The 55,863-nt window shown below is 64.3% G+C and carries 54 protein-coding genes (1 of these 54 cut by a window edge); 22 read left to right on the top strand and 32 right to left on the bottom strand.

The window, feature by feature from the left end; all coding sequences use genetic code 11:
• A protein-coding gene (locus tag IVB05_RS03200; protein ID WP_247782988.1) for a histidine kinase crosses the window boundary here: on the top strand, positions 1–934 show its 3' portion. The gene continues 419 nt to the left of window position 1, outside the view; 934 of the gene's 1,353 nt are visible here — the last part of the coding sequence; its start codon lies off the left edge, out of view; the stop codon is at positions 932–934.
• A 65-nt stretch (positions 935–999) separates the two neighbouring features.
• Here IVB05_RS03200 and IVB05_RS03195 read toward each other — a convergent pair whose 3' ends face one another.
• From IVB05_RS03195 to coxB, 9 genes are all read right to left on the bottom strand, one after another.
• Positions 1,000–1,353: a nuclear transport factor 2 family protein gene (locus IVB05_RS03195; protein ID WP_247782987.1), complete on the bottom strand. Its 354-nt coding sequence runs from the start codon at positions 1,351–1,353 to the stop codon at positions 1,000–1,002.
• Positions 1,354–1,565: 212 nt separating this feature from the next.
• Positions 1,566–2,333 carry an SURF1 family cytochrome oxidase biogenesis protein gene (locus IVB05_RS03190; protein ID WP_247782986.1) on the bottom strand — a complete coding sequence of 256 codons (768 nt, stop codon included), beginning with the start codon at positions 2,331–2,333 and terminating at the stop codon, positions 1,566–1,568.
• Positions 2,330–2,719 carry a DUF983 domain-containing protein gene (locus tag IVB05_RS03185; RefSeq protein ID WP_247782985.1) on the bottom strand — a complete coding sequence of 130 codons (390 nt, stop codon included), beginning with the start codon at positions 2,717–2,719 and terminating at the stop codon, positions 2,330–2,332. The genes IVB05_RS03190 and IVB05_RS03185 overlap by 4 nt, the downstream gene beginning before the upstream one ends.
• 263 nt (positions 2,720–2,982) lie before the next feature.
• Complete coding sequence (locus tag IVB05_RS03180) at positions 2,983–3,873, bottom strand: cytochrome c oxidase subunit 3 (RefSeq protein WP_247782984.1); 891 nt, start codon at positions 3,871–3,873, stop codon at positions 2,983–2,985.
• Positions 3,874–3,978: 105 nt separating this feature from the next.
• Positions 3,979–4,623 (bottom strand): cytochrome c oxidase assembly protein, encoded by a 645-nt coding sequence (locus IVB05_RS03175; RefSeq protein ID WP_247782983.1) that lies wholly within the window; start codon positions 4,621–4,623, stop codon positions 3,979–3,981.
• A 5-nt stretch (positions 4,624–4,628) separates the two neighbouring features.
• Complete coding sequence (locus IVB05_RS03170) at positions 4,629–4,793, bottom strand: CoxF protein (RefSeq protein ID WP_247782982.1); 165 nt, start codon at positions 4,791–4,793, stop codon at positions 4,629–4,631.
• 18 nt (positions 4,794–4,811) lie between these two features.
• A complete protein-coding gene (locus tag IVB05_RS03165) occupies positions 4,812–5,750 on the bottom strand; it encodes a heme o synthase (RefSeq protein WP_247782981.1) in 939 nt (312 codons plus the stop codon).
• Positions 5,751–5,813: 63 nt separating this feature from the next.
• Positions 5,814–7,433 carry a cytochrome c oxidase subunit I gene (gene ctaD, locus IVB05_RS03160; RefSeq protein ID WP_247782980.1) on the bottom strand — a complete coding sequence of 540 codons (1,620 nt, stop codon included), beginning with the start codon at positions 7,431–7,433 and terminating at the stop codon, positions 5,814–5,816.
• Between the two features lie 83 nt (positions 7,434–7,516).
• Entirely contained in the window at positions 7,517–8,353 is an 837-nt protein-coding gene (gene coxB, locus IVB05_RS03155) for a cytochrome c oxidase subunit II (protein WP_247782979.1), read from the bottom strand.
• 533 nt (positions 8,354–8,886) lie between these two features.
• Here coxB and IVB05_RS03150 point away from each other — a divergent pair.
• On the top strand, positions 8,887–9,423 hold the full coding sequence (locus IVB05_RS03150) for an invasion associated locus B family protein (protein WP_247782978.1): 537 nt from the start codon (positions 8,887–8,889) through the stop codon (positions 9,421–9,423).
• Positions 9,424–9,460: 37 nt separating this feature from the next.
• On the opposite strand, the gene IVB05_RS03145 is transcribed toward IVB05_RS03150, so the two are convergent.
• Genes IVB05_RS03145 through IVB05_RS03135 form a run of 3 tightly spaced genes read right to left on the bottom strand, consistent with a single transcriptional unit; the run spans position 9,461 to position 11,014 of the window.
• Positions 9,461–10,072, bottom strand: a complete 612-nt coding sequence (locus IVB05_RS03145) for a TlpA disulfide reductase family protein (RefSeq protein ID WP_247782977.1) — start codon at positions 10,070–10,072, stop codon at positions 9,461–9,463.
• A 35-nt stretch (positions 10,073–10,107) separates the two neighbouring features.
• Positions 10,108–10,611, bottom strand: coding sequence for a DsrE family protein (locus tag IVB05_RS03140; RefSeq protein WP_247782976.1), 504 nt, complete (start codon positions 10,609–10,611; stop codon positions 10,108–10,110).
• A 10-nt stretch (positions 10,612–10,621) separates the two neighbouring features.
• On the bottom strand, positions 10,622–11,014 hold the full coding sequence (locus IVB05_RS03135; protein ID WP_247782975.1) for a DoxX family protein: 393 nt from the start codon (positions 11,012–11,014) through the stop codon (positions 10,622–10,624).
• Positions 11,015–11,148: 134 nt separating this feature from the next.
• Between IVB05_RS03135 and IVB05_RS03130 the strand changes: the two genes are divergently transcribed.
• Positions 11,149–11,544, top strand: coding sequence for a helix-turn-helix domain-containing protein (locus tag IVB05_RS03130; RefSeq protein WP_247782974.1), 396 nt, complete (start codon positions 11,149–11,151; stop codon positions 11,542–11,544).
• A gap of 7 nt (positions 11,545–11,551) precedes the next feature.
• Here the strand turns inward: IVB05_RS03130 and IVB05_RS03125 are convergent, their stop codons facing one another.
• Positions 11,552–12,046 (bottom strand): GNAT family N-acetyltransferase, encoded by a 495-nt coding sequence (locus IVB05_RS03125; protein WP_247782973.1) that lies wholly within the window; start codon positions 12,044–12,046, stop codon positions 11,552–11,554.
• An 88-nt stretch (positions 12,047–12,134) separates the two neighbouring features.
• On the opposite strand from IVB05_RS03125, the gene tldD reads away from it, so the two are divergent.
• From tldD to IVB05_RS03105, 4 genes are all read left to right on the top strand, one after another.
• Positions 12,135–13,559 (top strand): metalloprotease TldD, encoded by a 1,425-nt coding sequence (tldD, locus tag IVB05_RS03120; protein ID WP_247782972.1) that lies wholly within the window; start codon positions 12,135–12,137, stop codon positions 13,557–13,559.
• Between the two features lie 53 nt (positions 13,560–13,612).
• Positions 13,613–14,347 carry a signal peptidase I gene (gene lepB / locus IVB05_RS03115; protein WP_247786571.1) on the top strand — a complete coding sequence of 245 codons (735 nt, stop codon included), beginning with the start codon at positions 13,613–13,615 and terminating at the stop codon, positions 14,345–14,347.
• A gap of 108 nt (positions 14,348–14,455) precedes the next feature.
• Positions 14,456–14,797: an MmcQ/YjbR family DNA-binding protein gene (locus IVB05_RS03110; protein WP_247782971.1), complete on the top strand. Its 342-nt coding sequence runs from the start codon at positions 14,456–14,458 to the stop codon at positions 14,795–14,797.
• Between the two features lie 98 nt (positions 14,798–14,895).
• Positions 14,896–15,468, top strand: coding sequence for a nucleotidyltransferase family protein (locus IVB05_RS03105; RefSeq protein ID WP_247782970.1), 573 nt, complete (start codon positions 14,896–14,898; stop codon positions 15,466–15,468).
• A gap of 142 nt (positions 15,469–15,610) precedes the next feature.
• On the opposite strand, the gene IVB05_RS03100 is transcribed toward IVB05_RS03105, so the two are convergent.
• The 3 genes from IVB05_RS03100 to IVB05_RS03090 form a co-directional block, all read right to left on the bottom strand.
• Positions 15,611–16,165, bottom strand: a complete 555-nt coding sequence (locus tag IVB05_RS03100) for a PAN domain-containing protein (protein ID WP_247782969.1) — start codon at positions 16,163–16,165, stop codon at positions 15,611–15,613.
• 212 nt (positions 16,166–16,377) lie between these two features.
• Positions 16,378–17,748, bottom strand: coding sequence for a glutamate--cysteine ligase (locus IVB05_RS03095; RefSeq protein WP_247782968.1), 1,371 nt, complete (start codon positions 17,746–17,748; stop codon positions 16,378–16,380).
• A 96-nt stretch (positions 17,749–17,844) separates the two neighbouring features.
• Positions 17,845–18,333 (bottom strand): MarR family winged helix-turn-helix transcriptional regulator, encoded by a 489-nt coding sequence (locus IVB05_RS03090; protein WP_212422353.1) that lies wholly within the window; start codon positions 18,331–18,333, stop codon positions 17,845–17,847.
• A gap of 121 nt (positions 18,334–18,454) precedes the next feature.
• Between IVB05_RS03090 and gstA the strand changes: the two genes are divergently transcribed.
• Positions 18,455–19,069 carry a glutathione transferase GstA gene (gene gstA / locus IVB05_RS03085; protein ID WP_247782967.1) on the top strand — a complete coding sequence of 205 codons (615 nt, stop codon included), beginning with the start codon at positions 18,455–18,457 and terminating at the stop codon, positions 19,067–19,069.
• 218 nt (positions 19,070–19,287) lie between these two features.
• On the opposite strand, the gene IVB05_RS03080 is transcribed toward gstA, so the two are convergent.
• The 4 genes from IVB05_RS03080 to IVB05_RS03065 all read right to left on the bottom strand — a co-directional run bounded on the left by IVB05_RS03080 (position 19,288) and on the right by IVB05_RS03065 (position 25,272).
• On the bottom strand, positions 19,288–21,501 hold the full coding sequence (locus IVB05_RS03080; protein ID WP_247782966.1) for an FAD-dependent oxidoreductase: 2,214 nt from the start codon (positions 21,499–21,501) through the stop codon (positions 19,288–19,290).
• Positions 21,502–21,651: 150 nt separating this feature from the next.
• Positions 21,652–22,860: an acetyl-CoA C-acetyltransferase gene (locus IVB05_RS03075; protein WP_247782965.1), complete on the bottom strand. Its 1,209-nt coding sequence runs from the start codon at positions 22,858–22,860 to the stop codon at positions 21,652–21,654.
• 64 nt (positions 22,861–22,924) lie between these two features.
• Complete coding sequence (locus tag IVB05_RS03070) at positions 22,925–24,715, bottom strand: acyl-CoA dehydrogenase C-terminal domain-containing protein (RefSeq protein ID WP_247782964.1); 1,791 nt, start codon at positions 24,713–24,715, stop codon at positions 22,925–22,927.
• 170 nt (positions 24,716–24,885) lie between these two features.
• The gene (locus tag IVB05_RS03065) at positions 24,886–25,272 is read right to left on the bottom strand and encodes a nuclear transport factor 2 family protein (protein ID WP_247782963.1); all 387 of its coding nucleotides are present in this window, start codon (positions 25,270–25,272) and stop codon (positions 24,886–24,888) included.
• 129 nt (positions 25,273–25,401) lie between these two features.
• Between IVB05_RS03065 and IVB05_RS03060 the strand changes: the two genes are divergently transcribed.
• From IVB05_RS03060 to IVB05_RS03040, 5 genes are all read left to right on the top strand, one after another.
• Positions 25,402–25,998 carry a PadR family transcriptional regulator gene (locus IVB05_RS03060; protein WP_247782962.1) on the top strand — a complete coding sequence of 199 codons (597 nt, stop codon included), beginning with the start codon at positions 25,402–25,404 and terminating at the stop codon, positions 25,996–25,998.
• A gap of 200 nt (positions 25,999–26,198) precedes the next feature.
• Complete coding sequence (locus IVB05_RS03055) at positions 26,199–29,576, top strand: tetratricopeptide repeat protein (protein ID WP_247782961.1); 3,378 nt, start codon at positions 26,199–26,201, stop codon at positions 29,574–29,576.
• A gap of 114 nt (positions 29,577–29,690) precedes the next feature.
• A complete protein-coding gene (locus IVB05_RS03050; protein ID WP_247782960.1) occupies positions 29,691–30,509 on the top strand; it encodes a hypothetical protein in 819 nt (272 codons plus the stop codon).
• A gap of 284 nt (positions 30,510–30,793) precedes the next feature.
• A complete protein-coding gene (locus IVB05_RS03045; RefSeq protein WP_247782959.1) occupies positions 30,794–31,720 on the top strand; it encodes a sulfite exporter TauE/SafE family protein in 927 nt (308 codons plus the stop codon).
• The gene (locus IVB05_RS03040) at positions 31,717–32,499 is read left to right on the top strand and encodes a TIGR02186 family protein (protein ID WP_247782958.1); all 783 of its coding nucleotides are present in this window, start codon (positions 31,717–31,719) and stop codon (positions 32,497–32,499) included. The genes IVB05_RS03045 and IVB05_RS03040 overlap by 4 nt, the downstream gene beginning before the upstream one ends.
• Before the next feature lie 121 nt (positions 32,500–32,620).
• Here the strand turns inward: IVB05_RS03040 and IVB05_RS03035 are convergent, their stop codons facing one another.
• The 3 genes from IVB05_RS03035 to IVB05_RS03025 all read right to left on the bottom strand — a co-directional run bounded on the left by IVB05_RS03035 (position 32,621) and on the right by IVB05_RS03025 (position 35,793).
• On the bottom strand, positions 32,621–33,979 hold the full coding sequence (locus IVB05_RS03035) for a divalent metal cation transporter (RefSeq protein ID WP_247782957.1): 1,359 nt from the start codon (positions 33,977–33,979) through the stop codon (positions 32,621–32,623).
• A gap of 99 nt (positions 33,980–34,078) precedes the next feature.
• Positions 34,079–34,858 carry an MBL fold metallo-hydrolase gene (locus tag IVB05_RS03030; protein WP_247782956.1) on the bottom strand — a complete coding sequence of 260 codons (780 nt, stop codon included), beginning with the start codon at positions 34,856–34,858 and terminating at the stop codon, positions 34,079–34,081.
• An 11-nt stretch (positions 34,859–34,869) separates the two neighbouring features.
• Positions 34,870–35,793, bottom strand: coding sequence for a DMT family transporter (locus tag IVB05_RS03025; protein ID WP_247782955.1), 924 nt, complete (start codon positions 35,791–35,793; stop codon positions 34,870–34,872).
• A 96-nt stretch (positions 35,794–35,889) separates the two neighbouring features.
• Between IVB05_RS03025 and IVB05_RS03020 the strand changes: the two genes are divergently transcribed.
• Entirely contained in the window at positions 35,890–36,753 is an 864-nt protein-coding gene (locus IVB05_RS03020) for a LysR family transcriptional regulator (RefSeq protein ID WP_247782954.1), read from the top strand.
• Between the two features lie 12 nt (positions 36,754–36,765).
• Here the strand turns inward: IVB05_RS03020 and IVB05_RS03015 are convergent, their stop codons facing one another.
• The 5 genes from IVB05_RS03015 to IVB05_RS02995 all read right to left on the bottom strand — a co-directional run bounded on the left by IVB05_RS03015 (position 36,766) and on the right by IVB05_RS02995 (position 42,967).
• A complete protein-coding gene (locus IVB05_RS03015) occupies positions 36,766–37,179 on the bottom strand; it encodes a hypothetical protein (RefSeq protein ID WP_247782953.1) in 414 nt (137 codons plus the stop codon).
• 1 nt (position 37,180) lies between these two features.
• Positions 37,181–37,852, bottom strand: a complete 672-nt coding sequence (pdeM, locus tag IVB05_RS03010; protein WP_247782952.1) for a ligase-associated DNA damage response endonuclease PdeM — start codon at positions 37,850–37,852, stop codon at positions 37,181–37,183.
• 51 nt (positions 37,853–37,903) lie between these two features.
• Positions 37,904–40,483, bottom strand: coding sequence for a ligase-associated DNA damage response DEXH box helicase (locus tag IVB05_RS03005; protein ID WP_247786570.1), 2,580 nt, complete (start codon positions 40,481–40,483; stop codon positions 37,904–37,906).
• Positions 40,484–40,703: 220 nt separating this feature from the next.
• A complete protein-coding gene (locus tag IVB05_RS03000) occupies positions 40,704–41,933 on the bottom strand; it encodes an ABC transporter substrate-binding protein (protein ID WP_247782951.1) in 1,230 nt (409 codons plus the stop codon).
• A 107-nt stretch (positions 41,934–42,040) separates the two neighbouring features.
• Positions 42,041–42,967 carry a methyltransferase domain-containing protein gene (locus tag IVB05_RS02995; RefSeq protein WP_247782950.1) on the bottom strand — a complete coding sequence of 309 codons (927 nt, stop codon included), beginning with the start codon at positions 42,965–42,967 and terminating at the stop codon, positions 42,041–42,043.
• A 175-nt stretch (positions 42,968–43,142) separates the two neighbouring features.
• Between IVB05_RS02995 and IVB05_RS02990 the strand changes: the two genes are divergently transcribed.
• The 5 genes from IVB05_RS02990 to IVB05_RS02970 all read left to right on the top strand — a co-directional run bounded on the left by IVB05_RS02990 (position 43,143) and on the right by IVB05_RS02970 (position 48,314).
• Positions 43,143–44,180, top strand: coding sequence for a ligase-associated DNA damage response exonuclease (locus IVB05_RS02990; protein WP_247786569.1), 1,038 nt, complete (start codon positions 43,143–43,145; stop codon positions 44,178–44,180).
• Complete coding sequence (locus tag IVB05_RS02985; RefSeq protein ID WP_247782949.1) at positions 44,177–45,817, top strand: cisplatin damage response ATP-dependent DNA ligase; 1,641 nt, start codon at positions 44,177–44,179, stop codon at positions 45,815–45,817. The genes IVB05_RS02990 and IVB05_RS02985 overlap by 4 nt, the downstream gene beginning before the upstream one ends.
• A 107-nt stretch (positions 45,818–45,924) precedes the next feature.
• Positions 45,925–46,227, top strand: a complete 303-nt coding sequence (locus IVB05_RS02980) for a DUF6460 domain-containing protein (RefSeq protein ID WP_247782948.1) — start codon at positions 45,925–45,927, stop codon at positions 46,225–46,227.
• A 24-nt stretch (positions 46,228–46,251) separates the two neighbouring features.
• Entirely contained in the window at positions 46,252–46,986 is a 735-nt protein-coding gene (locus tag IVB05_RS02975) for an MBL fold metallo-hydrolase (RefSeq protein ID WP_247782947.1), read from the top strand.
• A 2-nt stretch (positions 46,987–46,988) separates the two neighbouring features.
• Positions 46,989–48,314, top strand: a complete 1,326-nt coding sequence (locus IVB05_RS02970) for an MATE family efflux transporter (protein WP_247782946.1) — start codon at positions 46,989–46,991, stop codon at positions 48,312–48,314.
• A gap of 96 nt (positions 48,315–48,410) precedes the next feature.
• Here IVB05_RS02970 and IVB05_RS02965 read toward each other — a convergent pair whose 3' ends face one another.
• Complete coding sequence (locus IVB05_RS02965) at positions 48,411–49,508, bottom strand: quinone-dependent dihydroorotate dehydrogenase (RefSeq protein ID WP_247782945.1); 1,098 nt, start codon at positions 49,506–49,508, stop codon at positions 48,411–48,413.
• Positions 49,505–49,852, bottom strand: a complete 348-nt coding sequence (locus IVB05_RS02960; protein WP_247782944.1) for a DUF952 domain-containing protein — start codon at positions 49,850–49,852, stop codon at positions 49,505–49,507. Before IVB05_RS02960 ends, IVB05_RS02965 begins: the two co-directional genes overlap by 4 nt.
• A gap of 296 nt (positions 49,853–50,148) precedes the next feature.
• On the opposite strand from IVB05_RS02960, the gene IVB05_RS02955 reads away from it, so the two are divergent.
• The 3 genes from IVB05_RS02955 (at position 50,149) to IVB05_RS02945 (ending at position 52,931) form a co-directional block, all read left to right on the top strand.
• Positions 50,149–50,802, top strand: a complete 654-nt coding sequence (locus IVB05_RS02955; RefSeq protein WP_247782943.1) for a helix-turn-helix transcriptional regulator — start codon at positions 50,149–50,151, stop codon at positions 50,800–50,802.
• A gap of 13 nt (positions 50,803–50,815) precedes the next feature.
• Positions 50,816–51,319 carry a mismatch-specific DNA-glycosylase gene (locus IVB05_RS02950; RefSeq protein ID WP_247782942.1) on the top strand — a complete coding sequence of 168 codons (504 nt, stop codon included), beginning with the start codon at positions 50,816–50,818 and terminating at the stop codon, positions 51,317–51,319.
• Between the two features lie 319 nt (positions 51,320–51,638).
• On the top strand, positions 51,639–52,931 hold the full coding sequence (locus IVB05_RS02945; RefSeq protein ID WP_247782941.1) for an IS4 family transposase: 1,293 nt from the start codon (positions 51,639–51,641) through the stop codon (positions 52,929–52,931).
• 24 nt (positions 52,932–52,955) lie between these two features.
• On the opposite strand, the gene IVB05_RS02940 is transcribed toward IVB05_RS02945, so the two are convergent.
• Both IVB05_RS02940 and IVB05_RS02935 read right to left on the bottom strand, forming a co-directional pair.
• A complete protein-coding gene (locus tag IVB05_RS02940) occupies positions 52,956–53,738 on the bottom strand; it encodes a class II aldolase/adducin family protein (RefSeq protein ID WP_247782940.1) in 783 nt (260 codons plus the stop codon).
• A 289-nt stretch (positions 53,739–54,027) separates the two neighbouring features.
• Positions 54,028–55,668, bottom strand: a complete 1,641-nt coding sequence (locus IVB05_RS02935; protein WP_247782939.1) for a lysine--tRNA ligase — start codon at positions 55,666–55,668, stop codon at positions 54,028–54,030.
• Positions 55,669–55,863 lie beyond the last annotated feature (195 nt).

Genomic DNA, 55,863 nt, shown 5'->3' with positions numbered 1-55,863 from the left:
CATTTCCGCCGACATCTACGAGAAGTGGATCGGATTTCTGGCGATCGCCTGCTCCGGAATCACGCTGATGCTGCTGACGTGGGCTATTGCCCATTTCGCCGCGCGTTCCGCATTGCGACCGCTGCAAAGTCTGGGCGACGGCTTGACCCGGATGCGATCGGGCGATTACGAGCAGCCGATTGCTCCCGCCGGCCCGCCCGAGATCCGCAAGAGCGCGCAGGAAGCCAACGAACTCGCCCGCACCCTCAATCGCCTCAGCCAGGATAACCGCAGCCTGCTGCGCCGGATCGTGTCGCTGCAGGACGACGAGCGGCAGGATATGGCGCGCGAGCTTCATGACGAGCTCGGGCCGCTGTTGTTCGGGATTCGCGCCAACACGGTGGCGCTGCTGGAATCGATCCCGTCCGGCGAGGCGGAGTTGAGTAGCGCCGCCGAGGGCATTCTGCAGTCGGTCGAAACATTGCAGCAGGCGAATCGCCGCATCCTCGACCGGCTGCGGCCGCTCTACATTCAGGAGCTCGGCCTCGAGAGGAGCATCCGGACGCTGCTGCAGAACGTAAAGGCACAGGCGTCTGATCTCAAAGTGACGTCGCAGATCGACACGACGCTGAACGATGTCGACGGCTTGCTGTCGCAGACGGTCTATCGCGTGATCCAGGAGGCGGTGACAAACGTGCTTCGCCATGCCAAGGCGAACACGATGCACGTCGCGGCAAGGATCAACGACCGCGAGGTGATCGTGGAAGTATCCGATGACGGCGTAGGCTTTCCGGCGGATCGGATGTTCGGCCGGGGATTGACGGGAATGCTGGAGCGCGTTCGCGCGCTGAGCGGGACGCTTGAACTGCTGCGCGAGGAAGGCCGCACCTGCGTGCGTTGCCGGCTTCCCGCAGGAGATTCCGCCGCACATGCGCGAAGCTCAGAGCAAGCCTGACGGGAAAGCGATCCTGCAGAACGCGCAAGTCGGCAACGATTGCAGCGCGTTCGAACGTCGGGTGGTCAGCCGGCTTCATCCTGAACAGCGGCCGCATCCGGTAACGAAGCCGGCGCGGGCTGGCAATCGCTTCGCAGGATTTTCCCGTCGGCGGTGAAGCGAAAAGCGATCCGCACCGGTTTGCCTTCATGGCTGAGATAATCGAGCACGACGCCTTCAGCGGTCGGTGTGATTTCCTCCAACCCGAATGCATCCGAGGCGAGCGCATCGAGGCGCGGCCGCCAGTAGGATTCGAGCTCGGCGCGACCTTCGCTGACCTTGACCTCGCCGCACTGGCATTTGAGCATCGCGTCGTCGGAATAGAGCTCGATCAATGCCGCCAGGTCGCGATTCCGGCACGCGTCCAGCCAGTCGACCACCACTGCGATCTGATCGAAATCGTCCGCCAAGTCAGCGACTCCACCCACGTCGCGATACCTCGTCCTGGGCGCTGACGCGGGTGATGGAGTATGATGATCGTCATGAATGGACACTGAACGGCCTGCCTTTCGGAACGCACCGTGGAACTCAAACCATTGTGCGGAGCAAAGGTTCCGACAAGCTAGTCCGGTTGAATACGGGGATAGGGCCGCTAGCCGTGACGCTGCCCGCGCCACCACACCCCGAACGCGATGACGACCGCAAACGCCAGCGTAAACCATGTGATGGCGTATTGCAGGTGATCGTCCTTGAGACGCACGGATAGCGGGCCGGGTTTTGGAATGCCGCTCTCCGGCGCGGGCGTTTCCAGATCGACATAGAACGGCGCGACGGCCTTGCCGCCCTCGACCCAGCCGAGCACGCGGGACATGGCGAGATGATCGCGGGTGAACCAGAGCCGTTTTGCCACGCTCTCCGGCGGCGTCAGCGTACCGGCGCTTTCGGGAAAACGGATGTAGCCGGTGAGCTGCACCGGGTCACCGGTGATGAGCCGTCTCACGGCGCGATCCTGCTGGGCGCGGTCCTGCATCGTGTTCTGCACGAAGCCGGTGTTGACCACGATGGTGTTGCCGTCGGCGAGTTGCGCCGGCAGGAAGGCCCAGGTGCCGGGGCCGGAGACATCGTCGCGAACCGCGGAGCCCGCGCTATAGACCATCGCGTCCGGCAACGGCGCGTAGGTCGCGGTGAAGCTGACGCGGCGGAATTCGTCCCTGCCCGGCGTCAGCGATTTCCATTGCAATGACGCCGGCAGCGCCTCGGGCGCAGCCGCAAGCCGCTCATTCAGCAGGGCGATCAGCGCATGCTTTTCGACCCGGCGCTGCAATTGCCAGATTCCGAGGCCCGTAAAGGCCATCACCATCAGCAGCGTGAAGATGGCGAAACCGGCCGCCGCCGGCCGCCGTGACAAGAGCGCGGTCATTTCGGCTCGCGGTCGATCAGCCGGCCGGGCGCCGCCTTGTGGTGAAACTGCAGCGCGATCAGAAGCGACTTCATCGAGCGCAACGGCAGCAGCGTGGTCGCGATAATCAGCGGCAGCCACAGCGCCGCATGCAGCCAGAACGGCGGCTGATACTTGATTTCAACGATCAGGGCCGCGGTGACGACGATGGCGCCCGCCAGCATGATGATGAAGATCGCAGGCCCGTCGCCGGCATCGATGAAGGCGTAGTCGAGCCCGCACGCTTCGCAGTTCGGACGCAGGTCGAGGAAGCCCGCATAGAGCTTGCCTTTGCCGCAACGCGGGCAGCGGCAGGCGATGCCGCGGAGTGCGCTCTGGGTGACGGTGGACGGTTGATCAGGTGTCATACTCTGTCCTTCCCCTCTCCCCTTGTGGGAGAGGGTGGATCGAATGAGCGTCAGCTCATTCGAGACGGTGAGGGGTCTGTCTCCGCGGAAAGAACCCCTCATCCGCCTTGCCTTCGGCAAGGCACCTTCTCCCTTCGAAGTCGGATATATCCGACTTCGACTTATAAAGGGCCTAACTCGGGTAAACCCGAGTTAGGTGGGAGAAGGAAGAAAGAAAAAGGGGCGGTCCTTCCGACCGCCCCTTGTAGCACGTCAAACCCGTATCAGTGCCCGGCCACCGGCCCCGCGCCGCGGAACCAGACATAGATGCAGACGAACAGGAACAGCCACACCACGTCGACGAAGTGCCAGTACCAGGCGGCGAATTCGAAGCCGAGGTGCTGCTTCGACGTGAAGTGGCCTGCATAGGTGCGGAGCAGGCACACCAGCAGGAACACGGTGCCGACCAGCACATGGAAGCCGTGGAAGCCGGTCGCCATGAAGAAGGTCGCGCCGTAGATGTTGCCGGAGAAGTGGAAGGTGGCGTGGGCGTATTCGTAGGCCTGCACGCAGGTGAAGGCAGCGCCGAGCAGCACGGTGAGGATCAGACCATATTTCAGGCCCTGACGGTCGTCCTCGAGCAGCGCGTGATGCGCCCAGGTGACGGTTGTGCCCGAGGTCAAGAGCAGCAGCGTGTTGAGCAGCGGCAGATGCCAGGGGTCGAAGGTCTCGATGCCCTTCGGCGGCCAGGTGCCCGGCACGCTGCAGGCGCCCATTGCCGTTCCCGGACCGCAGCCGAACACGGCGTCGCGGGTGGCGTGGATCGCGTCGGCGGGGAACAGCGCGGAATTGAAGAAGGCCCAGAACCAGGCGACGAAGAACATCACCTCGGAGGCAATGAACAGGATCATGCCGTAGCGGTGGCTGATCTGCACCACGCGGGTGTGGTCGCCCTTGTACTGGGCTTCGCGGATCACGTCGCCCCACCAGCTCGCCATGGTGTAGAGCACGCCGATGGTGCCGATGCCGAAGATGATCGGCGCCCCGGCGAACATGTGATGCATCCAGGTGATCGCGCCCACCGCCATGATGAAGGCCGAGATCGAGCCGACCACCGGCCACGGGCTCGGATCGACGAGGTGGTAGTCGTGGTGCTTCGCGTGCGCCGTAGCCATTGCGGTCTCTCCGTTAGATGTGCCGTTCCCTTCGGCACATATTCGTCTCAAATTTCAAAGCCGAAATCCCGCTAGATACGGGATTCCTGGTTCACAAGTTTCCTGTCACAAGCTTCCCTTGCGCTTGTCGCCTTCGCCGGCCGCGAGCGGCTTCGGCGCCGGATCGCGCACGGGATAGAAGGTGTAGGACAGCGTGATCGTTTTCAGGGTGTCGTTCTCGCTGTCTTTCGCCAGCGCCGGATCGACGTAAAACACCACGGGCATCTCGCGCTTCTCGCCCGGACCCATGGTCTGTTCGGTGAAGCAGAAGCAGTTGATCTTCTGGAAATAGGCGCCGACCGTCAGCGGCGCGACATTGTAGGCCGCAACCCCTGTCGTAGCGCGCGCGGCCTGGTTGGTCACGGTATAGAACACGGTGACGACCTCGCCGATCCGGACCTCGATCTCGTTCTGCTCGGGCTCGAATTTCCAGGGCAGGCCGGGACCGACATTGGCGTCGAACCGCACCGCGATCTTGCGTGCCAGCGGGGCGTCTGACGGCGCCGAGGTCGCGACCTGGGTGGTGCCGTTAAAACCGGTGGCGCGGCAGAACCAGTCATAGAAGGGCACGGCGGCATAGGACGCGCCGACCATGAACACCACGACGAAGCCGCAGATCGAGGCGACCACCGCATCGCGCGTCAGGGTACGGCGCGAAGCAGTCTTGCCGCTCGCCGTCACTGCTTCGCGTATCTGCGGTTTGCTTTCCATCTCACTCACAATGGACGGACGAGGACGCCCGGCCCCTTGACCATGGTGACCGCGAAAAACAGCACGACCAGCACGCCGAGCGCGAGCGCAATGGCGACCGAGCGATGACGGCGGCTTCTTTTCTGCGCCTCGGTGAGGACGATTCCATCTGGCTTCTGCTTGTCGTCCATGCCTTCGCCATGCGCTCCCTACCCGATCAAGGGCATGACAGCGCGGACGACGACCTCGAGCAGGAGGGTCGCGAACAGCGCGAACAGATAAAGGATCGAGAACGCAAACAGCCGGCGCGTTGCGCGCACCGCTTGCTTACCCTCGCGGTGCCGGTAGACCTCGATGGCAAGCCACATCATGCCGGCGCCGAGCAGAAGCGAGGTCACGCCGTAGATCGCGTCGAAATAACCGAGCGGCCAGGGCGAGAGAGCGACCGCGACCAGCACGATCGTGTAAAGCAGGATCTGCAGCCGCGTCGCATCGGGCCCGGCGACGACGGGCAGCATCGGAATGCCGGCGCGGGCATAGTCGTCGCTGCGGAACAGCGCCAGCGCCCAGAAATGCGGCGGGGTCCAGAAGAAGATGATGAGGAAGAGCAGCACCGGCTCCATCGACAGCGAGCCGGTGGCTGCGGCCCACGCCACCACGGGCGGCAGCGCGCCTGCGGCGCCGCCAATCACGATGTTCTGCGCGGTCCAGCGCTTCAGCCACATGGTGTAGATCACCACGTAGAAGAAAATCGTGAACGCCAGCAGTCCGCCGGCCAGCCAGTTGACGAGGACGCCGAGCGTCATCACCGAGAAGAACGAAAGCGTCAGGCCGAACGCCATGGCCTCCGGCGGGGTGATGCGTCCGCGCGGGATCGGCCGGTTGGCGGTGCGCGACATCAGGGCGTCGATGTCGGCTTCCAGGGCCATGTTCAGCGCGCCCGAGGCGCCGGCGCCGACCGCAATGCAGAGGATCGACGTGAATGCCAGGATCGGATGGACATGGCCCGGCGCAATGACGAGGCCGACGAGCGCGGTGAAGATCACCAGCGACATCACCCGCGGTTTCAGCAGCGCGATGTAGTCGCCGACCTCGGCCTCGGAAATCCGGGGGCCAAGCTCGATGGTGTGGTGATCGACAACCGACACGATGGACTCGTTTCCCTAACAGAGTGCGACGCGCTTTTCATCAAGGGCGCGCCGCGGTTTGCCTTACTGCACGCGCGGCAGCACTTCGAACTGGTGGAAGGGCGGCGGCGACGGCAGCGTCCATTCCAGCGTGGTGGCGCCGGCGCCCCACGGATTGGCCTCGGCCGCCCGCTTCTTCGCAAAAGCATCGACCACGCCGTAGATGAAGATCAGCACGCCGAAGCCCGAAACGTAGGAACCGAGCGACGACACCAGGTTCCAGCCCGCAAACGCATCCGGATAGTCGACATAGCGGCGCGGCATGCCCGATAGCCCGAGGAAGTGCTGCGGGAAGAACACCAGATTCACGCCGATGAAGGTGAACCAGAAGTGCAGCTTGCCGATGGTTTCCGAGTACATGTAGCCCGACATTTTCGGGAACCAGTAGTACCAGCCGGCGAAGATCGCGAACACGGCGCCGAGCGACAGCACGTAGTGGAAGTGCGCGACCACGTAGTAGGTTTCCTGCAGCACCCGGTCGACGCCGGCATTGGCCAGCACGACGCCGGTGACACCGCCGAGCGTGAACAGGAAGATGAAGCCGATCGCCCACAGCATCGGCGTCTTGAACTCGATCGAGCCACCCCACATCGTGGCGATCCAGGAGAAGATCTTCACGCCGGTCGGCACCGCGATTACCATGGTGGCGGCGACGAAATAGGCCTGCGTCGCCGAGGACATGCCGACGGTGTACATGTGGTGCGCCCACACCACGAAGCCGATGCCGCCGATCGCGACCATGGCGTAGGCCATGCCGAGATAGCCGAACACGGGCTTGCGGGAGAAGGTCGAGACGATCTGGCTGATCATGCCGAAGCCGGGCAGGATCAGGATGTACACTTCGGGATGGCCGAAGAACCAGAACAGGTGCTGGAACAGCAGCGGATCGCCGCCGCCGTCGGCAGAGAAGAAGGTGGTGCCGAAATTGCGGTCGGTGAGCAGCATGGTGATGGCGCCGGCGAGCACCGGCAGCGACAGCAGCAGCAGGAACACCGTTACCAGGATCGACCAGACGAACAGCGGCATCTTGTGCAGGGTCATGCCCGGCGCGCGCATGTTGAAGATCGTGGTGATGAAGTTGATGGCGCCGAGGATCGAGGAGGCGCCGGCCAGATGCAGCGACAGGATCGCAAAATCCACCGCCGGTCCCGGATGGCCCGAGGTCGATAGCGGCGCGTAGATGGTCCAGCCCGCGCCGACACCGTTGGCGCCCGGTTCACCCTCGACGAAGGTCGACATCAAGAGCAGCGCGAACGAGGCCGGCAGCAGCCAGAACGAGATGTTGTTCATGCGCGGGAACGCCATATCCGGCGCGCCGATCATCAGCGGCACGAACCAGTTGCCGAAGCCGCCGATCATCGCCGGCATCACCATGAAGAAGATCATGATCAGGCCGTGCGAGGTCACAAACACATTATAGGTGTGGGATTCGTGGAAGAACTGGACGCCGGGATACATCAGCTCGATGCGGATCGCGATCGACATCGCCGCACCGATAACACCCGCGAAGATCGCGAAGATAAGGTACATCGTGCCGATGTCCTTATGGTTCGTCGAATAAACCCAGCGCCGCCATCCGGTCGGATTGGCATGGGCGTGGTCATCATGGGCGTGATCGTGGTGTGTCGCTGCGGTCGTTGCCATTTTGAAATCCTGCCTTGCAGTCCCTTTTCGGACCTTTTCAGGTCCCGTCGCCCTTGTCCCTTAGCGTGTCCGTTAGCCGCGCCTTACTGCGCGGCCTGACCACCAGCCGAAGCGAAGGTGTTCGCCGGGTTGGTCGCATATTTCTTCTTCGCCGCCTCAACCCAGGAAGCGAATTCCTGATCGGTCACCACCCGCACCGCGATCGGCATGAAGGCATGATCCTTGCCGCACAGTTCCGAGCACTGGCCGTAATACATGCCGACCTTGGTGGCCTTGAACCAGGTCTCGTTCAGGCGGCCGGGGATCGAGTCGATCTTGATGCCGAACGACGGCACCGCGAACGCATGAATGACGTCGGCGCCGGTGGTCTGGACCCGGATCACCTTGTTGACCGGCACCACCATCTCGTTGTCGACGCCGAGCAGGCGCGGCTGCTTGTCCTGCGCCATCAGCGAATCGAATTCGAACTTGCCGTTATCGGGATAGGAATAGCTCCAGTACCACTGCTTGCCGGTGGCCTTCACCGTGAGGTCAGCCTTGGGAATGTCGAGCTGCTGGAACAGCAGGCGGAACGACGGCACCGCGATGGCGACGAGGATCAGCACCGGGATCAGCGTCCAGGCCACCTCGATCAGCGTGTGGTGGGTGGTCTTGGAGGGGACCGGATTGGCCTTGGCGTTGAACTTCACCGCCACGATGACCAACAGCGCCAGCACGAACAGGGTGATCAGCGTGATGAGCACCAGCAGCAGGTTATGGAAGCTGATGATGTTTTCCATCACGGGGGTCGCGGCTTCCTGCAGCGTCATTTCCCACGGCTTGGGCTGCGCCCCAAAAGCCGCTCCGCCGGCTGCGAGCGTCATGCCCGCCACCGTCAACCCCAGCAACCGCCGGCCCATCTGGCCACTCGACATCTTCATGCCGCTCGCGCTCCCTTGAATAAATCCCCAAAGCACCCCCGCCGAATGGCCGGGAATGCCGCACGATCCGCCCTCACAAACGGCCTACCGGAGGTACTTTTGGAAGTACACCTTCAAAAGTACCTGCAACAGCATTGCTACAGTACCCTGGGCCACATCGTTAGAACGCGTCGAAATCCAGCCTCTCAAACCATAATTCTAAGGCTCTCGCAATGCAGTAGTGGAGGGCAAAGCCATGCGTCACCTGCTATTCGGCAGATGTCGGATTTTCCCGGCAAATCAGCAAAAAGCCGCCGTTTTGCAAGGCTTCGCCGCTTGACAGCCCGGTTGCCGGATGTAGGCACAGTGACGGCGCTCCCGAGCGACCTGATTCGCGTGGGGCTCCCGACGGTCCTCGATGGCGCGGACCGGCTGTGGGACCGCCTTCAAGGCGCCGTCATTGCGTATCAGTCCGGTAGGCCCAGATACAATGTGGTGCCGGCCTGGCGGAAATGTCGCCGGCACTGGCGCAAATGGTAAGAGGATCGACCCGGATGGGGCGTTCGAAACATCAGGCGGGACGCGCGTTGGAACCGGCCCGCTGGCTCGGCGGCCTGCTCGCCGCGGCGTTCCTGCTCGGCCTGACCCAGGCGGCCAGCGCCCAAGGCGCGGTGCGGTCGGTCCATGGCGACTGGCAGATCCGCTGCGACACCCCGCCCGGCGCGCAGGGCGAGCAATGCGCCCTGATCCAGAGCGTGGTAGCCGAGGACCGCTCCAACGCCGGCCTCACCGTGATCGTGCTCAAGACCGCCGACCAGAAGAGCAAGCTGATGCGGGTGGTGGCGCCCTTGGGCGTCCTGCTGCCCTCCGGGCTCGGCTTGAAGCTCGACAACCAGGACGTCGGCCGCGCCGGCTTTGTCCGCTGCCTGCCCAATGGCTGCGTCGCCGAGGTGGTGATGGACGAAAAGCTGCTCGGGCAACTCCGGTCGGCCAAAACCGCGACTTTTATTATTTTTGAGACGCCCGAAGAGGGAATTGGATTTCCGCTCAGCCTGAACGGGCTTGGCGAGGGGTATGACAAGCTGCCGTGAGCCGCAGGCGCTAGCCTCAAAGCCCGGTTCGTCTTAGTCACCCGCGGCCGGCACTGGCATAGTAATCGAACAATCGGCCCGCCTCCTGCGAGAGCCAATCCGCTTCACCTGTCATGTAGCCTTCGACTTGCCCGGTGACGCCGAGCAGGAAGGAAATCGGCATGCCGTAAAGCGCGAACGGCGTATCGACGCCATCGCTTGCGCCGGCACGCGCCACCAGTCCGCCGGGGTCGAGGCCGATCGCGAGGTGGCGAAGCTTCAATTTCCTGACGAAGGGCGAGACCAGCGATCGATCGCGATCGGTCGCGATGGCAACGACCGCGAGGTCGGCGCGGCCGTTTCCCGCGAGCCGATCCAGTATCGGCAGTTCAATGCGGCAGGCCGGGCACCACGTCGCCCAGAAATTGACGAGCACCACTTTGCCGCGCAAGGACGCCAGATCGAGCGCAGCTGCGCCGAGGCGCGGGATTGGCACCGCCGGGACCGGGCGCGCGCCACGAACCTCCGTGAACTGATGCCTGACGGTTGCGAATGGCGGCGGCCCACCGGCCCCCGCGCGCCGCGCCCACGCCGGCATCGCAAGCGTGGCGGTCGCACCAATCATGCCGGCGACGACGGTGCGGCGGTTCGGACTGCGATGCGATGTCATCTCGGATGCTCCGCTGTGCAGGTCTGATTCTTTTGTCACGACCGGATGTAGGACCAGCCGGCTTCCTGCAATTCAATGATGCGCCCGGGTCCGCTCGGCACGAGATCGACGTCGTCGAGCAGCGTGAGTGGACGCCCCTCCTGGCGCTCCATGCCAAGCTTGGTCGCCTCGCAGACCACGAAACGGATGTTCGAATTGACCGTCCTTAACACGCGCAGCATGTCCTTCACCGGTGAAGTATCGGCGCGAAGCATGTGAACGCCGGCGTTGTAGGCGACGACTTCGATCGTGAACGCTTCGTTCCGCTCCTGATAGTATTTCGGAAGGTTGAGCGAGGTCGAGATCAGCGCCCGCATCGTGGTGGGGTCATCGGTGTTGATCGGCAGCACCAGCCGATGCATCCGAACTGAAGCGGACTTCGGCTGCGGCTTCGAGTCCGCCGCTTCCGATCGTGTCAGCAACAGGGTCGCGGTCAGCGGCACCGCGAAGGCCAGGATGAGCCCCGCGGCAATCGTCAGCTCACGGCGAGAAAGGCGCATCGCAGCATCCTCACAATGTCTCGGCAAACCATGCGATCTGATCGCGCTTCGCATAGGCGACGATGGCGTTCAGCACCAACAGAACAATGGCCGGCGCCGGCGAACCGCAGATGACGAACAAATGGGTGATCACCGCGCCGATCATGATGCAGATCAGCAGCAGCGCACCGAGCGCAGCCTTCTGCGGCCAGAGCAGCAGGATCGCGCCCATGATTTCGAGACCGCCGGTGGCATAGCGAAACCATTGCCCGAGTCCAATGTGCTGGAACTCCTCCACCAGCATGGGGACGCCATAGAGCTTCGCCCCGCCGGCCGCCACAAAGGCGAGCGCAAGCAATCCTCTGACGACCCACAGGGCGGCAGAGGTCCAGCGCCGTCTGGCAGGCTCAACAATTGTCGACATCGAGAACTCCGGAATTGTGAGAGCGGCGGCCGACAGCTGCGCCGTCCGCCGGCAGAGAAACCCCAAGGGGCTGTCAAAACCAAAAATCGGGACTAAGATGAAATTGACAAGTAGGATGATTTTTATGGGGTAGTATGAAAAAGCAGACTAATGGGAACGAAGGGCAAGAATGCCCCTCCGAGCGGGCCCGGCAGCAGTTGCACCGGGCGCTCCGCCTGCTCTCGGGCAAGTGGAAGGGCGAAATCCTTTGGCAGCTTGTCGACGGCAAGCTGCGCTTTGGCCAATTGCGACGCGCCATCCCCGACGTGACCCAGCACATGCTGACGACCCAGCTCCGCGACCTCGAAAGCGAGGGCCTGGTGAAGCGCACAGTGTTTCCGGAAGTGCCGCCACGGGTGGAATACGAGATGACCCCGGCGGCCCGGGCGTTGCGGCCGGTGTTCGACGAACTGTTCCGCTGGGCCAATGCACACGCCAGGCCCGAGCCCGATGTGGACGCTGCCGGCAAAGCGGATGACAAGCTGCCGTGAGGGGAAGCTAAAACAGCACGCCCATGAGGATCAGGTTTTCGTAGGCGCCATCGACCAGAATGCGGTTGCGCTGCAGTCCTTCGACGGCAAAGCCGAATTTCTTGTAGAGCTCGATCGCAACTGTGTTCTTTTCCCGAACCGTGAGCTCGACCCGGCGCAGTCCAAAATCCCGCGCCGCATCGAGCGTCTGCCGGATCAAACGCCCGCCTATACCCTGCCGCCGGAATTCCGGCAGAAGCGCGATGCCGAGAACGCCGACATGGGCATAAATCTGCCTTGGGTTGGGCACGACATCGCACCAGCCGACGACCTGGCCGGCCGACACCGCGACCAGTTGCGGATAACCTTGCTCGATATTGTTGAGAACGAAGGCCCGCGTTGATTCGAATGGCGGGGCTTCCAGAAACGCGAGATAGCGCCGCTCCCGTGCGACGAAATCGAGGGCTCGATGAAAGCTTTCGATATGGTCTTGCGTTATCGGAACAATTTCGACTGAAGCCATCGTCTCGGCAACGTGTTGATCCCGCCCCTCGCGGAATGGCCGCAAAACAACTATCTTGGATGCGCCCCTCCCACAACGGACTGATTTGATGACCAATCCCGCCACAACTTCCCTTCTCGACCGCGCCAATCTCGACCGTGATGCCGTCAGACGCGAAATCGCGCGGGGGCTTGAGGGGGCCGACGATGGCGAGCTGTTTCTGGAATATGGCCAGACCGAAGCGCTCGGTTTTGACAACGGCCGGCTGAAGCAGGCGACTTACGACACCAGCCAGGGATTTGGCCTGCGCGCCGTCAAAGACGACGCGGTCGGCTATGCGCACTCCTCCGACGTCTCGCTGCCGGCGCTGATCCGCGCGGCGGATGCGGTGGCCGCCGTGCGCGGCGGCTACAGCGGCAATTTTGCCGCTGCACCGGCGCATACCAATGTGCGGCTCTATGGCGACGAGAATCCACTGGATGCGCCGGGATTTGAGGCCAAGGTAAAGCTGCTGGCCGAGATCGACGCCTATGTGCGCGACAAGGACCCGCGGGTGCGGCAGGCCTCGATCAGCCTCGGCGCGACCTGGCAGGTGGTGGAAATTTTGCGGCCCGACGGCGAGAGCTATCGCGATATCCGCCCGCTCGTGCGGGTCAATATTTCCGTGGTCGCGGGCCAGGGCGACCGGCAGGAGAGCGGCAGCAAGGGTTATGGCGGCCGCGAGGGCTATGCGCGCTTCATCGAGACCAAGGCGTGGCGCGAGGCCGCCGACGGCGCGATCCGCGAGGCGCTGGTCAATCTGGAATCGGTCCCCGCCCCCGCCGGCGAGATGGACGTGGTGCTGGGCGCCGGCTGGCCCGGCGTGATGCTGCATGAGGCGGTCGGCCACGGGCTGGAAGGCGACTTCAACCGCAAGCAGACTTCGGCCTTCGCAGGGTTGATGGGCAAGCAGGTCGCGGCCAAGGGCGTCACTGTCGTGGACGACGGCACCATGGCCTCGCGGCGCGGTTCTCTCTCCATTGACGACGAGGGCACGCCGACCAACCGCACCGTGCTGATCGAGGACGGCATTCTGGTCGGCTACATGCAGGACCGCCAGAACGCGCGGCTGATGAACATGAAGCCGACCGGCAACGGCCGCCGCCAGAGCTACGCCCATGTGCCGATGCCGCGCATGACCAACACCTACATGCTGGCGGGACAGCGCGATCCGGCGGAGATTCTGGCCTCGGTCAAGAACGGTATCTATGCCGCGAATTTCGGCGGCGGCCAGGTCGACATCACCTCGGGCAAATATGTGTTCCAGTGCACCGAGGCCTACAAGATCGAGAACGGCAAGCTCGGCGCGCCCTTGAAGGGCGCGATGCTGATCGGCAACGGGCCGACCGACCTGCATCGGATCACCATGGTCGGCAACGACCTCGCGCTCGATACCGGCATCGGCACCTGCGGCAAGAACGGCCAGGGCGTGCCTGTCGGCGTCGGCCAGCCGACGCTGCGGATGGAAAAGATCACGGTCGGAGGAACGGGCTAGTGAGCGACGAGAAGTTAGCAAGCGACGAGAAGCCGGTATCCCTCGCCAAACCGATGAGCTGGCGCGCGCAGGCCGTGCAGCTAGCGGCGATCGTGGCCGTCGTGTTCGTTGCCAAGGGCGCGCTGGCCGAGCCTTTTTACGTGCCGTCCGGCTCGATGGAGCCGACGCTTCTAATCGGCGACGCGCTGCTCGCCTCGAAATTTCCCTACGGCTACGGCGCGGCGTCGCTGCCGATCCAGATCACGCTGCCGGAAACCGGCCGCCTGTTCGGCGACACGCCGAAGCGCGGCGACGTCGTCGTGTTCCGCTGGCCGGGCGACCGCTCGCAGGCCTGGGTCAAGCGCGTGGTCGGGTTGCCGGGCGACCGTATCCAGTTGCGGCAGGGCCAGCTCTTCATCAACGATCACGCCGCTGCGTTGAAGCCGGAAGGCGTCGGACAAGCCGAAGACGATCGCGGCAACACCGAGCGGGCCTATCGCTTCGTCGAGACGCTGCCGAACGGCGTCAGCCACGCGATCTTCAAGATGCGCGACAATGGGAGACTCGACAACACGCCCGAGGTGACGGTGCCGCCGGGCCAACTGTTCGTGCTCGGCGACAACCGGGACAATTCCGCCGACAGCCGCGTCGCGGTGCGCGACGGCGGCGTGGGCCTGCTGCCGGTCGACAATCTGATCGGCCGCGCTGATGCCGTGGTCGGCTCGTGGGATTTGGGCATGCGCAGCCAGCCGGTATGGACCTGGCTGTCGGGTTTTCGGCTGGCGCGGTTTTTCACCTCGGTGCAGTGAGGTCGTAGCCCGGATGGAGCGAAGCCCAATCCGGGAAAACTGCATTCGCCGGCGAGACCTGTCCCGGATTGCGCTTCGCTCCATCCGGGCGACATTCTTTGCCGGGCCATGACCTTCGACGACGTCAGAAAAATTGCGCTTCTCTGGCCCGAAGTCGAGGACGGCAGCTCCTACGGCACGCCGGCGCTGAAAGTGCGCAAGAAGATGCTCGCGCGGCTGAGGGAAGACGGCGACAGCCTGGTGATGCCGGGCGTGCCAAGGGACGAGCGCGAGATGCTGGTGGAAAGCCAGCCGAAGCTGTTTTACTTCACCGATCACTACCGCGATTATCCGATGGTGCTGATCCGCCTGTCGAAGGCCAAGCGCGCCAATGTTGAGCCGCTGTTGCGGCGGCACTGGCGCACGCTGGCGTCGAAGAAGGCGGTGAAGGAGTTCGACAAGAATTTGTAGGGTGGGCAAAGGCGCGCAGCAGCGTGCCCACCATCTTTCCACGATCGTAAGGGAATGGTGGGCACGCTTCGCTTTGCCCACCCTACGGCGGCGTGCCTATGGACAAAGACCAATTCCTCACCGCCGCCTTGCAAAATCCCGCCAACGAAATCATCGCCGAGGAACTGTTTCGGCTGGCGCTGCCGGATGCGTGGCTGGTCTCCGGGTGCCTGGTGCAGACGGTGTGGAATGTGCTGACGAAGCGCGCGGTCGATCACGGCATCAACGATTACGACGTGTTCTATTTCGATCCTGATACGTCGTGGGAGGCGGAAGACAAGGTGATCCGCACGCTCTCGGAGCGGCTTGCAAGCCGCGGCATCGCGGTCGAGGCGCGCAACCAGGCGCGCGTTCATCTCTGGTACCCCGAAAAGCATGGCCTGCCCTACCCGCAACTGCATCGCTCGACACAGGGCATCGACCGCTTCCTGACCAGGAACACGCAGATCGGAATCCGGCGCACGCGCGAGGCTTACGAGGTGTACGCGCCGAATGGCTACGACGATGTCGCCGCACTGATCGTGCGGCCCAATCCCGGCGCGAATTTCTCCGCCGTGAATTACGAGGCGAAGGCTGCGCGATGGAAGGCGCTGTGGCCGGAGATCACGGCGCTGCCGGCGGACACATTGTGACAACCATCGTCGTCCCTGCGAACGCAGGGACCCATACCGCGTGATCTACCGATGAGGCAGAATGGCAGACGCCATCTCAACACAACTGCATTCGGTGGCTATGGGTCCCTGCGTTCGCAGGGACGAGCGGTGCATGTCGCCGCTACCGCACCACGCCCGAAGTGAACCCCGCCTTCCGCCGCGGCGGCTTGATGTCTTTCTTCAGGAAGCAGTGCGCCTCCTTGCCGGCGTAGCCCGGCCGGGCATAGGTCCAGGCGCGGCATTTGTTGTCGGCGGCGCAGGCGGCCTTGCAGGCGTCGTCGCCGTCGCTGCTCTTGAGATCGAAGCTCTTGTAGTCGCCGCCGAAGCGGTCGATCGAGGTTTCGATGGCCTCGTTGCGCCGTTCGACCACACCGGCGCCGCGCACGCCGGTGACGCAGCAATCGCTCTGCACCCGCGCCGGCACGTTGCTCTTGAGCCAGCACACCGCACGGTTGGCGAGGTCAGTTGGATAGCTGAAGGTCCAGGCACGGCAGCGCCGGTCGCGCTCGCACACCAGCGCGCATTCCGCCGGATCGCCCGAGGTCACGGGCGCGCTGAGATAGTCACCGCCGGGACGGTCGAAATTGGCCTGCGCCAGCGCCGGGCGCGCGCCTACGGCCGCCGCCAAAAAGGCGAGCGTCACCACACACGCCCTGAGCAGGCGAACAGTCCCCATCCGCGGTTGCTTTCGAGTACGTTGCTTTCGAGTACGCGTTTCCAGCGCGGGATGGCTTTTCTTCGAAAAGTCGTCCCGCCCCAGCCCTTTGATTCGAGCATGATCTCCGCGCAAACGCGTTTGCGCGGAGACCATGCTCCATCCGGCCGTCATTTGAGCGCCATCAACCTGTACGGTGGATGAACGGCCCAAAGGTTAAGCAACCCGTTAAATTAAAACGCGTATTCCTGATAGACGGGCTCCACGGAACCGCCCCACTCGCCGTTGAATTTGTCCAGCATCTCTTCCGCGGGCGTGCGGCCCGATTCGAGGATGCGCTCCAGCGGTTCGAGGTAGCGGCTCTCGTCGCGGCCGAGTTGATCGATGCGGCCGCGCCGCCGCAAGCCGGCATGCGACAGCTTCAGGCACTCCCGGGCGATCTCGAACAGATAGTGATCCCTGATCCTGGCCTTGAAGCCGAAGCGCGGGACATCGTCGCGCAATGCCTGGCGCTCCTGCGCGGTCCAGTGACTGACCAGATCCCAGGCCGCATCCAGGCTTTCGTCGTCATACAGCAGCCCGACCCAGAACGCCGGCAACGCCGGCAGCCGGCCCCACGGCACGCCATCGGCGCCGCGCATTTCCAGATAACGCTTCAGGCGGACTTCCGGGAAAATCGTCGAAAGATGATTGGCCCAGTCCGACAAGGTCGGACGCTCGCCGGGAAGCGAGTTGTTGCGGCCCTCGAAGAAGGCGCGGAACGACGAGCCGGCGACATCGATATAGGTCTCGCCGCGCTTGACGAAGTACATGGGCACGTCGAGCGCATAGTCGACCCAGCGCTCGAACCCCATGCCGTCCTCGAACACCCACGGCAGCATGCCAGAGCGCGCGTTATCCGTGTCGCGCCAGATCTCGGAGCGGAACGACAGGAAGCCATTGGGCTTGCCTTCGGTAAACGGCGAATTGGCAAACAAGGCGGTCGCGACCGGCTGCAGCGCAATCGACACGCGCAGCTTCTTGACCATGTCGGCTTCCGAGGAGAAGTCGAGATTGGTCTGCACCGTGCAGGTCCGGTACATCATGTCGATGCCGTACTGGCCGACCTTCGGCATGTAGTTGGACATGATCTTGTAGCGGCCCTTGGGCATCACCGGAATCTGCTCCCGTGACCAGGACGGCGTCATGCCGAGCCCGAGAAAGCCGATCCCCAAAGGCGTTGCGATCTCGCGCACCTGCGCCAGATGCGCCATCAGCTCGGCCTGGGTCTGATGCACGTTTTCGACCGGCGCACCGGACAGCTCAAATTGCCCGCCGGGCTCGAGCGAAATCGCCCCGCCACCGGTGACGTCGTAGAGCCCGATGATGTTGCCCTGCTCCATGATCGGCTCCCAGCCGAGCAGGAGCTGCATGCCTTCGAGCAGCGCACCGATGCCGCGCGCGCCTTCGTATGGCACGGGCTGACGGCCCTCCAGCGTGAACGGGGTCTTCTCGTGCTCGGTACCGATGCGGAACTCGGACGGCGGCTTGCAGCCGGCCTCGAACCACGTGACGAGTTCGTCACGCGATTGCAGCGGCGTCATATCGATCTGGTCACGCGCCATGAAAAAATCCGGATATCTGGCGATTCGACCGAACGCGCCGTGTGGCCAAGGGAATGCGGACGGCGGCGTCCACATCAACGAAACATATAAGAGCCGTCATCGCGCCGGCACGCCGTCGCGGGCAGCGGCCGCCTTGACGTCGGAGCAGGAGCAGCCCAGCCGGTCGAGCAGACCGCAAAGCTTCATCGCATCGGCATCCGACAGTTTGGAGCCGACGTGCTTTTCGATCGCCGCCGAATAGGCGCTCCACATTTTCTTCTGCAGCTCGCGCCCGGCCTCGGTGATCTCCACGAACTGGCCGCGCTTGTCGATCTTGCATTCGCGCCGCGCCGCCAAGCCCTCGTCCACCAGACGGTCGATCAGCCGCGAGGTGGAATATTGCGGGATCAGCATCTGCTTTTCCAGTTCCACCGGGCGCATCTCGCCGGACGGCGCGCGCGACAGTTCCAGCAACGCGTCATACCAGGCCAGCGGCGGAAAGCCGGCTTTCTTCAAATCCTGCTCGACGGCATCGAGCACCCGGCTCTGCACCCGCATCAGGCGGATCCAGGCGGCGGTCGCCTCGGTCGATGGTTTGCGTTTCATCATCCAGTCCGTGTCAGTCACAGATCAGTGTACCGCACTAAATGCAGCTGCATCAATCTTGACTATTCCATGCAGATGCATTTAGTCAGTCCACCAATAATGTCGAGGGAGGAAAAACCCCATGAAACTTTATCATTCCCCGGGCGCCTGTTCGCTGTCCCCCCATATCGCGCTTCTCGAGGCCGGTCTGCCCTACGACCTGGTCAAGGTCGACCTGCGCGCCAAGAAGCTGGAAAACGGCGACGACTTTTTGAAGGTCAACCCGAAGGGCCAGGTGCCGGTGTTGGTGCTCGATTCGGGCGAACTGGTCACCGAGGGGCCGGTCATCGTCCAGATGATCGCCGACAAGGCCGCGGCCAAGAACCTGGCCCCCGCCCGTGACAGCAGCGAGCGCTACAAGCTGCTGGAATGGCTCAATTTCATCACCACGGAACTGCACAAGAGTTTCGGCCCGATGTTTTCGCCGGTGCTGGCCGATGAGGCCAAGGCGTTCTTCAAGGACCGGGTGATGGGCAAGTTCAAGTATGTCGACAGCCAGCTTGCGGGGCGCGACTATCTGATGGGCAGCCAGTTCACCGTCGCCGACGGCTATCTGTTCACGATGCTGTCCTGGGCGGACCGGATGAAGTTCGATCTGTCCGAGATGCCGAACCTCGTGGCCTACAAGGCCCGCATCGCCGCGCGCCCGAAGGTGCAGGAAGCGCTGACCAAGGAAGGCCTGATGAAGGCCGCGTGAGTTCTTGCGAATAGCGAACATGGAAAGGGCCGGATCGATGATCCGGCCCTTTTTGTTCGTGTCACTGCTCTCTCCGGTGGTCGTCCCTGCGAACGCAGGGACCCATAACCACAGGGGGTTGTTGGTTGCCGAAGGCGTCGATCAACACGCCTTATCGATAGATCACGCGGTATGGGTCCCTGCGTTCGCAGGGACGACGATAGATTTTACGGCTCGCTCTACGCCGCCGCCTTCTTCGGCGGGAAGCGGCCGTAGAAGGTCTCGTTCCTCGCCGCCATGTCTTCCAGCAGTTTCGGCGGGGTGAAGCGCGAGCCGTATTTGGCCTCCAGTCTGTGGCAGAGCTCGACGAACTTCCGCGTGCCCATGAAGTCGATATAGGACAGCGTGCCGCCGGTGAACGGCGCGAAGCCAAAACCGAGTATCGAGCCGACATCGGCCTCGCGCGGATCGGTGATGACGTGATCCTCGACCGTGCGCGCGGCTTCGACCGCCTGCACCACCAGGAAGCGCTGCTTCAGCTCCTCGATGTCGAGCGTATCCGGATCGAGCTGCTTGGGCTGCAGCGTCGACAGGCCCGGCCACAGGCTTTTCTGTCCCTTGCCCTTCTCGGGGTAATCGTAAAAGCCCTTGCTGTTCTTGCGGCCGAGACGGCCCTGCTTCTCGACCAGCTCCACCATCAGCTTCTTCTGATCCGGGTTGATGGAATTGGGACCAAGATCGGCTTCCGTCGCCTTGATGACCTTGAGGCCGAGGTCGAGGGCGACTTCATCGGACAGCGACAGCGGACCGACCGGCATGCCGGCCATCTTGGCGCAGTTCTCGATCATCGCCGGCGGCACGCCTTCGAGGAACATCTCGTTGCCTTCGGCGATGTAACGGCCGACGCAGCGGTTGGCGTAGAAGCCGCGGGAGTCATTGACGACGATCGGCGTCTTGCCGATCACCCGCACATAGTCGAGCGCGGCGGCGAGCGCGACGTCGCCGGTGTTCTTGCCGAGGATGATTTCGACCAGCATCATCTTCTCGACCGGCGAGAAGAAATGGATGCCGACGAACTTGCCCTGCTCCTTGAAGCTTTCGGCCAACGAAGTGATCGGCAGCGTCGAGGTGTTGGACGCGAAGATCGCATCCGCCCTGAGGTATTGCTGCGCCTTGGCAAAGGTCTCCGCCTTGACCTTGCGGTCCTCGAACACGGCCTCGATGACGAGATCGCAATCCCCGAGCGTGGCGTAGTCGGCGGTCGGCGTGATGCGCGCCAGCAGCGCGTCGCGATCACCTGCCTTGGCGCGGCCCTTGGCGACCTGCTCGTCGATCACCTTCTGCGCATGCGCCTTGCCTTTGTCGGCGCTTTCCTGGTCGCGGTCGATCAGGATCACATCGAGGCCGGCGCGGGCCGAGACGTAGCCGACGCTGGCGCCCATGAAGCCGGCGCCGATCACGGCGACCTTCTTGATCCTGGTCGGCGGTACGTTTTGCGGACGCCGCGCTCCCTTGTTCAGCTCCTGCATCGACAGGAACAGGCTGCGGATCATCGCCGCGGCTTCCTTGGAGCGCAGGACTTTCGTGAAGTAACGCGATTCGACGCGCAACGCGGCGTCGATCGGCAACTGCAGGCCCTCATAGACGCAGCTCATGATGGCGCGCGCCGCCGGGTAATTGTCGTAGGTCTCGCGGCGATAGATGGCGTTGCCGGCCGGGAACATCATCATGCCGTTCTTGGAGAACACCGGGCCGCCCGGCAGCTTGAAACCCTTCTCGTCCCAGGGCGCGACCGCCTTGCCGCCGCCCTTGATCCAGTCCTTTGCCGCCTTGATCAGATCGGCCGCCGGCACGATGGCGTGGATCAGATTGAGCGCCTTGGCCTTGTCGACCGTGACCGGATCGCCCTTGAGCAGGATCGTCATCGCATCCTGCGGCGGCACCAGACGCGGCACGCGCTGGGTGCCGCCAGCGCCCGGGAACAGGCCGACCTTGACCTCGGGCAGGCCGAGGCGGGTTTTGGGATTTTCAGCCGCGACGCGATAATGGCAGGACAGCGTCACCTCGAAACCTCCGCCGAGCGCCAGCCCGTTGATCGCGGCCGCCCACGGCTTGCCGCAGGTTTCGATGCCGCGCAGCACCAGCGAGAAGCGCCGGCTCTGGTCGAACAGCATCTGGTTGGCAGCTTCCTCGCCCTTCTCCTTCAGCATCCTGGCATAGGCGACGTTCATGCCCTCAAGCATGGAAAGGTCGGCGCCGGCGCAGAAGGCTTCCTTGCTGGAGGTGATGACGACGCCCTTCACGGCGGCATCGGCCGTGGTCTGCTTCAGGATCTCCTCAAGCTCGGTCGTCGAGGTCTCATCCAGCACGTTCATCGAACGTCCGGGGATGTCCCAGGTGGCGAGCGCAATGCCGTCGGCGTCGGTCTCTAGCTTGAAATTCTTGAAGGCCATGTTGGTGCTCCCTCGATGCCGGCAGCCGATGTCAGGCGCGGCGGTTAAGCGGTGATTCGTAGGGTGGGCAAAGCGCAGCGTGCCCACCATTCCCAGTGGAGTGCGTGATGGTGGGCACGGCGCAGATGCGCCTTTGCCCACCCTACGTTCTCAGACTCTTTCGATGATCGTCGCGGTCCCCATGCCGCCGCCGATGCAGAGCGTCACCAGCGCGGTGGACTTGTTGGTGCGCTCCAACTCGTCGAGCACGGTACCGAGGATCATGGCTCCCGTCGCGCCGAGCGGATGGCCGAGCGCGATCGCGCCGCCATTGACGTTGATCTTCGCATTGTCGATCTCGAACGCCTGGATGTAGCGCAGCACGACCGAGGCGAAAGCTTCGTTCAGTTCGAACAGGTCGATGTCCGACTTCTTCATGCCGGAACGCTCGAACAGCTTTTCGGTGACGTCGACCGGACCGGTCAGCATCATCGCGGGCTCCGAGCCGATATTGGCAAAGGCGCGGATCTTTGCACGCGGCTTCAATCCATGTTTCGCGCCCGCTTCCTTGCTGCCGAGCAGCACCGCGCCCGCACCATCGACGATGCCGGAGGAGTTGCCGGCATGGTGGACGTAATTGACGCGCTCGATTTCCGGATGCGACTGGATCGCCACTGCGTCGAAGCCGCCCATCTGGCCCATGACAACGAACGACGGCTGCAACTGCGCCAGCGACTGCATCGTCGTGGTCGGGCGCATGTGCTCATCCTTGGCCAGGATGGTCAGGCCGTTGATGTCCTTGACCGGCACCACCGACTTGTTGAAGCGGCCCTCGTCCCAGGCCTTTGCGGCGCGCTGCTGGCTCTGCACGGCGTAGGCGTCGACGTCGTCGCGCGAAAAACCGTATTTGGTGGCGATCAGATCGGCCGAGACACCCTGCGGCATGAAATAGGAAGGCACCGCCATCGAGGGATCCATCGGCCAGGCGCCGCCGGAAGCGCCGATGCCGACGCGGCTCATCGATTCCGCGCCGCCGCCGATCACAAGCTCATGCTGACCGGCCATGATCTGGGCGGCGGCGAAATTCACGGCATCGAGGCCGGAGGCGCAGAAGCGGCTGATCTGCACGCCGGGGACGGATTCGCCAAGCCCCGCCTTCAGCGCCGCGAAGCGCGCGATGTCTGAGCCCGCCTCGCCGACCGGATCGACCACGCCGAGGATGACGTCGTCGACGACGTCTTCGGCCAGATTGTTGCGCTCCTTCAGCGCCTGCAGCGGCACCGTCGCCAGCGCCAGCGCGGTGACCTCATGGAGCGCGCCATCGGCCTTGCCGCGGCCGCGCGGGGTGCGAACGTGATCGTAGATATATGCCTCAGGCATGACGCCCTCCTGGTATGAGGATCATAATATTATAGGCGATAAGGACAGGAAACGGCGGAAAATCTCAGAACGCTTCCGCCGCCAATTCCATGGTGGTCGCGCAGCCGGTCTGGATGCGCGCAAGATGGACATGGGTTTCCGGCAGCATGCGCTCCATGAAGAAGCGGCCGGTCACCAACTTGGTGCTCAGATAGGGCGTGGCGCCACTGCTCGCAATCTTGTCCTGAGCCACTTTGGCCATCCGCGCCCACATATAGGCGAAGGTGACGAGCCCGAACAATTGCATGTAGTCGGTGGCGGCCGCACCCGCATTGTCGGGCTTGGTCAGCGCGTTCTGCATCAGCCAGCCGGTGGCCTGCTGTAGATGGCCGAGGGCTGCCGAGAGCGGGGTGACGAACGGCTTCATCGCCTCGTCGCCGCCGTGCTCCTTGGCGAAGGCGCCGACTTCGGCAAAGAACGCCATCACGGCGCGGCCGCCGTCGCGCGGCAATTTACGCCCCACAAGGTCGAGCGCCTGGATGCCGTTGGCGCCCTCATAGAGCATGGCGATGCGCGCATCGCGCACGAACTGCTCCATGCCGTGCTCGGCGATATAGCCGTGGCCGCCATACATCTGCTGCGCCAGCACCGCGTTGGAGAAGCCGACATCGGTCATCACGCCTTTCATGACCGGCGTCATCAGGCCCATATGGTCGTCAGCCTCCTGACGGTCCTTTGGGTCGGAGGAGCGGTGGGCGACGTCGCTCTTCAGCGCGGTCCACACCACCATGGCGCGCGCCGCTTCGTTGAAGGCGCGGATGGTGAGCAGCACGCGGCGCACGTCGGGATGCACGATGATCGGGTCGGCCGGCTTGTCGGCCTCCTTTGCGCCCGTCAGCGAACGGCCCTGCAAGCGCTCGCGCGCGTAATTGACGGCGTTCTGATAGGCGACCTCGGACTGCGCCAGCCCCTGCACGGCGACGCCGAGGCGGGCCTCGTTCATCATCACGAACATGCCCTGCATGCCCTTGTTCTCTTCGCCGATCAGCCAGCCGGTGGCGCTGTCGTAGTTCATCACGCAGGTGGAATTGCCGTGGATGCCCATCTTGTGCTCGATCGAGCCGCAGGACACGCCGTTGCGCGCACCCAGCGAACCGTCGGCATTGACCAGCACCTTCGGCACCACGAACAGCGACACGCCCTTGATGCCGGCCGGCGCGCCTTCGATGCGCGCCAGCACCAGATGGATGATATTCTCGGCGATATCGTGCTCGCCCGCGGAGATGAAGATCTTGGTGCCTGTGATCTTGTAGCTGCCGTCGGCCTGCTTCACCGCCTTGGTGCGCAACAGCCCGAGATCCGTGCCGCATTGCGGCTCGGTGAGGTTCATGGTGCCGGTCCACTCGCCCGCCACCATCTTCGGCACGAACATCTTCTTCTGCTCGGGCTTGCCATGCACCAGAAGCGCCGCGGTCGCACCCATGGTCAGACCGCCATACATCGAGAACGCCATGTTGGCCGCGCTCTGGAATTCGGTGACGACCTGGCTCAGCGTCACCGGCAGCCCCTGCCCGCCATATTCCGCCGGCGCCGATAGCCCGAGCCAGCCGCCTTCGGCGACCTGCTTGAAAGCTTCCTTAAAACCCTTCGGCGTCGTCACCGAGCCGTCGTCATTCCGCTTGCAGCCTTCGAGATCGCCTGTGCGATTGAGCGGCTGCAATACCTCTTCGGAGAGTTTTGCAGCCTCGCCGATGATCGCTTCGCGCACGTCGGCGGAGGCGTCGGTGAAGCCGGGAAGATTGTCGTAGCGATCGATCTGGAACACGTCGTTGAGCAGGAAGGTGACGTCTTCCACGGGGGCTTTGTAGATCGGCATGATGTTCTCCCGGCAGGGGCGATAAGGTGGTGAAGGCGTTTGAAATGAAATTCGTGTGGCGTTCCGGACGTAGACCTTATCCGGTTCCGGAGATTCTAGGGAGTGAGCGGACCGGCAAATATCTCGTCAGCCATAGCGACATAGACGGCGATGATCGCGGAAGCCCTGGCTCACTGCCTGGCGAGTTGCTCCCCCATCAGACGGTGCAGCAGATTGATTCCCTTCAGCGGACGCACCATCACCTTGAAATGCGTGATCTTACCGTCATCGCTGAAGGTGATGATGTCGACGCCGTTGATCCTGATGCCCTCGATCTCGTTTTCGAATTCGAGGACCGCGCCGTTGGCACTGCGCCATTCGCCGGTGTATTTGAAGCCGGGGCCGCCAAGAACCTTCTCGGCGCTCGCCAGATATTTGAAGGTGATGTCGCGCCCGCGCTGCGGCGTGTGGACGACGGGGCTTTCGAACACCGCATCTGGATGTAGCAGGTCCCACAACGCCGCCGTGTCATGGGACTTCATGTAGCCGTACCACTTGTCGAGGCCGCTCATGGTCATCATGTCTCCTCTGGCGGGCGATGACGGGCTCGGGCCCGCGCACGAGGCGCGGTCCGATTATGCGCGTTGACGCATATGCAACTTTATGCATAATGTCAAATTACAAACTGAAAGCCGGAGGCCGGCGTCATGGCGCTTGGTGACGCGATCCTTGCCTGCCTGACCGAACGTCCGATGACGGGCTATGAGCTCGCCAAGACGTTCGACAACTCCATTGGATTCTTCTGGAAGGCCGACCACCAGCAAATTTATCGGGAACTCACCAAGCTTCGCGACCGCGGCCATATCCAGGGCCGCGAGGTGGTGCAATCAGGCAAGCCGAACAAGCTGGTCTATACGCTCACGCCGGAAGGCCGCGCCGCGCTCAGGCATTGGGCCGCGCGGCCGAGCGTTCCGGCCTCGATCAAGGACGACCTCTTGGTGCGGCTCTACGCGCTCGACAGCGTCGACGTCGAACCGTTGCGCACCGACCTGATGGCGCGGCTGGAACATCACCGCGACCGTTTCGCCCGCTACGAGCGCCTGCTCAACAAACGTTGTCCCCACGGCATCGCGCCGCCGGCCGATGTCGGCAAACTGCTCGGACTTCGCGTCGGCCTCAGCTATGAGCGCGCCGTGGCGGAATGGTGCGAAGAGGCGATCGAGGCGTTGTCGGCCCTGTCTGCCGGAGCGGAACGGACCAACGTCGTGGCGCTCGAGGACAGCCAGCGCGAAAAAAACGGCTAGCGCCTTTTAGAGCCAGCCGATTTGGCTGCCCGGTAACTTTTAGGGCCGTCCGTCGCATTCCTTAACCCGTTCTTTACCGTAACGCGAAAAAGTCAGTTCCGAGGCAGGCGAGCCGCGCGGAAATACGATTGTCTCTTCGGTGGGACGCGCGGGGAGGCTGATGGCGCAGGTGGGGCGCCGAAGCGGAACCGGACGAAAGCATGAATTCGCGCGTATCGTGGAGTGTTGACGGCATCGATCCCTCTGTCCGCGAAAGGGCCGAGGCGGCGGCGCGCCGCGCCGGCATGACATTGAACGACTGGCTCAATTCCACCGTCGGCGAACCAGCCCCGCCCAGCTTCGGCGCGCCTTCCGAGCCGCGGCCGGCGATGCCGCGGCAAATCCCCGACGTCGCCGACATTCACCAGCGGCTGGATTCAATCACCAAGCAGATCGAGCAGATTTCGCGGCCCGCCACGCCGCGCGGCGACACTTCGCGCGGCGAAGCCGCCCGTGGCGAGCCGACGGTGGCCCGACAGCTCAACGACGCCATTTCGCGCCTCGACGCGCGGCTGTCGCAGATTTCGAACCCCGCGCCGGTCCGTCAGGCCCAGGCGCAGGAAAAGCAGCGCCAGACCGACATGGTCGAGCGTGCTGCCGCGCAAGTTTATCGCCCCGCGCCGCCGCTCAGCCCGGCCTCGATGGATTTTGCGATCGCCGAAATCGCCGCGCGCCAGAACGAACTCGACAGTCCGCCCCCGCGCCAGATGCCGCCGCGCAATGGCGCGCCGACAGCCTCTGCTGCGCAGCCCAATTTTTCGCAGCCCAATTCTTCTCACACCATGATGCCGGCAGCGCCGGCCGGGCCGGATTTTTCTTCGCTCGAACGGCACCTGCTCAAGATCACCAGCCAGATCGAAGCGCTGCAGCGTCCCGATCATGTCGAGGAGTCGATTGCCGCCTTCCGCAGCGAACTCGCCGAAATCCGCCAGGCCATCACCGAGGCGGTGCCGCGCCGGGAGATCGAATCGCTCGAGAACGAAATCCGCTCGCTGTCCCGCCGCATCGACGAAAACAGGCAACACGGCAGCGACGGCCAGACGCTGACCGGTATCGAACGCGCGCTCGGCGAAATCCGCGAGGTGCTGCGCTCGCTGACGCCGGCCGAGCAGCTCACCGGCTACGACGAGGCGATCCGCAATCTCGGCGCCAAGCTCGATCTGATCCTGCGCTCGAACGACGATCCGTCGACGGTGCAGCAGCTCGAAAGCGCCATCGCGGCGCTGCGCGGTATCGTCTCCAACGTCGCCTCCAACGACGCGCTGGCCCGGCTCGCCGAAGACGTGCACACGCTGTCGGCCAAGGTCGACCAGCTTCCCCGCTTTGAGGGCAACAGCGATGCCTTCGGCATGCTCGAGCAGCGCCTGGCCGCGCTGACCTCGACGCTGGAAACAAGGCAGCCGCCGGCCGCGAGCGAGCATTCGGAATATCTCGAAAACGCGGTGCGCTCGCTGTCGGAACGGCTCGATCGCATCCCGGTCGGCAACGACAACGCGTCGGCGTTTGCCCATCTCGAACAGCGCGTGTCCTATCTGCTGGAGCGCCTGGAAGCCTCCGGCGATCGTTCCGCCGCGCCCGCCATCGACCTCGGACGGGTCGAGGAAGGGCTGCACGATATTCTGCGGTCGCTCGAACGCCAGCACGCCAGCCTGGTCGCGCTCGCCGAGTCCAACCGCAATTCCACCGACACGGCTCAGCCGATGGATTCCGGCATCGTCGATCTGGTCAAGCGCGAGCTGTCCGACATCCGCTTCAGCCAGTCGGAAACCGACCGCCGCACGCAGGACTCGCTGGAGACCGTTCACAGCACGCTCGGCCACGTGGTCGATCGCCTGTCGATGATCGAAGGCGATCTGCGCACGGTTCGCGCCGCGCCGGCCGCGATCGCCTCTTCTCCTGCAGCCGCCGAAATGCGCGAGGAAGCGCCCCGCGTGATGACGCCGCTGCAGACCTATCCGCAGCAATCGAAGCCGGAATTGCCGAACCCCGCCGCGCTGCAGGCCGGCCCGCAGGAACATTTTGTCGCCGCGCCGCGCGAATTCCACGCCGCACAGCCGGCGCCAGTCGCCCCGCCATTGCCGCCGCGGGCGATCAGCGAAATCCTCGAGCCGCATGCCACAGCGCCGCGCACGGCGATCGCGCCGGAATTGCCGCCGGATCATCCGCTCGAGCCGGGCACGCGGCCGACCGTGCGCATGTCTTCGCCGTCGGAACGGATCGCGGCTTCCGAAAACGCGATCAGCGAGATCGCTTCCGGGCCGAAGGAGCCGGTCAGTTCGTCGAGCTTCATTGCCGCCGCGCGCCGCGCCGCACAGGCCGCAGCCGCCGCGCCACCCCCCGAGAAGCCGGGACGTTCGGCGAAGGCCGCACCAAAGGACAAGGGCGGCGACAAGGCCAAGGCGGACGACAAGAACCCCTCGAACATTTCCGCCAGGATCCGCTCGCTGCTGGTCGGCGCGAGCGTGGTCGTGATCGTGCTCGGCACTTTCAAGATGGCGATGACGCTGCTTGACACCGGCAGCGTGCTGCAACTGCCGATGATGGAGCAGTCCGGCGAGCCGGCCGCACCAGTGCAGGCGCCTGCGCCGTCGGAGAGCAGCGCCAGGCCCGCAATGCCTGCGGCGCCAGGGCCCTTGATGATCTCGCCGACGCCGGTCGAGAAGCAGTCGAACAATTCTTCCGCACCGAACACGCTCGATAGCGCGCGGATTGCGGTCCCGCCGCAGGCCGCGCCGTCGCCTCCTCCAGCCAGCGACATCACCGGCGCGATCACGACGCTGCCGGCCACCGGCGGCAAGCTCGCCATGATCGCAGTGCCGCCGACCGAGCGGCTGCCTGACGGCATCGGCGGCCCGGTATTGCGCGCCGCCGCGCTGAAGGGCGACCCGGCCGCGGCTTACGAAGTCGGCGTGCGCTTTGCCGAAGGCAAGGGCGTTGCGGCGGATCTCGACCAGGCCGCAAAATGGTACGACCGCGCGGCGCAGGCCGGCGTGGTGCCCGCAATCTTCCGGCTCGGGACCTTCTACGAGAAGGGCCTCAGCGTGAAAAAGGACGTCGATATCGCGCGGCGTTATTATGCGCAGGCGGCCGAGCGCGGCAGCGCCAAGGCGATGCACAATCTCGCCGTGCTGGACGCCGATGGCGGCGGCAAGGGCGCCAACTACAAGAGCGCGTCGATCTGGTTCCGCAAGGCCGCCGATCGTGGCGTCGCCGACAGCCAGTTCAACCTCGGCATCCTCTATGCCCGCGGCATCGGCGTCGAACAGAACCTCGCCGAATCCTTCAAATGGTTCAGCCTCGCCGCGGCCCAGGGCGATGCGGATGCGGGGCGCAAGCGCGACGATATCGCCAAGCGCCTCGACGTCCAGTCGCTGGCGGCCGCGAGACTCGCGATCCAGACCTTTACGCCGGAGCCGCAGCCCGACGACGTCGTCAACGTGGCGGCACCCGCCGGAGGCTGGGATTCGGCACCGGCGCCCGCCACGGGCAAGCCCGGCGCCAAGCCGGCTGCGACCAAGCGCACCGCCGCCGTTCACTAAGACCGGAAGACGGGTCGCGATGCCCGCCGGCATCGCCATATCCTCGGCCATAAATTCGTATAATGCTTCGGGCCAGCCCGACCCCGAACGGGGTCAGCCTGCAACGAGGACCGATTGTCGACCGAAGACAGCCAAGGTAAGGAAAATCGTTTCCGCAGGTCGCCGACCGGCCCTGCGGTCACGCCGCCGCGCATGCCGGCCGGTCAGATCCCGCCGCCCCCGGCCGCGCCACCGCCGGTGCAACCGTCCCGGCGCAAACGGCATTTCTGGTCGGTCGCCATCTTCATCCTGCTGGTTTCCGGCGTCGTCATCCGCGCCTATCGCGACCTGTCGCAGCCAGAGGCCTGGGACTACTGGAAGGACCAGTACGTCTCGCCCGGCCTGACATCCCAGGTGATCGACACGCTCCATCTCGATGGTTCGAGCCGGGGCCGGCGGGCGCTGTTCGTCAGCGGGACGATCGGGCCTGCCGCCGCGAACTGGTTTCGCGGCAGGCTGGACCAGGCCAATCTCGCGGCGGGCGACATCGTCCTGCTGGTCTCCCCCGGTGGCGATCTGAGCCAGGCCACGATCATGGGCGAGATCATCCGACAGCGCGGGCTCGCGACCGCGGTCGGCAGCGCCGACGCCTCGGGCCGCCCCAAGCCGGGCTATTGCGCCAGCGCCTGCGTGCTCGTCTATGCCGGGGGCAAGACCCGCTTCGGCATCCTGGGCTCGGCATTGGGCGTTCATCGGTTTGTCACAACCCGGCCCGTCAACGACCCCGTCGCGGAGGCGCAGCGGATTTCCGGCGCCGTGCTGGGCTACATGACCAAAATGGGGGTCTCGTCCTCCATCGTGGAAGCGATGTCCGAGACCCGGGACATTCGCTGGCTCAGCCCCAAACAGGCGCTGGCGATGAACCTCGTCACCGACCCGCTCGGAAAGCCCTGAGCCGGCCGCGCGCCGGGCCCCACGAGCGGACCTGCCTTTCGGATTTGTAACAGCGCTTCAACGTCCTGACGGACGCGTGGCCACGTGAGGCAAAAATTTGCCTTCCCGGGCATTTTTAGTCCCTCACCCCTCCGAATTCAGTTATGCAAAGGCGCGGGAACCGGCCCTGCGCACGCAAAGGTGCATGCGCGAACCGGCTTCCACTGCCGGCAAATACAACAGAAACCATGCCCTGAGCGGCCGCCCGGCCGTCTCTTGCGGCAAAGCTACAAAAGCAGACGCGCGTGCAGCTCTACCTCCCGATCGCCGACATTCCGGTCAATGTTTTCCTCATCCTGGCGATGGGCGCGGCGGTTGGGTTCGTGTCCGGCATGTTCGGGATCGGCGGCGGCTTCCTGATGACGCCGCTGTTGATCTTCGTCGGCATTGCACCGGCGGTCGCAGTCGCCTCCGTCGCCAGCCACATCGCCGCCTCCTCGTTTTCCGGCGCGCTGTCCTATTGGCGACGGCGCGCCATCGATCCGCTGCTGGCGGCGGTGCTGTTGACCGGCGGCAGTATGGGCACCGCGCTCGGGGTCTGGACCTTCACGCTGCTGCGCTCGCTGGGTCAGCTCGATCTCATGATCGCGACGTCCTACGTGATCCTGCTGACCACCGTCGGCGGCCTGATGTTCTGGGAGGGCCTGCGGGCGCTGTTGCGCGCCCGCCGCGGCGGTCCGGTCACCACGCGCCGCCCGGGCAGCCATGTCTGGATCCACGGCTTGCCGCTGAAGATGCGCTTCAAGCGCTCGAAAATCTATCTGTCCGTGATTCCCATCGTGGTGATCGGCCTGGTCATCGGCTTCATCGGCGCCGTGATGGGCATCGGCGGCGGCTTCATCCTGGTGCCGCTGTTGATCTACGTGCTGCGGGTGCCGACCTCGACCGTGATCGGCACCTCGATGGTGCTGACCCTGGTCACGATGGTGTTCGCCACCATGCTGCACGCCGTCACCAATCATCTGGTCGATGCCGTGCTGGCGCTGATCCTGATGGTCGGCGGCGTCACCGGCGCGCAGTTCGGCGCGCGCGCCGGGCAGAAAATCCGCGGCGAACATCTGCGGCTGCTGCTCGGGCTGCTGGTGCTCGCCGTCGGCGTCCGGTTTGCCGTCGAGCTGGTGATCCGGCCCGAGGATCTCTTCACCATCCGCGAAACCGGGGTGACGGGATGACCGCGCGCCTCATCCTCATGCTCGGATGGCTTGCGCTGGGTGCAGCATTCGCGGCCTCGCCAGCGCAGGCCGAACGGCTGATCGTGTCGGTGTCGAACCACCGCGTCACCGTGACGCCGAATTACTCCGGCGAGGAACTCGTGCTGTTCGGCTCGGTGGAGAAGGATGCCACCACGCCTGCCAATCGCACCTACGATCTGGTGGTGACGATTGCCGGCCCGCGCGCCGACATGGTCACGCGCCGCAAGGAGCGCCGGTTCGGGATCTGGATCAACACCGACTTCCGGCAGTTCCTGAAAGTGCCGGCCTATCTGGCGCTGTTCTCCAACCGGCCGTTCGACGCCATCGCCTCGCCCGAGGTGCAGCGGCGGCAGCAGCTCGGGCTGAACAACGTCTTGCTGACCCAGCGCGTCGGCGGCGATTACGCCGACGTGGTGCCGGACGACGTGTTCCGCAGCGCCTTCGTGCGGCTGCGCCGCCAGCACGGCCTCTATCGCGAGGAGACCTCGGCGGTGACGTTCCTGACGCCGACGCTGTTTCGCACCGGCATTCCGCTGCCCGCGGAAGTGCCGATCGGTCTCTACAACGTCGAGATCAAGCTGTTCGCCGACGGCGCGCTGGTGACCAAGACCGACACCGCATTCGAAATCGTCAAGGTCGGCTTCGAGCAATTCGTCGCCACCACGGCGCAGCAGCACGGCTTCGTCTACGGGCTGATCACCGCCTTCATGGCGCTGATGACGGGATGGATGGCGTCGATCGTGTTCCGGAAGGATTGAGGCAGTCGTTCAATTCGTAGGGTGGGCAAAGCGAAGCCTGCCACCATTCCAACAACGATCACTATAAGATGGTGGGCACGGCGCAAGTGCGCCTTTGCCTACCCTACGCATGCGGACGTCATCACGACTTCCCGACAAAAAATCCGATCCCCATCGCCACCACGCTGAGCATCATCGCTGCCGTCGACAGCCATCCCAGCCAATAGAGCGGGCCACCGACGACAAAGCGACCCATCACGTCCCTGCGCCGCGCCATGAACATCAGCAGCACCATCACGGGCACGGCGAGCACACCGTTGATGACGGCGCTCCAGTACAGCGCGGAGATCGGGTTGATCGGCGTGAAGTTCAGCGCGATGCCGATACCCGCCGACAGTGCCAGCACGGCGTAGAACGCGGCGGCTTCCTTCGGCTTGCGCGCGAGCCCGACCGGCCATCGCCGCCCCTCGCCGACGGCATACGCCGTGGCGCCGGCGAGCACCGGGATCGCCAACAATCCGGTGCCGACGATACCGAGCGCAAAAATCACTTCCGCGAACGCGCCGGCGATCGGACGCAGCGCTTCGGCGGCCTCCGCCGACGTCTGGATATCGGTCTTGCCGGCCGCGTGCAGCGTCGCCGCAACGGTCACGATGATCGACAGCGCAATCAAATTGGAGAACGCCATGCCGATAATGGTGTCAGCGCGGATGCGAGAAAGCTCCCGCCGTGCGCCATAGTGCTTCTCGATCAGGGGTCGCTTGGTGGCATCGACGCGCTGGTCTTCGGCTTCCTGCGAGGCCTGCCAGAAGAACAGATAGGGCGAGATCGTGGTGCCGAGGATCGCGACGATGGTGGTGAAATAGTCGAAGCTCCAGGTCATGCGCGGAAACAGGATGCCGGCGAGCGCCTCGCCCCACGACACCTTGGCAAAGGCAAGCGCCGCGACATAGGCGAACAGGCTGAGCGTCAGCCATTTCAGCACCGAGACGTAGCGCTGGTAATCGAGAAAGATCTGCGCCGCCACCGACGTCACACCGAACAGCAAGACATAGATGATGCTGTGGCCGCCGATCAGCAGTTTGCTGGCGTCCGCCATGGCGCCGAGGTCGGCGGCGATGTTGATGGTGTTGGCGATGAACAGCAGCGTCACCACCACATGGAGCAGCCATGACGAATAATGCCGGCACACATTGCCCGATAGGCCATGCCCGGTGACGCGGCCGACGCGCGCGGAAATTTCCTGGATCGCCGCCATCAGCGGGAAGGTCAGCAGCATGGTCCAGCCGATGCCGTAGCCGAGCTGCGCGCCAGCCTGGCTGTAGGTGCCGATCCCCGACGGATCGTCGTCGGACGCGCCGGTGATCAGGCCGGGGCCGAGCGCCTTCAGCGCATCGCGGAAGCGAAACGGCCGCGGCGGCTTGACCGTCGCGGCCGGTTCGTCACTGCCGGGAAGCCTGTTTGCGTGATGCTTTGAATTCGACTTGTTGTGCTCTGCCATGCCGGGACCAGCCGCAGCGACAACGAACCTGACGGGAGCAGGTTCCGAACGGCGACCTTGCCCGAGGATGCCGTGGCAGACAAGCTGCCGTCGATGCCGTCACGCGGTGCGCGGTTCGATCGCGGTCGCAACGCCCGGCTCCAGGATGCGCAATCGCGATCCAAAACCCAGCGTATCGAAGGTGGCGCGCAAATCCTGCGCGCTCTGGCGGAAATGCTTCCACCCATCGGTATGGACGGGAACGATCACCGCGTCCGGAAACGCGCGTGCGGTCTCGATAGTATCGTTGGTGTCCATGGTGAGGTGGAAGGGGCCACGGGTTTGCGCGGCGCCCGCGAATGGCAGGACCACGCCGGCTTTGAAACGCCGCGCCACCTCGGCAACGCCGTCGAACCAGGTTGTATCGCCGCTGATATAGACCGGACGGCTGCCGGGCTTATTCGACGTAACGACGAAGCCGATGACATCGCCCGACAGCGGTTCGATCCCGGCCGGGCCGTGACGCGCGGGCGTCGCGGTGACGGTGAGCGAATGACCGTTGTTGCCGGTCAATTCGGTGACCTCCCACGGCGCAAAGCCTTCCGCCTTGCCACCGAGCCGCTTCGCGCCGGCTTCCGTCGTCAACACGCGCTTGGCTGACTTAAGGAAATTGCGGCCGGAATTATCGAGATTATCCGAATGCTGGTCATGGCTGAGCAACACGGCGTCGACATCTCCGATCGCGTCTGCGCTCAGCGCCGGACCGACCAACTTTTCCAGCTTCACATGCGGCAGTTGATAGGCGCCGGGCTCATCGAAGGTCGGATCGGTGAGCAGGCGGAAGCCGTCGATTTCGATCAGCGCGGTAGGGCCGCCGATCAGGGTGATGGTAACTGTCATGACTTGCTCCTTTACGAAGTTTGACTAGCCGCTGCGGCGGGGCGGGTTACGAGATAAATGCCGAGGGCGACGGGAACGATCCCGAGCAGATCGCGAAACTCGACATGTTCGCCGAGCACGAGAAAGGCGAACAGCATGCCGAGCGGCGGCATCAGGAAGTGATAGGCGCTCGCGGCCGTCGCGCCACAGACCTTCAACAGATGAAACCAGAGCAGATAGGCCAGGATCGAACCGCCGAGCACGAGGAAGGCGAACGCGCCCAGCAGCCGCGCGCTCGGCACGATGTCACCCGCGCTGGACAGCGTGAATGCGAACGGCAACAGCACGATTCCCGCGGCGAGATTCTGCACGCCGTTGCCGACCCACAGGCTGCCCTTCGGCGCCAGCACCTTGAACAGGATGGTGCCGGCCACGATCGAGGCCAATGAGGCCAGCGTGAACAGGATACCGTGCCAGTCATCCGTGCCGACCGACATGCGATGCCAGACAATGAAGCCAACCCCGGCAATGCCGAGCAGCAGGCCCATCACCTTGCGCCAGGTCAGCGCCTCATCGAGAAAGGCCGCCGCGAGCACGGCGGTGAACACCGGATTGGCGCTGACGATCAGACCGCCGAGGCCGGCCGACACCGTCTGCAAGCCGGTATAGCCGAGGCCGAGATAGAGCGCGTTATTGGCGACGCCGAGGATCGCGAAGATGCCGGCGTCGCGCCAGGTGAGCGAGGACCACGCTTCGCCGCGCAGCGCCGTAATGCCAAGGATCAGGACGCCGGCCAGCGAAAATCGCGCCGTGAGCAGGATCAGCGGCGGACAATCGGTGACGCCGATCTTGCCGGCGACGAAGGCGAAGCTCCAGAGCAGGCAGAAGAGCGCGATAAAGAGCGGAAGCGGATTGAAACCGGCGCGGGGAACCGCAACCGAGGGCGCGAGCGACATGGGAAATCTCCTTTCACCTGATCTAGGCCCGCGCCTTGATATTTGGAAATTAAATGATAAACTAACATCCAGTGGATTTATGAATGGAGCATTCGCATGCTCGATCTGGAGCTCCTGCGCAGTTTCGTCAGCGTGGTCGATGCCGGCGGCTTTACCCGTGCCGGCGAACGCGTTCACCGCACGCAATCGACCGTCAGCCAGCAGATCAAGCGGCTGGAGGACGATGTCGGCCAGCCGCTGTTGAACCGCAACGGCAAGGACGTGACGCCGACCGAAGCCGGCGAGCGGCTGCTGTCTTACGCGCGGCGGCTGTTGTCGCTCGCCGAGGAAGCCCGCGACGTGGTGGCGCGCCCCGAGAGCGAAGGCGCGGTGCGGCTCGGTGTGCCCGAGGATTTTGCCGCCTATCGCCTGGCGAAACTGCTGGCGGCATTCTCGCGCTCACATCCCGGCCTACGGCTCGACGTCCGCACCGATCAAAGCGCCAATCTGAAGCGCGATCTCGAACGCGGCGAGCTCGACCTGGCGCTGTTCAAGCGCTCGGCCGGCGAGAAAGGCGGCATCGCCGTATGGCCGGAGCGCGTACATTGGGTCACCAGCAAGAGCCATCCGCGCGATACGCGCACCGGCTCGGTGCCGCTGATCGGATTTCCCACCGGCTGCCTCTACCGGGCAGGCGCGATCCATGCGTTGGAGAGTGCCGGGCGTTCGTGGCACATGACCTACACCAGCTCCAACCTCTCCGGCATCCAGGCCGCGGTCGCCGCCGGCATGGGCCTGAGCATTCTTTCGGAAATCGCAATCCAGGCCGACCATCGCGTACTGACCGCCAAGGATGGCTTCGCACCGATCGACCGGACCGAAGTGGCATTGGTAGCGGCTCCCGGTGCAAGCCCCGCGACATTGCGACTGGCGGATCGGCTGGCCGAGTTCTGCAGCACAGTGCAGGCGAAGGCGGCGTGAGCGGCCGACTGCCTACGTCTGTTCGACCAAAGCTTCCTTGGCGAGTACCCAGCCAGAGAGACCATACGACGATCTTAGGACGAACCCCTGCACGCCCTTTGATGTCAACAATTGGGACGCGGAAGCCAGATCCGCTGCCCAAGGACCTGGGGCACCCGCCATGTGATAGGACTCCGCTATCTGTGCGCCAAATTCGGCGAGCAATTGCTCAATGGGAACAGCGTCCAATGAATAGATGATGTTGCCGAACGCATCGTTCTCAAATTGGTATCCCTCAACACCGTTGAAAACGATTGTGCAGTCCGTCCATTCTTCGTGTCTCGGGGCTCTTGTATCAGGCTTTGCGTAAAGCTTGATTTGGCGAGTCTTGCAATTCACTTCGTACGCGACGAGGAAATCGTCGTGGAGTGACGGCAGCATAGCCATTTCAATAGCACCGCGAGGCAGCGATTCTGTGCACGCGGTTGTCACCGAGCACGTGCGCCATGAAGCCGGGCGCGCCAAAGATTTTCGCGAACGCAACATCGCGGATGCTCAAGCCGCCGGTATAGGCGCCGAACGCCGGCATCACGGCGCGCTCGCCGTCGCTCGCAAAGCATCGCCGCTCCATCGATCGTCCCCGGGTCGCAACGCGGGCCTTGGGGTGCAGGTGGCCGGCGATTTCACCCGCCGCGCCTGTCGGCTCATGACGGAATGCAATCGGGCCGATCGCGACTTCGCTCGCCACCACGCCCCCGAGATCGGACGGCAGGGCCGGATCGTGATTCCCTGATATCCAGATCCAGTCGCGCCGCGCCTGCATCGCCGAAAGCGCGTCGCGGTCGGGCGCCGACAGCCGTTCATGCGCATCGCGATCGTGAAAACTGTCGCCAAGCGCAATCACCATGCGCGGGTCATGCCGCGCGATGACGGCGGCGAGACGGCCGAGCGTCGCCACCGTGTCATAGGGCGGCAGCAGCACGCCGCGCGCGGCGAAGCTGGAGCCCTTTTCGAGATGAAGGTCGGAGACGACGAGCAGACGCTGCTCCTGCCAGAACAGCGCGCCGGAGAGGTCGGCAACGAACGTGACGTCGGCAACCATGACCTTCGAGGCGCGCATCTCTTGATCGTCTCCCGAAGATTGCGCCCCTGCCGTCACGTGCCTTCCCGTCTATCCCATTGCCTCTTTGACGAGTTCATCGGCGGCTTCCGCCAGCAACTCATCTCCCGCTTCGCCATAAACTGACTCGCGGCCGATTTCCAGCATCACGGGAACGGCGAGCGGCGAAACATGTTCGAGTTCCCGATGGGTGATTCGTCCTTGGATGCGCGACAGCATATCACCAAGACGCTTGAGATCGAGCAAGCCGGCGGCCGCGTCGGCGCGGGCAGCGCGCAGCAGCACGTGATCGGCCTGGTGCTTGCGCAGCACGTCGTAGATCAGGTCGGTGGAGAACAGCACCTGGCGGCGGGACTTTTCCTCGCCGGTAAAACGGCGGGCGATCAGGCCCGATATGACCGCGCAGGTACGGAAGGTGCGCTTCATCAATGCGGATTCGGCGAGCCACGCCTCGAGGTCGTCGCCCAGCATGTCCGGATCGAACAGGCCGTTGAGATCGAGCTTGCCGTGCCGGATCATGAATGACATGTCGCCGAGGCCCCAAACGGCGAGCGCATATTCGTTGGCGACGAAGCCGAGCGGCCGCACCCGCGCCCGCTCCATCCGCCGCGTCAAGAGCATGCCGAGCGTCTGGTGCGCCAGCCGTCCCTCGAAGGGATAGCAGACGAGGTAATGCTTGTTGCCCCGGGGAAAGGTTTCGATCAGTAGTTCCCTGACCGCCGGCACCAGTGAAAAGTTCTTTTGCAGCGACAGCCAGTCGCGCACCTGATCCGGCAGCGCATTCCATGCACGACGGTCGTCGAGAAGCTTTCGGACCCGCTCGGCGAGATAGGTCGAGAGCGGGAACTTGCCGCCCATATAGGACGGCACTTTTGCGTCCATGTCGTTGGCGCGCGAGACGTAGACCTGATCTTCCGCGAGCGCCTCGTAACGCACCACTTCACCACCGAATACAAAGGTGTCGCCGACCACCAGCCCCTCGATGAAATATTCCTCGATTTCACCGAGCATCCGTCCACCGCGCCCGAGTATGCCGGTCGACCCCGAACCGCCGCCGCGCGAGCGGACCAGGCGCACCTTCAGCATGGGCTCTTCGACAATGGTGCCGACGTTGAGGCGGTAGCTCTGCCGCGTCAGCGGGTTGGTGACGCGCCAGCGGCCCTGCTTGTCCTGCTTGATGCGCGCGAAGCGTTCGTAGGTTTTCAGCGCATAGCCGCCGGTGGCGACGAAATCGACCACGTCGTCGAAATCGATTCGCGTCAGCGACGCGTAAGGCGCCGAGGTCAGCACTTCCGCGTAGAGTTCGTCCGACAGAAACGGCTCGCCGCAGGCACAACCCAATACGTGCTGCGCCAGCACGTCGAGCGCGCCGGTGCGCAAGGGCGGCGTGTCCTGCGCGTTCTCTGCGATGGCATCGATCGCGACGCGGCATTCCAGCACCTCGAAGCGATTGGCAGGAATGAGCACGGCGCGCGATGGTTCGTCGAGCCGGTGATTGGCGCGACCGATCCGTTGCATCAGCCGCGAGGCGCCCTTGGGCGCGCCGACGTTGATAACGAGATCGATGTCGCCCCAGTCGATCCCGAGATCGAGCGAGGAGGTGCAGACCACGCCGCGCAGTTTTCCGGCCGCCATGGCGTCCTCGACCTTGCGGCGCTGCGCAACGTCGAGCGAGCCGTGATGCAAGGCAATCGCGAGGCCGTCGTCGTTCATGCGCCAAAAGTCCTGGAACAGCATTTCGGCCTGGCTGCGGGTGTTGACGAAGATCAGCGTGGTCTTGTTGCGTTTGATCAGCTCGTACATTTCGCCGAGCGCATGGCGCGCGGTATGGCCGGCCCATGGCAGCCGCTCCTGGGTATCGAGCATCTCGACGATGGGCGCCGCCGCGCCGCCGGCCACGACGATGTCGGCGGAGACTTCCTTGCCGTCGCGCTGCGGCACCAGAAAGCGCGCGAGCGACTCCGGCTCGGCCACCGTCGCCGAAAGGCCGATCGCGCGCATCTCGGGCGCCAGCCGCCACAGTCGCGCGAGACCAAGCGACAGCAGATCGCCGCGCTTGGAGGTGACGAGCGCATGCAGTTCGTCGAGCACGATGCGCTTGAGCGACGAGAACAGGAACGGCGCGTCGTCGGAGGACAGCAACAGCGCCAGTTGCTCTGGCGTGGTGAGCAGGATGTCCGGCGGATAGCGCCGCTGCCGCTGCCGCCGCGACACCGGCGTATCGCCGGTGCGGGTCTCGACCTTGATCGGCAGCCCCATCTCGGCAATCGGCGTCTCCAGATTGCGCGCGATGTCGACCGCGAGCGCTTTCAGCGGCGAGATGTACAGGGTGTGGAGGCCGCCGGTGCGCTTCACGGTGCGGCCGGTGGAGATGAGGCTCTTCTCGCCTCCGCCCTTTGAGGCGGCGGGAGAAGACAGCTCCACCAGCGTCGGAAGGAATCCTGCCAGCGTCTTGCCGGCGCCGGTCGGCGCAATCAAGAGCGCCGAACGGTCGTCGCTGGCTTTTGCCAGCAGCGCCAGTTGATGCTCGCGCGGCGACCAACCGCGCGACGCGAACCAGCGCCGGAAGCGGTCGGGCAGCAACGCAGCCGTTTCAAGCGGCGTGAAGGGCAAGGGATCGAGTGACGGCACGGAGAAGAGGTAAGCCGTCAGGGCCGGTTCGTCGAGGGCCTCGGAAGTCACCACGCCCCGCTCTTCGCGGGGAGAGGTCGGATCGCGAAGCGATCCGGGTGAGGGGCTCTCTCCGCGAGCACGTCGCCGACCGTCTGCGCGGAGAGAGCCCCTCACCCCTGCCCTCTCCCCGTGAAGGACGGGGAGAGGGAGAAGAAACAGCGGCGCGCGACCCGAGCCGCTACTCCGTCACCGGCTTGTCCGAAATATCCCAGTCCTTGCCGTTGAAGATCGAGATGTAGAGCGTCTTCATCGGCGTGTAGTCGTCGGGCGTGTAGCTGTAGGTTACGCCGTCCAGCATGTAGGGGGAATGGAAGCCCGCCAGCGTCGTGGCCTGCTTCAGAACGTTGGCGCGGGTGAGTTCGTCGCCGCAACGGCGCAGGATCTCCGCCATCGCCACCACCTGGCCGTAGCCGGCAAAGGCGATGGTGTTGTCGGGATCGACATTGGGCAGGTACTTCTTGCGCAGTTCCTCGAACGCCATCACGTCGGGATCCTTCTCGAAGCGCGGCACGCCGACCTCCTTGGCGTAGCGGATCGCGACGATGCCAGCGCAGTTTTCAAGGCCGGCGGCGCTGAGAATCGAACGCCCCGTCGAGCCCGCCGACAGCAGGTGCAGCGGCTTCCAGCCAAGTTCGGCCAATTTTCGGATCGACTGCGAAGACGCCTTGCCGGTCGAGATATTGTAGAAAACATCCGCGCCCGATTTGGAGAGATTGATGAGCTGCGAATCGATCGTCGGCTCGGTCAGATCGTAGGTCTGCTCCATGATCACCTTGGCGGTGCCGCCGGCATCCGCCAGCACCTTCTTGAAGGGTGCGAGGAAATCGCGGCCGAAATCGTCGTTCTGGTAGAGAATGCCGATCTTGGCGTTCGGCTTCACGCCCACGACATGCTTGGCGAGAATCCGCGCTTCGGTCGGATAGAGCGGCAGGCCCGCCATCGTCCATTTGAAGTTCTTGGGATCGTTCCATTTCGACGCGCCGGTGTTGAGCAATAGCTGCGGCACGCCCTTCGAGTTGAGATATTTGTGCACGGCGGTCTGCGGCGCGGTGCCGAGCGAGCCGTACAGCGCCAGCACTTCCTCCTGCTCGACCAGCCGCCGCGTCGCCTCGACGCATTTCGGCGCGCTGTAGGCGTCGTCCATGGAGAGGAATTTCACCTTGCGTCCATTGATGCCGCCCTTTTCGTTCAGCATCTGAAAATACACCTCGCCGACGCGCCCCAGCACGCCATAGAGCGAGCCGGGCCCGGAATGCGGCACGGTCTGTCCGAGCTTGATTTCGGTGTCGCTGGCGCCGGGATCGTATTTCTTCTCCGCCGCCCAGACTGATGGCGCGGGCATGGCGGATGCGAGGACAGTAGCGAGCGCGGTGGCGCCGAATTCGCGCCGGGTCTGCTTGTTCTTCATTGTTGTTTCTCCCTTATGGGAGTCTTGATCAGGCATTCCGGCGTCAGTGGCAATAGCAGACATGTCGCACGCAATGCCGCTATACGGCGAGCGCGTAGCGTCTAGACTCAAGTTCTCATGGCGACGGCGACCAGGCCGGGAACCGGCGCGTTGTCCTCGTTGCGGGCGGAGCGATCTTCCAGCAGGGGCAATGTGAGGCCGGCGGATTCGACCACGGCGCGCACGTAAGCCGCAGCATGGGCGTAGCGGAGCCCTTGGCCGATGACGACGCCTTCGCCGTCATGGGTTTCGGCGGTGAAGGCGAGCAGCCCGCCGGAGGCCAGCACGCGAGCGGCCTCCGCGAGAACCGGTGCAAGTTCGGCGACGTACACCATGGCGTCCGCGGCGAGAATGAGATCGGCGCTGGCGTCCGGCCGCGCGCGCAGACCCTGCAACATGTCGGCGACTTCCAGCTCCGCATACAGCGAAGTAGCGCGCGACCGTTCGATCATGCGCGGCGACAGATCGACGCCGATGAAATGATCGACCGTGCGGGCGAAAGCGGCCGCCGCCAGCCCGGTGCCGCAGCCGAGATCAATCGCGCGCTTGAAAAACGCCGGCTTGCGGGCGGCCGATCGCACCGACAGCACCGCCTTGAACAGCAGCGCCGGACCGCGATAGCCGAGATCGCCCACGAGTGAGGATTCAAACCGCGGCGCATACTGGTCGAACAGCGCTTGCACATAGGCCTGCGGCATGCCGGACACGGGCTCGGCGCCGAGCCGCATCAATCGAAGCCCGGCGCCGTGGCGGTCGCCGGGATCGCTGGCCTGGGCCTTTTGATACGCCGCAACCGCCGCCAGGTGCTCGCCAAGCTCTTCGCGGATGCCCGCGATCGTGAACCAGGCGGACGTGAAATTCGGCGCCAGCTCGATCGCCTGCATCAGGAGATCGGCGGCGGCGGGCAGATCGCCCTTCAATTGCAGGTCGCGGGCAAATTCGAACCGGCGGTCGGCCATCAGATCGCCGGAAGACAAAAAAAGGCGGGAAGGCATTTCAGGAACCAAATTCTTCATCGTCGGGCGCCTGTCCCCGACCTCGATCGGGGATGCCGCTGCAATCCATCATAAAAGGATACTCTTCAAAAAATGGATACGCGGGTCAAGCCCGCGCATGACGACCAAACATCGCACGGCTAAACATCGCGGCGGGACCGCCTATATGGAAGGCATGCGTCCGCAGGACATCCTGATCCCCGCTGCCGCCGGCCTGTGCTGCAAGCCGGGCGGCTTCCATATCGACCCGGTGCGCCAGGTCGAGCGCGCCGTGATTACCCACGGCCATTCCGATCATGCCCGGCCCGGCCATGGCGCCGTGCTCGCGACGCAGGAAACGCTCGACATGATGCGGCTGCGCTATGGCGACAATTTTTCCCGCAGCACACAGGCCGTGCGCTATGGCGAGGAAATCGCGCTCGGCGATGTCAAAATCAAATTCCATCCCGCGGGCCACGTGCTGGGCTCGGCGCAAATTGCTGTTACCTGCAAGGACACCTGCATAGTTGCCTCGGGCGACTACAAGGACGCCGCCGACCCGACTTGCGCGCCGTTCGAGGTGGTGCCCTGCGACGTCTTCATCACCGAGGCGACGTTTGGGCTGCCGGTCTTTCGCCATGGCGATGCGGCGGATGAGGTGAAGAAGCTGCTGGCATCGGTGGCGCTGTTTCCGGAGCGCGCGCATCTGGTCGGCGCCTACTCGCTCGGCAAGGCGCAGCGCGTGATCGCAGTGCTGCGCGAGCAGGGCTACGACGCGCCAATTTATCTGCACGGCGCGATGGAAGAGATCACGCGCTATTATGAAAGCCGTGGCATAGCGCTTGGCGAGCTGCGCCCGGTGAAGGGGATGAAGAAGGCCGATCTCGCCGGCACGATCACGCTGGCGCCGCCGTCGGCTACCTCAGATATCTGGACGCGACGTTTCCCCGATCCGGTCACGGCCTTCGCCTCGGGCTGGATGCGGGTGCGGGCGCGCGCCCGCCAGCGCGGCGTCGAACTGCCACTGGTGATCTCGGACCATGCCGATTGGGACGGGCTGACGGCAACGATCGCGGCCACCGGCGCCGGCGAGGTCTGGGTCACGCATGGCCAGGAAGACGCGCTGGTGCATTGGTGCAAGGCGCGCGGGCTTGCCGCGCGGCCACTCGATCTTGTCGGCTATGGCGATGAAGAGGAGCACGAGGTAGTCGCGGCCGGCGAGGCCGAAGCATGAACCATTTCGCCGAACTGCTAGATCGCCTCGCCTATGAGCCCGGCCGCAACAACAAGCTGCGGCTGATCACGGCCTATTTTCGCGACACGCCCGATCCCGACCGCGGCTACGCGCTGGCGGCGCTGACCGGCGCGCTGTCGTTCAAGCACGCCAAGCCGGGGCTGATCCGTGATTTGATTATGGATCGCGCTGATCCGGTGCTGTTCGCGCTGTCGTATGACTATGTCGGCGATTTATCCGAGACGGTCGCGCTGATGTGGCCGAAGACACAGCCGCCCGGCCACAACAACCCGCCTCCCCCCACCCTCTCGGAGGTCGTCACCACCCTTCGCACGCTCGGCAAGACCGACCTCCCAAAACAGCTCGCGCACTGGCTCGATGAACTCGACGAGACCGGGCGCTGGGCGCTGCTAAAACTCGTCACCGGCGCGATGCGGATCGGGATTTCGGCGCGGCTGGCGAAAACCGCGGCGGCCGCGCTTGGCGACAAGGACCCGCACGAGATCGAGTTGATCTGGCCGGGGCTGGCGCCGCCCTATCTCGACCTGTTCGCGTGGCTGGAAGGCCGCGGCGAGAAGCCGGTCAACCGCGATCCCGCACCGTTCCGCCCTGTCATGCTGGCGCATGCGATCGAGGATACGGATTTCGGCAGTCTCGATCCGACCGACTTCATCGCGGAGTGGAAATGGGACGGCATCCGCGTGCAGGCGGTCTCGGGCCGCGACGAGCGCGGCCACATGCAGGCACGGCTCTATTCGCGCACCGGCGAGGACATTACCAAAAGTTTTCCCGACCTCGTGCCGTCGCTGCATCTGCCCGGCGCCATCGATGGCGAGCTGCTGGTGCTGCGCGAGGGCCGCGTGCAGACCTTCAACGTGCTGCAGCAGCGGCTGAACCGAAAAGTCGTCTCGCCGAAACTGATCAAGGATTTTCCGATTCACTTGCGCGCCTACGACCTGCTCGGCGACGACGAAAACGATCTGCGCGAGCTGCCGTTCATCGAGCGCCGCGCGCATCTCGAGGCTTTTGTCAGAAAACTCAACGACCCGCGCATCGATTTGTCGCCGACGGTTGCCTTCGACAGCTGGGAGGCGCTGATGGCTGCGCGTGCCGAGCCCGCCAGCGCCGGTGCGGGCGAGGATGCCGAGGCGGTCGAGGGCGTCATGCTGAAGCGGCGCGACGCGCCCTACCTGCCGGGGCGACCCAAGGGCCAGTGGTGGAAATGGAAGCGCGACCCGCACATCATCGACGCGGTGTTGATGTACGCCCAGCGCGGCCACGGCAAGCGTTCGTCCTATTATTCGGACTACACCTTCGGCGTCTGGACCGCGGGCGAGGACGGGGAGCAGCTGGTGCCGGTCGGAAAAGCCTATTTCGGTTTCACCGACGAGGAACTCCTGCAGATCGACCGTTTCGTCCGCCGTAACACCACGGAAAAATTCGGCCCCGTGCGCCATGTCGTGCACGAGCCGGACCAGGGCCTGGTGCTGGAGGTCGCCTTCGAGGGGTTGCAGCGCTCGCCTCGGCACAAATCCGGCGTCGCGATGCGGTTTCCGCGCATCAGCCGGCTGCGCTGGGACAAGCCGCCGCGCGAGGCCGACCGGCTGGAGACGCTGGAGCGAATGCTAAGGACGTGACGGCAAATTAACATTTCAAGGGCGCATGGCGGCCATTGACTGATACGAGCGGGTTCCCCATCTGCCCCGCCGTGCCTATAATGCGCGCGACCCGCGAGGAGAGACCGATGCCGAACGAAGTCAGAGACCTGCCGACCAGCAATGACGGCCTGTACCGCTTCCTCGGCGGCTCGCCGCTGGCGGTGGCGTTCCGGCTGATCCTGCTGTCGATCCTGGTCGGCGTGGTGCTCGCCGCCATCGGATTCGATCCCTGGAATATCCTGCACAGCATCCAGACCCTGTTCCGGCGGCTGTGGGATCTCGGCTTCGACGCCGTCAACTGGCTGTGGCGCTACTTCCTGCTCGGCGCTGTGATCGTGATCCCGATCTGGCTGTTGTCGCGGCTGTTCGGCAGCCCCCGCGGGCGATAATCACTCACAGGCGGTGAGCAGCCGATGCAATTGCGATTTGTCGGCTGCGGCGACGCGCTCGGGTCGGGCGGCAGGTTCAACACCTGCTTCCACGTCACGGGCACTAGCGTCAATTTCCTGATCGATTGCGGCGCGTCGTCGCTGCCCGCGCTGAAGCGTCTCGGGATCGCGCGCGACGAGATCGATCTGGTCCTGATCACGCATTTCCACGGCGACCATTTTGGCGGCCTGCCGTTCCTGCTGCTGGACGCGCAGTTCACGCGGCGCGCCCGTCCACTCGTCATTGCCGGGCCGGTAGGCATCGAAACCAAGCTCGCCAGCCTGATGGAAGCGCTGTTCGAGCATTCCTCGAAGACAAAGCAGCGCTTCGATCTCTCGGTCGTTGCGCTCGAACCGGAGCAGAGCCGGATTTTTGGCGAGGTCAAGGTGACGCCGTATCCTCTCGTCCACGGCGAATCCGGCGGGCCATTCCTGGCCTATCGCATCGAGGCCGAGGGCCGCATCATAGCCTACAGCGCCGATACCGAGTGGACTGATACGCTGATCCCGGCGGCTCGCGGCGCGGACCTGTTCATTGCCGAGGCCTACTACTACGACAAAATCGTCAAGAACCATCTCAGCCTGAAGACGCTGGAAGCGCACCTTCCCGAGATCAACGCCAAACGGCTGGTGCTGACGCATATGAGCGACGACATGCTCGCCCGGCTGGATGAGCTGCCCTACACGGCCGCCCATGACGGCATGGCCGTCGAGCTCTAGGCATGCATTCGCCCGTAACTCCATCCAGGGTCACGACGGCACAGGTGTTTGCCATCGCCGGTCCCGCGATGCTCGCGAACCTGACCACGCCGCTGATCGGCATCGTCTCGACCACGGCGATCGGCCGGCTCGGCGATGCCGCGATGCTCGGCGGCGTGGCGATGGCCTCGGTGCTGTTCGACTGCATGTTCTGGCTGTTCGGATTCCTGCGCATGAGCACGGTCGCCTTTACGGCGCAGTCCCTTGGCACCGGCGAAGCGCAGGAACTGCGCGCGATCCTCGTACGCGGCTTGATTGTCGCATCGCTCGTTGGCGCGGCCCTGATCACGTTGCAGATCCCGCTTGCAGCGGTCCTGCTCGGCGCGATGGGCGGCAGCGAGAGCGTGACACGCGCCGCCAAAACCTACTTCACCATCCGGATCTGGTCGGCGCCTCTGGCGCTCGCCAATTACGTGGTGCTCGGCTGGTTGATCGGACAGGCGCGCGCCACGCTGGCGCTGACGACACAGGTCGCGATCAACGTGACCAACATGATCGCGACGATGCTGCTGGTGCTGGTATTCGACCTCGGCATCGCAGGCGCTGCGATCGCAGCCCTCATCGCCGAGGCGGCCGGGCTCCTGCTCGGTATTTTGATCGCGCAGCGTCTCTCCCGCGGGCAACCAGCCATTTCGCGCGCGACGCTGTTCGACCGCACAAAGCTGCTGCGGATGCTCTCGGTCAATCGTGACATCCTGATCCGTACCGCGGCGCTGATCACAGCCTTCCTGTTCTTCACCGCGCAGGGAGCACGCGCCGGCGACGTGACGCTCGCGGCCAACGCGGTGTTGAGCAATTTCCTGATGATCAGCGGCTTCTTCCTCGACGGCCTCGCCAACGCCGCCGAGCAGCTCTGTGGCCGCGCCTATGGCGCGCGCGACAAGAACGCTTTCGCCGGGGCGGTGAAGGTCGTCGTCATCTGGGGCTTTGGCTTTGCGCTCGCGGTCGCCGCATGTTTCCTGCTGTTCGGGCCGGCGCTGATCGACATCATGACGGCGAGCGTGGACGTACGCCGCATCGCGCGGGATTATTTGCCGTTCGTGATCTTCGCGCCGCTGCTCGGCGTATTCGCCTTTGCCTATGACGGCGTCTATATCGGCGCCACCTGGGCACGCGACATGCGCAACCTGATGGTGCTGGCGCTGCTCATTTTTGTCGCCGCGTGGTTTGCGCTGCGGTCGTTCGGCAATGCCGGGCTGTGGGCCGCGTTCCTGGTGCACTACGCCGCCCGCGGCGGCCTGGAGGCGTTGCGGTATCCGGCGCTGTTGAGGAGGTCGTTTGGCTCGTAGCCCGGATGCAGCGAAGCGAAATCCGGGGCCTTTGTGGAAGCGAGAGTCCGATCCCGGATTGCGCTGCGCTCCATCCGGGCTGCGCCGCATCAGTAACTACACCACCGGCCAGTCCTCGGCCGTAATGGTCGCCGCATCGGCGCCGACAATCTCCGACAGCGAGTCGCGTCCCGTCCGCAGCAACGTCGAGGCCAGATCGTTCTTGATATCCTCGACCAGCCCAAGACCCTTGTAGACCAGCGACGAATAGAGCTGGATCAGGCTGGCGCCGGCGCGGATCTTCGTCAGCGCTGCGCCGCCGGAATCGATGCCGCCGACGCCGATCAGCGGAAACGCGCCTTCAGTGCGGACGTAGGTCTCAGCCACCATGCGGGTCGATAATCGAAACAGCGGCCGTCCGGATAACCCACCCTGCTCTTTCGCGCGGGCTTGTTCACGCAACGCCGAAGGCCGCGCCAGCGTGGTGTTGGCGACGATCATGCCGTCGACACGGCGCGAGCGCGCGATGTGCACGACGTCGTCGAGTTCCGTCAAACTCAGATCCGGCGCGATCTTGAGCAGCACCGGCGAATCGCCGGCATTCTTGCGCACCCGCTCCCTGGCATCGATCACCTTGGCGAGCAGGTCGTCGAGCGCCGCGGATTGCTGCAGGTTACGCAGGCCCGGCGTGTTCGGCGAAGAGACGTTGACGGTGAAATAGCTCGCGACCGGCGCAAACGTCTCGATCAGCTTGACGTAGTCGGCGACGCGGTCGGACGAATCCTTGTTGGCCCCGACATTGACGCCGACGATGCCGCCATGGTGGGCGCGCGCCGCAAGCCGGCGTAGCGCGGCTTCGGCGCCGTCATTGTTGAAGCCCATGCGGTTGATCACCGCTTCATCCCGCTCGAGCCGAAACAGCCGCGGCCGCGGATTGCCGCCCTGCGGCTTCGGCGTCACCGTGCCGATTTCGACGAAACCGAACCCGAGCCGCAACAGCGCGTCGGGCACCTCCGCGCTCTTGTCGAAGCCCGCGGCCATGCCGATCGGATTGGGAAAATTCAGACCGAACGCGCGCACCGCCAGCTTCGAATCGTCAGCCCGCGGCTTGACCGGCGGCAGCAGCCGAAGGCCATGGATCGCCATGCGATGCGCGTCTTCCGGATCGAACCAGCGCAGCAGCGGCAGCGAAAAGGCGTCGAAGGCGCGGATCACGGGGTAAGCTCCGGAATGTCGTGAGAGCCATCGGACCGCGCGCGCATGTCGAGGATGGCGGTCACCGCGCCGAGATCGAGTTCGCCGTAGAGGTGCGGGAACAGTTCATCGTTGCGCGAAGGCTCCCAGCGCAACGCATCGCCCAGCGCGTCAGCGTCGACCGCGACCAGGAACAGGCCGGTCTGGCCGAAATAATGCTTTCGGGCCGTCTCGGGCACCTGGGACGCCGTAGAGAAATGAATGAAGCCGTCGCGCAGATCGTCGCTACTACCCCGGTAGACGCCCTGCCGTTCGGCCTCGCGCCAGGCCGAGGCGGGAGTGATTTTATAGATGATCCTCGGCACGGCTTTCCGGGCTTGTCGTTGAGACGGTTGGGATTTTCCCGGAAATGGCCGGGTTGGCGGCCGACCGTAAAGGCCGCAGGCCGCCAACTCAAGCGCTGCGGAGCTGGGTGCGGCGCCCGCTCGGCTCTGATTCGACAGAACCGGCACCAATTTCTCGTTTTGACGCGTTTTCTTCACGCGAACCGGTATCCACCCCGGATCAAGTCCGGGGCAGGCTTTCGCTGGAAAACGCTACGCGAGATTTGCGCAATGGGGCCGAAAGAGGCAATAATTCCTAGGCGATTCCGGGATTTTCGATGGCCAGGCATTCCAAGGCACAGCGCATTTTGACCCACAGCCAGGTCTGGACTGCGCTCGACCGGCTGGCCGAACGCGCCGGCATGTCGCCCTCGGGCCTCGCCAAGCGCTCAGGCCTCGACCCCACCACCTTCAACAAATCCAAGCGCATTACCGGCGACGGCCGCGAGCGCTGGCCTTCGACCGAATCGGTTTCCAAGGCGCTGGCCGCGACCAATTCGTCGATCGACACCTTTGTGCAGTTGATCGGCGACGGCACGCGCAGCCTGCAATCGGTGCCGCTGCTGGGGCTGACGCAAGCCGGCGGCGGCGGCCATTTCGACGAGAGCGGCTTTCCAGCCGGCCGTGGCTGGGACGAGGTGGCGCTGCCCCAGGCCTCTGACGAACACGCCTACGCGCTGGAGATCTCAGGCGATTCGATGAAGCCGACCTATCGCGACGGCGACATCATCGTGGTGTCGCCGGGAACGCCGATCCGGCGCGGCGACCGCGTGGTGCTCAAAACCTCGGATGGCGAAGTGATGGTCAAGGAATTGAAGCGCCGCACCACCAAAACGCTGGAACTGCAGTCGCTCAATCCGGCCCAGGCCGACCGCACGCTCGACGCCGACGATGTCGCCTGGATCGCAAGGATCGTGTGGGCGAGCCAATAGGATTTGTCGCTCCGTGACGGACGTGCTGAGCGACCTGCTGCAACATTCCCTTCGCATCGTGTTGTGCGGGACCGCCGCGGGCACGACGTCCGCCGCAGCCCGCGCTTACTACGCGCATAGGCAAAACAAGTTCTGGAAGATTTTGCACGAAACGGGACTCACGCCGGAGCCGCTGCAGCCGCATCAATATCGCAGCCTGCTGCAGCATGGGATCGGCCTGACCGATCTTGTGAAAGCGGGCGCGGGGATGGACCGTGCCACGCTGCCAAAACTAACGGCGGCGGATCGCGCCCGGCTGAGCCATGCCATCGCGACATTTCGTCCGCAGTTCCTCGCCTTCACCAGCAAGACGGCCGGACAGAAATTCTTCGACGGCAAGCGAGACTATGGCGAGCAGTTGGAGCTGATCGGCGACACCAGGGTCTGGATATTGCCGTCGACCTCGGGCGCCGCCAATGGAAGCTGGCGGCCGGAAATCTGGCACCGATTTGCGGATGAGGTCAGGGCGGCGGGCTGACACCTCGAAGAGGCGCCCCGTCGTCGTCCCTGCGAACACGAACGCAGGGACCCATAACCACAAATGTTAGTGGCGAAGGACGACGTCTTCCCGCCTGCCCTTTCCGCGGGCCGCGGCGTATGGGTCCCCTAGGGCATGCACACTTCTGGTGCGACGGATTGACTCGGGTCGGGGGATTCCAGAATCAGGAATCTGTGTGATTTGTATTGCGGCACTTCAGCTTTGGCAGGGGTGTCGGGATGCTGTCACAGATCGATTGGTCACTGGGTCGGTTCGGGGATCGTCGCCTCGATAAAGGGGGGCGGCGCTTGTCGAATGCATGGTCGCGGGCAAAGATGTCTGCCTGCGCCGGCTTTCGAAAGGCAACCGCGCCCGGGAGGTTCGGTTCAACCGGCTTCTCGGCAATGCCAAGGTGACGACAGAGCGCATCATCGAAAGCTGGAGCGAGGGCACGGTTGCCGCGGCAGAGGGCCGCCACGTGCTGGCGATCCAGGACACCAGTGAGATCAACTTCACCACCACGGCAGAGCGCCGACGCGGGCTCGGAGAGACCGCCAAGGGCAATGTCCACGGGTTGCTGCTGCACCCGATGCTGGCGGTAGACGCCGACAACGGCACCTGCCTCGGTCTGTTGAGCGGTCAGATATGGACGCGCAAGGGCCGCCGTACCGTCTCGCACGACCGGCGCGAGCTGTCGGACAAGGAATCGCAGCGCTGGATCGCCACGGCGCTGGCGGCCAAGCCGCTGCTGGCTGGGGCCGCCATGGTGACCGCGCTCGGTGACCGCGAGAGCGACATCTTCGCGCTTTATGCCAGCGCCGCCGAGCAGCACTTCCACGTGATCGCCCGCAGCATGCATGATCGCAAGCTGGCGGACGATAGCGGCCTGTACGCGAGCAGTGAGGCCATGGCGGCCGTGGACCAGCGCACCATCGTGCTGCCTGCGCGGGCACAGCGGGCCGAGCGGGTCGTGCCTCTCGAACTGCGCTTCGGCGCGGTGAACCTGGCCCGGCCACAAAGCAAGTTCCTGCGCCATCTGCCAGAAAGCCTGCCGCTGACCCTGGTCGATGTGCGTGAGGTTGATCCTCAAGCCGGTACCGAGCCGCTGCACTGGCGGCTTCTCACCACCCATTCGGTGACGAATGCAGAACAGGCCTGGCGTATCGTCGATTGGTACAAGCAGCGCTGGCTGATCGAGCAGTTCTTCCGCGTCCTCAAGACCCAAGGCTTCAAGCTCGAAGACAGCCAGCTCTCCACCGCCGATCGGCTCCTCAAGCTGGTCGCCATCGCGGCCAAAGCCGCGGTCATTACCATCCAACTCTTGCAGGCGCGCGATGGCCGCGGCCAACAGCCGATCCATCTCGCCTTCAAAGCGAACGAGGTCGCGGCGCTCACTGCCCTCAATCAAGATATCGAAGCCAAAAGCAAACGGCTCAACAATCCGTATCCGCCCGACAGCCTTGCCTGGGCTGCCTGGATCATCGGCCGTCTCGGCGGCTGGGACGGCTATCCCTCGTCCAAGCCGCCCGGTCCAATCACCATGAAACACGGTCTCGAGTACTTCCACGCCGTCGCGGTCGGATGGAGCCTCAGAAATGTGTGCATGCCCTAGTGCTTTCGCAGGGACGACAGAGAACTAGGTCGCGTAATCAGGCTCTTTCCGATCCAGCATCCGCTTCAAGGCATCGAAATGCCGCTGCGCTGGCGTCGGTCCCTTGTAGAGATGCTCGTCCTTGTAATCGCGCTTGGTTTTCTCCACCACGGGCGCCGGAAGCTGCTTCAGCCTCTGCCCGGTCCACATCGCGTAGATCTGCACCTGCGCCGCACGCTCGACGTAATAGAGCATGTCGTAGGCTTCCGCGACGGTCGCGCCGACGGTGGAGATGCCGTGATTGGCCATGAACAAAACGGTCTTGTCGCCGATGACTTTTGCCAGCCGCGCGCCTTCGGCGGGATCGAGCGCCGGGCCGGTATACTCGTCGTCATAGGCGATGGCGCCTGACAGCCCGACCTCGGTCTGGCCGATCTCCTTGATGCGGGGGTCTTCGAGCCGGGTCAGCGCGCTGGCATGCGGCATGTGGGTGTGAAACACCGCCTTCGCCTGCGGCAGCGCCTTGTGGATCGGCGCGTGGATGCAATAGCAGGAACGCTCCACCTCGCCCTCACCGCGCTTGACCTCACCGTCGTCGATGCCGACTTCCATGAAGCAGGACGCCGTGACCTCGGACCAATGCGTGCCGAACGGGATCTGGTAGTAGCGATCGGTGCTATCAGGCACCACGAAGGTCAGATGGTTGAAGATGCCTTCGGAAAACCCCTGGATGAACGCCAGCCGGTGCGCGGCCGCGAGATCGACCCGCGCCTGCCATTGCTCGGCGCTGTATTCGCTGAGCGTGTTCGGCGAAACCCTGAACTGCATGAGCTTTCTCCCGCTGTGTTGCCTGCCCCTCGGCGGGGGCTTTGACGGCTGTTATGCGGGATATTGTAGCGCAATCCGGAGCGGGCCGCGGCTGAAATTGCGGCGGGCCTGCTATCCCGGTTTGCGGGCTCTGCCTCGAACCGAGGCGTAGCCCGGATGGAGCGAAGCGCAATCCGGGACCGCTCACGCCACTTGCACTTTCCCGGATTTCGCTGCGCTCCATCCGGGCTACAAACTGGGTCCCTGCGCCCGTGCGCAATTGCGCACTAGGCAGGGACGACGGATAGAACTACGCGCTCCGCGCCAGCGCGCCGTCGATCATCGCGACGGCATTGGTCACGCCATACACCGCGACGAACGAGCCGAAGCGCGGGCCCTTTTCCTGGCCGAGCAGCACCTGGTAGAGCATGTTGAACCAGTCGAGCGAAACGCCGGGACGGCCGTCCTTGCCCTTCTTCACCGGGTCCAGGAACGGCTCGCGGCGGCCGATCTCGTAGACCACGTTCTGGATGTCTTCCGCACTCGATCCCGCCGGCATGTTCGACAGCGCATCGCGCAGATCCTGCAGCGCGGCGCGCTCGCCGTCGGTCGGCTCGCGGAACTGCTTCGTCGGCGCCACGAAGTCGCGGTAGTAATTGATGGCATAGCCGACCATCGCATCGAGCTTCGGATGGGTCTGCGGCGTCACGCCCGGGCGATAGCGGCCGATGAAGCCCCACAGCGTCTCGGCATTCTCCGCGTTCGACGACGACACCAGCGTCAGCAGCAGCTGGAACGTGATCGGCATGTCGGCCTTGGGCGGCTTCCCGGAATGGATGTGCCACACCGGGTTCTGCAGCTGCTGCCGGCCGTCCTGGCGCGGAAAACCGTCGAGGAATTGCTGGTAGTCGTCGACATTGCGCGGGATGACGTCGAAATACAGCCGCTTCGCCGCCTTCGGCTCGCGGTACATGAACAGCGACAGCGATTCCGGCGACGCATAGCGCAGCCATTCGTCGATGGTCAGCCCGTTGCCCTTCGACTTCGAAATCTTCTGGCCCTTCTCGTCGAGGAACAGTTCAAAATTGAATCCTTCAGGCGGCGTGCCGCCGAGCGCCGAACAGATCTTGCCGGACAGCTTCACCGAGTCGATCAGATCCTTGCCGGCCATTTCATAGTCGACGCCGAGCGCGAACCAACGCATCGCCCAATCCGGCTTCCATTGCAGCTTGCAATGGCCTCCTGTCACGGGAACGGTGACGCTCTCCTTGGTTTCCGGATCTTCATAGGAGATCGTGCCGGCCTTGGCGTCATGCGCGGTCACGGGCACGTAGAGCACAAGGCCGGTGCGCGGGCAGATCGGCAAGAACGGCGAATAGCTGGCCGCGCGCTCCTCGCGCAATGACGGCAGCATGATCGCCATCACCTTCTCGATCCGCTCCAGCATGCGCATCAGCGCCGCGTCGAACTTGCCCGAGGCGTAGTAGTCGGTCGCGCTCGCGAATTCGTAGTCGAATCCGAACTGATCAAGGAAGGCGCGCAGCCGCGCGTTGTTGTGCTGGCCGAAGCTTGGATGGGTGCCGAATGGATCGGGCACCCTGGTCAGCGGCTTGCCGAGATTGGCTTCCAGCAGCTCCTTGTTCGGCACATTGTCGGGCACCTTGCGCAGCCCGTCCATGTCGTCGGAGAAGGCGAGCAGCCGCGTCTTGATCTTGTCCTCGGTGAGCACGCGGAAGGCGTGACGCACCATCGAGGTGCGCGCGACCTCGCCGAACGTGCCGATATGCGGCAGGCCCGACGGACCGTAACCGGTCTCGAACAGCACCTCGTCCTTCGGGCTTTTCTTCAGCCGCGCGACAATCGCCTTGGCCTGCTCGAACGGCCAGGCGTTGGATTGTTCGGCGAGCGCGCGCAAATCGCTCGGGCTAAAAGCAAGGTCGATGACGGACATCTAAGAGGCTCTCCGGAGGCCAGGAAACGGCCGGTTATAACCGTCATTGCGAGCGAAGCGAAGCAATCCATGGGGCAACGAAGGAAGTGTGGATTGCTTCGCTTCGCTCGCAATGACGAGCAACTGCTGGCGAAACGCCGTAGGGTGCGCAAAGGCGCTTGCGCCGTGCCCACCATCTCTCGCCGATCTGCGCCT

It is taken from the genome of Bradyrhizobium sp. 170, assembly GCF_023101085.1.
Classification (GTDB): Bacteria; Pseudomonadota; Alphaproteobacteria; order Rhizobiales; family Xanthobacteraceae; genus Bradyrhizobium.
The sequence above is the reverse complement of the archived record's forward strand: the minus strand, read 5'-3'. Positions and strand labels throughout refer to the sequence as shown.

What these genes read in the sequence shown, in the direction of transcription:
- IVB05_RS03125 (WP_247782973.1), bottom strand. Translation starts at nt 12,046, where the DNA reads ATGGCTTCAGTCGAAATTGTTCCGATAACGCAAGACCATATCGAAAGC.
- IVB05_RS03135 (WP_247782975.1), bottom strand. Translation starts at nt 11,014, where the DNA reads ATGTCGACAATTGTTGAGCCTGCCAGACGGCGCTGGACCTCTGCCGCC.
- gstA (WP_247782967.1), top strand. Translation starts at nt 18,455, where the DNA reads ATGAAACTTTATCATTCCCCGGGCGCCTGTTCGCTGTCCCCCCATATC.
- lepB (WP_247786571.1), top strand. Translation starts at nt 13,613, where the DNA reads ATGAGCTGGCGCGCGCAGGCCGTGCAGCTAGCGGCGATCGTGGCCGTC.
- IVB05_RS03140 (WP_247782976.1), bottom strand. Translation starts at nt 10,611, where the DNA reads ATGCGCCTTTCTCGCCGTGAGCTGACGATTGCCGCGGGGCTCATCCTG.
- IVB05_RS03080 (WP_247782966.1), bottom strand. Translation starts at nt 21,501, where the DNA reads ATGGCCTTCAAGAATTTCAAGCTAGAGACCGACGCCGACGGCATTGCG.
- IVB05_RS03020 (WP_247782954.1), top strand. Translation starts at nt 35,890, where the DNA reads ATGCTCGATCTGGAGCTCCTGCGCAGTTTCGTCAGCGTGGTCGATGCC.
- IVB05_RS02935 (WP_247782939.1), bottom strand. Translation starts at nt 55,668, where the DNA reads ATGTCCGTCATCGACCTTGCTTTTAGCCCGAGCGATTTGCGCGCGCTC.
- IVB05_RS02970 (WP_247782946.1), top strand. Translation starts at nt 46,989, where the DNA reads ATGCATTCGCCCGTAACTCCATCCAGGGTCACGACGGCACAGGTGTTT.
- tldD (WP_247782972.1), top strand. Translation starts at nt 12,135, where the DNA reads ATGACCAATCCCGCCACAACTTCCCTTCTCGACCGCGCCAATCTCGAC.
- IVB05_RS02955 (WP_247782943.1), top strand. Translation starts at nt 50,149, where the DNA reads ATGGCCAGGCATTCCAAGGCACAGCGCATTTTGACCCACAGCCAGGTC.
- IVB05_RS03030 (WP_247782956.1), bottom strand. Translation starts at nt 34,858, where the DNA reads ATGACAGTTACCATCACCCTGATCGGCGGCCCTACCGCGCTGATCGAA.
- IVB05_RS02980 (WP_247782948.1), top strand. Translation starts at nt 45,925, where the DNA reads ATGCCGAACGAAGTCAGAGACCTGCCGACCAGCAATGACGGCCTGTAC.
- IVB05_RS03065 (WP_247782963.1), bottom strand. Translation starts at nt 25,272, where the DNA reads ATGACCATGAGCGGCCTCGACAAGTGGTACGGCTACATGAAGTCCCAT.
- IVB05_RS03035 (WP_247782957.1), bottom strand. Translation starts at nt 33,979, where the DNA reads ATGGCAGAGCACAACAAGTCGAATTCAAAGCATCACGCAAACAGGCTT.
- IVB05_RS03170 (WP_247782982.1), bottom strand. Translation starts at nt 4,793, where the DNA reads ATGGACGACAAGCAGAAGCCAGATGGAATCGTCCTCACCGAGGCGCAG.
- IVB05_RS03090 (WP_212422353.1), bottom strand. Translation starts at nt 18,333, where the DNA reads ATGAAACGCAAACCATCGACCGAGGCGACCGCCGCCTGGATCCGCCTG.
- IVB05_RS03105 (WP_247782970.1), top strand. Translation starts at nt 14,896, where the DNA reads ATGGACAAAGACCAATTCCTCACCGCCGCCTTGCAAAATCCCGCCAAC.
- IVB05_RS03040 (WP_247782958.1), top strand. Translation starts at nt 31,717, where the DNA reads ATGACCGCGCGCCTCATCCTCATGCTCGGATGGCTTGCGCTGGGTGCA.
- IVB05_RS03180 (WP_247782984.1), bottom strand. Translation starts at nt 3,873, where the DNA reads ATGGCTACGGCGCACGCGAAGCACCACGACTACCACCTCGTCGATCCG.
- IVB05_RS02990 (WP_247786569.1), top strand. Translation starts at nt 43,143, where the DNA reads ATGCGTCCGCAGGACATCCTGATCCCCGCTGCCGCCGGCCTGTGCTGC.
- IVB05_RS03055 (WP_247782961.1), top strand. Translation starts at nt 26,199, where the DNA reads ATGAATTCGCGCGTATCGTGGAGTGTTGACGGCATCGATCCCTCTGTC.
- IVB05_RS03000 (WP_247782951.1), bottom strand. Translation starts at nt 41,933, where the DNA reads ATGAAGAACAAGCAGACCCGGCGCGAATTCGGCGCCACCGCGCTCGCT.
- IVB05_RS03150 (WP_247782978.1), top strand. Translation starts at nt 8,887, where the DNA reads ATGGGGCGTTCGAAACATCAGGCGGGACGCGCGTTGGAACCGGCCCGC.
- IVB05_RS02940 (WP_247782940.1), bottom strand. Translation starts at nt 53,738, where the DNA reads ATGCAGTTCAGGGTTTCGCCGAACACGCTCAGCGAATACAGCGCCGAG.
- IVB05_RS02945 (WP_247782941.1), top strand. Translation starts at nt 51,639, where the DNA reads ATGGTCGCGGGCAAAGATGTCTGCCTGCGCCGGCTTTCGAAAGGCAAC.
- IVB05_RS03070 (WP_247782964.1), bottom strand. Translation starts at nt 24,715, where the DNA reads ATGCCGATCTACAAAGCCCCCGTGGAAGACGTCACCTTCCTGCTCAAC.
- pdeM (WP_247782952.1), bottom strand. Translation starts at nt 37,852, where the DNA reads ATGCGCGCCTCGAAGGTCATGGTTGCCGACGTCACGTTCGTTGCCGAC.
- IVB05_RS03175 (WP_247782983.1), bottom strand. Translation starts at nt 4,623, where the DNA reads ATGGAAAGCAAACCGCAGATACGCGAAGCAGTGACGGCGAGCGGCAAG.
- IVB05_RS03015 (WP_247782953.1), bottom strand. Translation starts at nt 37,179, where the DNA reads ATGGCTATGCTGCCGTCACTCCACGACGATTTCCTCGTCGCGTACGAA.
- IVB05_RS03190 (WP_247782986.1), bottom strand. Translation starts at nt 2,333, where the DNA reads ATGACCGCGCTCTTGTCACGGCGGCCGGCGGCGGCCGGTTTCGCCATC.
- IVB05_RS03145 (WP_247782977.1), bottom strand. Translation starts at nt 10,072, where the DNA reads ATGACATCGCATCGCAGTCCGAACCGCCGCACCGTCGTCGCCGGCATG.
- IVB05_RS03100 (WP_247782969.1), bottom strand. Translation starts at nt 16,165, where the DNA reads ATGGGGACTGTTCGCCTGCTCAGGGCGTGTGTGGTGACGCTCGCCTTT.
- IVB05_RS03075 (WP_247782965.1), bottom strand. Translation starts at nt 22,860, where the DNA reads ATGCCTGAGGCATATATCTACGATCACGTTCGCACCCCGCGCGGCCGC.
- IVB05_RS02985 (WP_247782949.1), top strand. Translation starts at nt 44,177, where the DNA reads ATGAACCATTTCGCCGAACTGCTAGATCGCCTCGCCTATGAGCCCGGC.
- coxB (WP_247782979.1), bottom strand. Translation starts at nt 8,353, where the DNA reads ATGAAGATGTCGAGTGGCCAGATGGGCCGGCGGTTGCTGGGGTTGACG.
- IVB05_RS03095 (WP_247782968.1), bottom strand. Translation starts at nt 17,748, where the DNA reads ATGGCGCGTGACCAGATCGATATGACGCCGCTGCAATCGCGTGACGAA.
- IVB05_RS02995 (WP_247782950.1), bottom strand. Translation starts at nt 42,967, where the DNA reads ATGCCTTCCCGCCTTTTTTTGTCTTCCGGCGATCTGATGGCCGACCGC.
- IVB05_RS03025 (WP_247782955.1), bottom strand. Translation starts at nt 35,793, where the DNA reads ATGTCGCTCGCGCCCTCGGTTGCGGTTCCCCGCGCCGGTTTCAATCCG.
- IVB05_RS03110 (WP_247782971.1), top strand. Translation starts at nt 14,456, where the DNA reads ATGACCTTCGACGACGTCAGAAAAATTGCGCTTCTCTGGCCCGAAGTC.
- IVB05_RS03185 (WP_247782985.1), bottom strand. Translation starts at nt 2,719, where the DNA reads ATGACACCTGATCAACCGTCCACCGTCACCCAGAGCGCACTCCGCGGC.
- IVB05_RS03060 (WP_247782962.1), top strand. Translation starts at nt 25,402, where the DNA reads ATGGCGCTTGGTGACGCGATCCTTGCCTGCCTGACCGAACGTCCGATG.
- IVB05_RS02975 (WP_247782947.1), top strand. Translation starts at nt 46,252, where the DNA reads ATGCAATTGCGATTTGTCGGCTGCGGCGACGCGCTCGGGTCGGGCGGC.
- IVB05_RS03130 (WP_247782974.1), top strand. Translation starts at nt 11,149, where the DNA reads ATGAAAAAGCAGACTAATGGGAACGAAGGGCAAGAATGCCCCTCCGAG.
- ctaD (WP_247782980.1), bottom strand. Translation starts at nt 7,433, where the DNA reads ATGGCAACGACCGCAGCGACACACCACGATCACGCCCATGATGACCAC.